58 protein-coding genes, 1 tRNA gene and 2 pseudogenes (1 of these 61 cut by a window edge) are annotated in these 56560 nt (G+C 50.5%); 37 read left to right on the top strand and 24 right to left on the bottom strand.

Annotated features, from left to right (window positions below):
• The 3 genes from degS to zapG form a co-directional block, all read right to left on the bottom strand.
• Positions 1–77: the start of an outer membrane-stress sensor serine endopeptidase DegS gene (degS, locus tag HEN21_RS14025; protein WP_000497717.1), read on the bottom strand. Its footprint begins 991 nt before the window's first position; 77 of the gene's 1068 nt are visible here — the first part of the coding sequence; the start codon lies at positions 75–77; its stop codon lies off the left edge, out of view.
• A gap of 89 nt (positions 78–166) precedes the next feature.
• A complete protein-coding gene (gene degQ / locus HEN21_RS14020; RefSeq protein ID WP_000745038.1) occupies positions 167–1534 on the bottom strand; it encodes a serine endoprotease DegQ in 1368 nt (455 codons plus the stop codon).
• Positions 1535–1689: 155 nt separating this feature from the next.
• Entirely contained in the window at positions 1690–2088 is a 399-nt protein-coding gene (zapG, locus tag HEN21_RS14015) for a Z-ring associated protein ZapG (RefSeq protein WP_010345273.1), read from the bottom strand.
• Between the two features lie 193 nt (positions 2089–2281).
• Between zapG and zapE the strand changes: the two genes are divergently transcribed.
• The 11 genes from zapE to nanQ all read left to right on the top strand — a co-directional run bounded on the left by zapE (position 2282) and on the right by nanQ (position 11583).
• Positions 2282–3409, top strand: coding sequence for a cell division protein ZapE (gene zapE, locus HEN21_RS14010; protein WP_001192364.1), 1128 nt, complete (start codon positions 2282–2284; stop codon positions 3407–3409).
• Positions 3410–3627: 218 nt separating this feature from the next.
• The gene (rplM, locus tag HEN21_RS14005) at positions 3628–4056 is read left to right on the top strand and encodes a 50S ribosomal protein L13 (RefSeq protein WP_001517180.1); all 429 of its coding nucleotides are present in this window, start codon (positions 3628–3630) and stop codon (positions 4054–4056) included.
• A gap of 15 nt (positions 4057–4071) precedes the next feature.
• Positions 4072–4464 carry a 30S ribosomal protein S9 gene (gene rpsI, locus HEN21_RS14000; protein WP_000829818.1) on the top strand — a complete coding sequence of 131 codons (393 nt, stop codon included), beginning with the start codon at positions 4072–4074 and terminating at the stop codon, positions 4462–4464.
• Between the two features lie 392 nt (positions 4465–4856).
• Complete coding sequence (gene sspA, locus HEN21_RS13995) at positions 4857–5495, top strand: stringent starvation protein SspA (RefSeq protein ID WP_000257293.1); 639 nt, start codon at positions 4857–4859, stop codon at positions 5493–5495.
• 5 nt (positions 5496–5500) lie between these two features.
• The gene (gene sspB / locus HEN21_RS13990; protein ID WP_000366123.1) at positions 5501–5998 is read left to right on the top strand and encodes a ClpXP protease specificity-enhancing factor; all 498 of its coding nucleotides are present in this window, start codon (positions 5501–5503) and stop codon (positions 5996–5998) included.
• Between the two features lie 117 nt (positions 5999–6115).
• On the top strand, positions 6116–6898 hold the full coding sequence (nanR, locus tag HEN21_RS13985) for a transcriptional regulator NanR (protein ID WP_000990910.1): 783 nt from the start codon (positions 6116–6118) through the stop codon (positions 6896–6898).
• Positions 6899–7021: 123 nt separating this feature from the next.
• The gene (gene nanA / locus HEN21_RS13980) at positions 7022–7915 is read left to right on the top strand and encodes an N-acetylneuraminate lyase (RefSeq protein WP_000224706.1); all 894 of its coding nucleotides are present in this window, start codon (positions 7022–7024) and stop codon (positions 7913–7915) included.
• Positions 7916–8022: 107 nt separating this feature from the next.
• On the top strand, positions 8023–9513 hold the full coding sequence (nanT, locus tag HEN21_RS13975; protein ID WP_000108484.1) for a sialic acid transporter NanT: 1491 nt from the start codon (positions 8023–8025) through the stop codon (positions 9511–9513).
• A 47-nt stretch (positions 9514–9560) separates the two neighbouring features.
• Positions 9561–10250, top strand: coding sequence for an N-acetylmannosamine-6-phosphate 2-epimerase (locus HEN21_RS13970; protein ID WP_000054240.1), 690 nt, complete (start codon positions 9561–9563; stop codon positions 10248–10250).
• Complete coding sequence (nanK, locus tag HEN21_RS13965; protein WP_105285449.1) at positions 10247–11122, top strand: N-acetylmannosamine kinase; 876 nt, start codon at positions 10247–10249, stop codon at positions 11120–11122. Before HEN21_RS13970 ends, nanK begins: the two co-directional genes overlap by 4 nt.
• On the top strand, positions 11119–11583 hold the full coding sequence (nanQ, locus tag HEN21_RS13960) for an N-acetylneuraminate anomerase (protein WP_176251701.1): 465 nt from the start codon (positions 11119–11121) through the stop codon (positions 11581–11583). Before nanK ends, nanQ begins: the two co-directional genes overlap by 4 nt.
• Before the next feature lie 66 nt (positions 11584–11649).
• On the opposite strand, the gene gltD is transcribed toward nanQ, so the two are convergent.
• A complete protein-coding gene (gene gltD / locus HEN21_RS13955; RefSeq protein WP_105287237.1) occupies positions 11650–13068 on the bottom strand; it encodes a glutamate synthase subunit GltD in 1419 nt (472 codons plus the stop codon).
• Between the two features lie 12 nt (positions 13069–13080).
• On the bottom strand, positions 13081–17541 hold the full coding sequence (gene gltB, locus HEN21_RS13950) for a glutamate synthase large subunit (protein WP_032159938.1): 4461 nt from the start codon (positions 17539–17541) through the stop codon (positions 13081–13083).
• Between the two features lie 675 nt (positions 17542–18216).
• On the opposite strand from gltB, the gene HEN21_RS13945 reads away from it, so the two are divergent.
• The 4 genes from HEN21_RS13945 to mtgA all read left to right on the top strand — a co-directional run bounded on the left by HEN21_RS13945 (position 18217) and on the right by mtgA (position 23186).
• A complete protein-coding gene (locus HEN21_RS13945; RefSeq protein ID WP_105282885.1) occupies positions 18217–19146 on the top strand; it encodes a TIGR01212 family radical SAM protein in 930 nt (309 codons plus the stop codon).
• A gap of 95 nt (positions 19147–19241) precedes the next feature.
• On the top strand, positions 19242–21578 hold the full coding sequence (gene arcB, locus HEN21_RS13940) for an aerobic respiration two-component sensor histidine kinase ArcB (RefSeq protein WP_000809800.1): 2337 nt from the start codon (positions 19242–19244) through the stop codon (positions 21576–21578).
• A 229-nt stretch (positions 21579–21807) separates the two neighbouring features.
• Positions 21808–22461, top strand: coding sequence for an isoprenoid biosynthesis glyoxalase ElbB (gene elbB / locus HEN21_RS13935; protein WP_010358121.1), 654 nt, complete (start codon positions 21808–21810; stop codon positions 22459–22461).
• Positions 22458–23186 (top strand): monofunctional biosynthetic peptidoglycan transglycosylase, encoded by a 729-nt coding sequence (mtgA, locus tag HEN21_RS13930; RefSeq protein WP_105285447.1) that lies wholly within the window; start codon positions 22458–22460, stop codon positions 23184–23186. The genes elbB and mtgA overlap by 4 nt, the downstream gene beginning before the upstream one ends.
• Here mtgA and yrbL read toward each other — a convergent pair.
• The 12 genes from yrbL to HEN21_RS13870 all read right to left on the bottom strand — a co-directional run bounded on the left by yrbL (position 23183) and on the right by HEN21_RS13870 (position 32001).
• Entirely contained in the window at positions 23183–23815 is a 633-nt protein-coding gene (gene yrbL, locus HEN21_RS13925; protein ID WP_000620403.1) for a PhoP regulatory network protein YrbL, read from the bottom strand. The genes mtgA and yrbL overlap by 4 nt on opposite strands.
• A 222-nt stretch (positions 23816–24037) precedes the next feature.
• A complete protein-coding gene (gene npr, locus HEN21_RS13920; RefSeq protein WP_000216791.1) occupies positions 24038–24310 on the bottom strand; it encodes a PTS phosphocarrier protein NPr in 273 nt (90 codons plus the stop codon).
• Positions 24307–25161 carry an RNase adapter RapZ gene (rapZ, locus tag HEN21_RS13915; RefSeq protein ID WP_000243741.1) on the bottom strand — a complete coding sequence of 285 codons (855 nt, stop codon included), beginning with the start codon at positions 25159–25161 and terminating at the stop codon, positions 24307–24309. Before rapZ ends, npr begins: the two co-directional genes overlap by 4 nt.
• Before the next feature lie 45 nt (positions 25162–25206).
• The gene (gene ptsN, locus HEN21_RS13910; protein WP_000183676.1) at positions 25207–25698 is read right to left on the bottom strand and encodes a PTS IIA-like nitrogen regulatory protein PtsN; all 492 of its coding nucleotides are present in this window, start codon (positions 25696–25698) and stop codon (positions 25207–25209) included.
• A 117-nt stretch (positions 25699–25815) separates the two neighbouring features.
• The gene (gene hpf, locus HEN21_RS13905; RefSeq protein ID WP_001176602.1) at positions 25816–26103 is read right to left on the bottom strand and encodes a ribosome hibernation promoting factor; all 288 of its coding nucleotides are present in this window, start codon (positions 26101–26103) and stop codon (positions 25816–25818) included.
• 22 nt (positions 26104–26125) lie between these two features.
• Positions 26126–27559, bottom strand: coding sequence for an RNA polymerase factor sigma-54 (gene rpoN, locus HEN21_RS13900; RefSeq protein WP_176251700.1), 1434 nt, complete (start codon positions 27557–27559; stop codon positions 26126–26128).
• Between the two features lie 47 nt (positions 27560–27606).
• Entirely contained in the window at positions 27607–28332 is a 726-nt protein-coding gene (gene lptB / locus HEN21_RS13895; RefSeq protein WP_000224099.1) for an LPS export ABC transporter ATP-binding protein, read from the bottom strand.
• Positions 28333–28338: 6 nt separating this feature from the next.
• Positions 28339–28896 carry a lipopolysaccharide ABC transporter substrate-binding protein LptA gene (gene lptA / locus HEN21_RS13890; protein WP_000669785.1) on the bottom strand — a complete coding sequence of 186 codons (558 nt, stop codon included), beginning with the start codon at positions 28894–28896 and terminating at the stop codon, positions 28339–28341.
• On the bottom strand, positions 28865–29440 hold the full coding sequence (gene lptC, locus HEN21_RS13885) for an LPS export ABC transporter periplasmic protein LptC (RefSeq protein ID WP_000030542.1): 576 nt from the start codon (positions 29438–29440) through the stop codon (positions 28865–28867). The genes lptA and lptC overlap by 32 nt, the downstream gene beginning before the upstream one ends.
• A complete protein-coding gene (gene kdsC, locus HEN21_RS13880) occupies positions 29437–30003 on the bottom strand; it encodes a 3-deoxy-manno-octulosonate-8-phosphatase KdsC (RefSeq protein WP_001030165.1) in 567 nt (188 codons plus the stop codon). Before kdsC ends, lptC begins: the two co-directional genes overlap by 4 nt.
• A gap of 20 nt (positions 30004–30023) precedes the next feature.
• Positions 30024–31010: an arabinose-5-phosphate isomerase KdsD gene (gene kdsD / locus HEN21_RS13875; protein WP_010346512.1), complete on the bottom strand. Its 987-nt coding sequence runs from the start codon at positions 31008–31010 to the stop codon at positions 30024–30026.
• 13 nt (positions 31011–31023) lie between these two features.
• Positions 31024–32001: a calcium/sodium antiporter gene (locus tag HEN21_RS13870; RefSeq protein ID WP_000922893.1), complete on the bottom strand. Its 978-nt coding sequence runs from the start codon at positions 31999–32001 to the stop codon at positions 31024–31026.
• 208 nt (positions 32002–32209) lie between these two features.
• Between HEN21_RS13870 and mlaF the strand changes: the two genes are divergently transcribed.
• From mlaF to murA, 7 genes are all read left to right on the top strand, one after another.
• On the top strand, positions 32210–33019 hold the full coding sequence (mlaF, locus tag HEN21_RS13865; RefSeq protein ID WP_000438245.1) for a phospholipid ABC transporter ATP-binding protein MlaF: 810 nt from the start codon (positions 32210–32212) through the stop codon (positions 33017–33019).
• Positions 33020–33026: 7 nt separating this feature from the next.
• Positions 33027–33809 carry a lipid asymmetry maintenance ABC transporter permease subunit MlaE gene (mlaE, locus tag HEN21_RS13860; protein WP_000925792.1) on the top strand — a complete coding sequence of 261 codons (783 nt, stop codon included), beginning with the start codon at positions 33027–33029 and terminating at the stop codon, positions 33807–33809.
• Between the two features lie 4 nt (positions 33810–33813).
• The gene (mlaD, locus tag HEN21_RS13855; RefSeq protein WP_016159478.1) at positions 33814–34365 is read left to right on the top strand and encodes an outer membrane lipid asymmetry maintenance protein MlaD; all 552 of its coding nucleotides are present in this window, start codon (positions 33814–33816) and stop codon (positions 34363–34365) included.
• 18 nt (positions 34366–34383) lie between these two features.
• Positions 34384–35019, top strand: coding sequence for a phospholipid-binding protein MlaC (gene mlaC, locus HEN21_RS13850; protein WP_000476484.1), 636 nt, complete (start codon positions 34384–34386; stop codon positions 35017–35019).
• Positions 35019–35312, top strand: a complete 294-nt coding sequence (mlaB, locus tag HEN21_RS13845) for a lipid asymmetry maintenance protein MlaB (RefSeq protein ID WP_000004491.1) — start codon at positions 35019–35021, stop codon at positions 35310–35312. Before mlaC ends, mlaB begins: the two co-directional genes overlap by 1 nt.
• A 159-nt stretch (positions 35313–35471) precedes the next feature.
• Positions 35472–35726: a BolA family iron metabolism protein IbaG gene (ibaG, locus tag HEN21_RS13840; RefSeq protein WP_010346509.1), complete on the top strand. Its 255-nt coding sequence runs from the start codon at positions 35472–35474 to the stop codon at positions 35724–35726.
• Between the two features lie 54 nt (positions 35727–35780).
• Complete coding sequence (gene murA, locus HEN21_RS13835; protein ID WP_000357267.1) at positions 35781–37040, top strand: UDP-N-acetylglucosamine 1-carboxyvinyltransferase; 1260 nt, start codon at positions 35781–35783, stop codon at positions 37038–37040.
• A gap of 47 nt (positions 37041–37087) precedes the next feature.
• On the opposite strand, the gene sfsB is transcribed toward murA, so the two are convergent.
• Positions 37088–37366 (bottom strand): DNA-binding transcriptional regulator SfsB, encoded by a 279-nt coding sequence (gene sfsB / locus HEN21_RS13830; RefSeq protein ID WP_000445413.1) that lies wholly within the window; start codon positions 37364–37366, stop codon positions 37088–37090.
• Between the two features lie 226 nt (positions 37367–37592).
• A complete protein-coding gene (gene ispB, locus HEN21_RS13825; protein WP_176251699.1) occupies positions 37593–38564 on the bottom strand; it encodes an octaprenyl diphosphate synthase in 972 nt (323 codons plus the stop codon).
• 258 nt (positions 38565–38822) lie between these two features.
• Between ispB and rplU the strand changes: the two genes are divergently transcribed.
• The 4 genes from rplU (at position 38823) to cgtA (ending at position 41692) form a co-directional block, all read left to right on the top strand.
• Positions 38823–39134 carry a 50S ribosomal protein L21 gene (gene rplU, locus HEN21_RS13820; protein ID WP_000271401.1) on the top strand — a complete coding sequence of 104 codons (312 nt, stop codon included), beginning with the start codon at positions 38823–38825 and terminating at the stop codon, positions 39132–39134.
• A gap of 20 nt (positions 39135–39154) precedes the next feature.
• Positions 39155–39412, top strand: a complete 258-nt coding sequence (gene rpmA / locus HEN21_RS13815; RefSeq protein ID WP_000940596.1) for a 50S ribosomal protein L27 — start codon at positions 39155–39157, stop codon at positions 39410–39412.
• Positions 39413–39538: 126 nt separating this feature from the next.
• Positions 39539–40504 carry a DMT family transporter gene (locus HEN21_RS13810; RefSeq protein ID WP_105285441.1) on the top strand — a complete coding sequence of 322 codons (966 nt, stop codon included), beginning with the start codon at positions 39539–39541 and terminating at the stop codon, positions 40502–40504.
• A gap of 15 nt (positions 40505–40519) precedes the next feature.
• Complete coding sequence (gene cgtA, locus HEN21_RS13805; RefSeq protein ID WP_000673561.1) at positions 40520–41692, top strand: Obg family GTPase CgtA; 1173 nt, start codon at positions 40520–40522, stop codon at positions 41690–41692.
• 174 nt (positions 41693–41866) lie between these two features.
• Here the strand turns inward: cgtA and dacB are convergent, their stop codons facing one another.
• Positions 41867–43300 carry a serine-type D-Ala-D-Ala carboxypeptidase gene (dacB, locus tag HEN21_RS13800; protein WP_001212645.1) on the bottom strand — a complete coding sequence of 478 codons (1434 nt, stop codon included), beginning with the start codon at positions 43298–43300 and terminating at the stop codon, positions 41867–41869.
• Positions 43301–43546: 246 nt separating this feature from the next.
• On the opposite strand from dacB, the gene greA reads away from it, so the two are divergent.
• Positions 43547–44023 carry a transcription elongation factor GreA gene (gene greA, locus HEN21_RS13795; RefSeq protein ID WP_001148001.1) on the top strand — a complete coding sequence of 159 codons (477 nt, stop codon included), beginning with the start codon at positions 43547–43549 and terminating at the stop codon, positions 44021–44023.
• Positions 44024–44178: 155 nt separating this feature from the next.
• On the opposite strand, the gene yhbY is transcribed toward greA, so the two are convergent.
• Positions 44179–44472 carry a ribosome assembly RNA-binding protein YhbY gene (yhbY, locus tag HEN21_RS13790; protein ID WP_001054420.1) on the bottom strand — a complete coding sequence of 98 codons (294 nt, stop codon included), beginning with the start codon at positions 44470–44472 and terminating at the stop codon, positions 44179–44181.
• A 126-nt stretch (positions 44473–44598) separates the two neighbouring features.
• Between yhbY and rlmE the strand changes: the two genes are divergently transcribed.
• From rlmE to HEN21_RS23610, 8 genes and pseudogenes are all read left to right on the top strand, one after another.
• The gene (rlmE, locus tag HEN21_RS13785) at positions 44599–45228 is read left to right on the top strand and encodes a 23S rRNA (uridine(2552)-2'-O)-methyltransferase RlmE (protein ID WP_000145975.1); all 630 of its coding nucleotides are present in this window, start codon (positions 44599–44601) and stop codon (positions 45226–45228) included.
• 99 nt (positions 45229–45327) lie between these two features.
• Complete coding sequence (gene ftsH, locus HEN21_RS13780) at positions 45328–47262, top strand: ATP-dependent zinc metalloprotease FtsH (protein WP_001107477.1); 1935 nt, start codon at positions 45328–45330, stop codon at positions 47260–47262.
• A gap of 89 nt (positions 47263–47351) precedes the next feature.
• Positions 47352–48200, top strand: coding sequence for a dihydropteroate synthase (gene folP / locus HEN21_RS13775; protein WP_176251698.1), 849 nt, complete (start codon positions 47352–47354; stop codon positions 48198–48200).
• Positions 48193–49530, top strand: coding sequence for a phosphoglucosamine mutase (gene glmM, locus HEN21_RS13770; protein ID WP_000071137.1), 1338 nt, complete (start codon positions 48193–48195; stop codon positions 49528–49530). The genes folP and glmM overlap by 8 nt, the downstream gene beginning before the upstream one ends.
• 227 nt (positions 49531–49757) lie before the next feature.
• Positions 49758–50090: a preprotein translocase subunit SecG gene (gene secG, locus HEN21_RS13765; protein ID WP_001517162.1), complete on the top strand. Its 333-nt coding sequence runs from the start codon at positions 49758–49760 to the stop codon at positions 50088–50090.
• A 12-nt stretch (positions 50091–50102) separates the two neighbouring features.
• Positions 50103–50189: transfer RNA gene (locus HEN21_RS13760), tRNA-Leu, on the top strand.
• A 174-nt stretch (positions 50190–50363) separates the two neighbouring features.
• Positions 50364–50504, top strand: a pseudogene (locus HEN21_RS23450) (HNH endonuclease); the annotation flags it as partial.
• The gene (locus HEN21_RS23610; RefSeq protein WP_423779530.1) at positions 50501–50644 is read left to right on the top strand and encodes a hypothetical protein; all 144 of its coding nucleotides are present in this window, start codon (positions 50501–50503) and stop codon (positions 50642–50644) included. The pseudogene HEN21_RS23450 and the gene HEN21_RS23610, both read left to right, overlap by 4 nt.
• Positions 50645–50928: 284 nt before the next feature.
• Here the strand turns inward: HEN21_RS23610 and HEN21_RS23605 are convergent.
• From HEN21_RS23605 to nanC, 3 genes and pseudogenes are all read right to left on the bottom strand, one after another.
• A pseudogene (locus tag HEN21_RS23605) lies at positions 50929–51273 on the bottom strand (sialate O-acetylesterase); the annotation flags it as partial.
• A gap of 296 nt (positions 51274–51569) precedes the next feature.
• Positions 51570–52676 carry an N-acetylneuraminate epimerase gene (nanM, locus tag HEN21_RS13750; protein WP_010349758.1) on the bottom strand — a complete coding sequence of 369 codons (1107 nt, stop codon included), beginning with the start codon at positions 52674–52676 and terminating at the stop codon, positions 51570–51572.
• A gap of 19 nt (positions 52677–52695) precedes the next feature.
• A complete protein-coding gene (nanC, locus tag HEN21_RS13745) occupies positions 52696–53412 on the bottom strand; it encodes an N-acetylneuraminic acid outer membrane channel NanC (protein WP_176251696.1) in 717 nt (238 codons plus the stop codon).
• A gap of 1467 nt (positions 53413–54879) precedes the next feature.
• Here nanC and fimB point away from each other — a divergent pair.
• Both fimB and fimE read left to right on the top strand, forming a co-directional pair.
• Positions 54880–55482 carry a type 1 fimbria switch DNA invertase FimB gene (gene fimB, locus HEN21_RS13740; RefSeq protein WP_000790591.1) on the top strand — a complete coding sequence of 201 codons (603 nt, stop codon included), beginning with the start codon at positions 54880–54882 and terminating at the stop codon, positions 55480–55482.
• Positions 55483–55960: 478 nt separating this feature from the next.
• The gene (gene fimE, locus HEN21_RS13735; protein ID WP_183082917.1) at positions 55961–56557 is read left to right on the top strand and encodes a type 1 fimbria switch DNA invertase FimE; all 597 of its coding nucleotides are present in this window, start codon (positions 55961–55963) and stop codon (positions 56555–56557) included.
• The last annotated feature ends 3 nt before the right edge of the window (positions 56558–56560 follow it).

The raw sequence follows: 56560 nt of genomic DNA, 5'->3' as shown, positions 1-56560 counted from the left end.
AGCGAAGGCATGGCAACCAGCAGAATAGCGCCGACAATTAATCCAATCGCAACGGAACGTAAGAGCTTCACAAACATGATGGAGGCGTCATTAAAAAAGGGAACGGCAGCAGCATACCACGAGTTAACCGGACATCACACGTCAGCCTGATGCCCGGTTTACGACATTAACGCATTAGCAGGTAAATGCTCTCATTGCCACGTACGATCTGCAGGGCGATGATGGACGGTTTTGTCGCCAGCACTTTGCGCATTTCAGCGATCGAATTCACCCGATCGCGGTTGACGCCAATGATCACATCGTCTTTTTGCAAGCCAGCCTGAGCGGCGGGGCTTCCTTTGACAACCTCATCGATCTTAATACCTTTGCCGCCATCTTTTAGCTGACCATCGCTCAACGTTGCGCCTTCCAGCGCAGGTGTGATCATCTCGGCACTGGCTGACGATGAGGTGCTGGTATCGAGTGTCACTTCTACTTCCAGTGGTTTGCCGTTACGCAGCAGGCCAAGTTTCACTTTCGTGCCCGGCTCGGTGGTCGCGATACGAGAACGCAACTCAGCAAAGCTATTGAGTGGTTTACCGTTGAGACTGGTAATAATATCGCCCGCTTTCACGCCTGCTTTCGCCGAGCCAGAACCTGGCAGCACTTCGCTGACAAACGCGCCGCGCTGAACGTCCAAATTAAATGCTTTGGCGATATCGGCACTCATTTCGGTACCTTTAATGCCTAACAGGCCGCGTTTGATTTCACCAAAATCAATAAGTTGCTGCGCCAGAGTTCGCGCCATATTACTCGGAATGGCAAAACCAATCCCTACGCTACCGCCGCCCGGGGCAAGGATTGCGGTGTTGATGCCAATTAATTCACCGTTAAGGTTTAACAGCGCACCGCCGGAGTTACCACGGTTAATAGAGGCATCGGTCTGAATAAAGTTTTCCAGACCTTCGAGATTTAACCCACTGCGGCCTAATGCGGAAACAATCCCGGAGGTGGCTGTTTGCCCAAGACCAAACGGGTTGCCGACAGCGACGGCAAAATCACCGACGCGCAGTTTATCGGAGTCGGCAATGGCAATTTGCGTTAATTTGCCTGGATTCTGAATTTGCAACAGGGCGATATCGCTCTGGTCATCACCGCCAATCAGCTTTGCATCAAACTCACGCCCGTCATTGAGTTGAATACTGATTTTCTGTGCCTGATTAATGACGTGATTGTTGGTCAGCACATAACCTTTATTGGCATTGATTATGACGCCGGAACCTAAACCTTCGAAAGGTTGCGCAGGCTGATCCGGTAAATCATCACCAAAAAACTTTTTGAATTCTTCCGGAATTTTCTGCTCCTGGCTGGCGGTTCCTTCGACTCGAACACTGACCACTGCGGGAAGCACTTTTTCCAGCATCGGCGCCAGACTGGGCAGAGGCGCTTGACCGGCAACCTGGCCGGGAATCGATGCGATGGCCTGAAACGGCGCCGAGAGAGTTAACCCGACACTTAACGCTAATGCACTCAACAGCTGGGTTTGCTTTTTCATTATTCCTGCTCTCGTACCTGAATGATAAGAAAAAGAGATTCAAAACAGTTTGATGTTATTGAATTTTCAGATGGCAAACAATGAGACACCAGATTAAATGATAGTCGGGGGAAGAAGAGAAGAGGAGGGCGCAATGGCTGCGCCCGAAAAATAAATTAGTCGCGCTTCGCGCCGGTACGTAACAGGCCGGATGCGCCTTCAGAATAGTCACGCGGCATTTGCACCGGAGCCTGATCGTTGCTGGCTTCAGATTCTGCCAGACGATTGCGGAACGGGTTGGCTTCAGCAGACAGTTCCGGCAGCAGGCTGCTAGAGCTTTTCGCCATGTGTTGATACAGCTGGCGATAGTCGTGCGCCATGGTATCCAGTAATTCCGCGCTGCGGGCAAAGTGGTTAACCAGCTCTTCGCGATACTCGTCCAGTTCAGCTTTATTTTTTTCAAGTTCGTACTGCAACGCCTGTTGCTGGCGCAGTTTACGATTACCAAAACGCATGGCCACAGCACCAATAATGATGCCGACGACTAACCCAATTAGCGCATATTCCCAGGTCATGAACATCTCCCGTTGTCTTTTGTTTCCGTAGGGTGTTGGCTTCAGGCTCCATGCCTGCGGCTGATTATGCCACTATAACCGTTAATTCCACAGAAGTGGAATCCCGACTGCATATCGCGTAGTGTAGAACGGCCTTTTTTTCGTCAACCGTGAACAACGGCACACCGATTATTCAAGGAATAACAAGAACATCATGCAAAGCGTTACCCCGACATCGCAATACCTGAAGGCGCTCAATGAAGGTAGCCATCAATCCGACGACGTACAAAAAGAGGCCGTCAGTCGGCTGGAGATTATCTATCAGGAATTAATCAACAGCACGCCGCCAGTCCCCAGGGCTAGCGGGCTAATGGCACGGGTCGGGAAACTGTGGGGGAAGCGCGAAGATGCAAGCAACGCGCCGGTGCGTGGCTTATATATGTGGGGCGGTGTAGGGCGCGGGAAAACCTGGCTGATGGATCTTTTCTATCAAAGTTTGCCGGGAGAGCGAAAACAGCGGCTGCATTTTCACCGTTTTATGCTGCGGGTGCATGAAGAATTAACCGCATTGCAAGGGCAGAGCGATCCGCTGGAAATTATTGCCGATCGTTTCAAAGCCGAAACTGACGTGCTCTGTTTTGATGAATTTTTTGTTTCTGATATTACCGATGCCATGCTGCTGGGTGGCCTGATGAAAGCATTGTTTGCTCGCGGCATAACGCTGGTAGCAACGTCAAATATTCCGCCGGATGAGCTTTATCGAAATGGCCTGCAACGTGCGCGTTTTCTGCCTGCAATCGATGCCATTAAACAGCATTGTGATGTAATGAACGTGGACGCCGGTGTTGATTATCGACTGCGTACCCTTACTCAGGCGCATCTGTGGCTGTCGCCGCTTAATGATGAAACGCGTGAGCAGATGGATAAGCTGTGGCTGGCGCTGGCAGGTGCAAAACGAGAACAAGCCCCTACGCTGGAAATCAATCATCGACCGCTGGCGACAATGGGCGTAGAAAACCAGACGCTGGCGGTGTCATTTACCACGCTGTGCGTCGATGCCCGCAGCCAGCATGACTATATTGCGCTCTCACGTCTGTTTCACACGGTGATGTTGTTTGATGTGCCTGTCATGACGCGGTTGATGGAGAGTGAAGCGCGGCGTTTCATTGCGCTGGTGGATGAATTTTACGAGCGCCATGTCAAGCTAGTGGTGAGCGCGGAAGTACCTTTGTATGAAATTTATCAGGGCGAGCGGCTGAAGTTTGAGTTCCAGCGTTGCCTGTCACGTCTGCAAGAGATGCAAAGCGAAGAGTATTTGAAGCGCGAGCATTTGGCGGGTTAAAACCTGTCACAAATCACAAAAAGGGGTCGATCTTTGACCCCGACTTCTCTATAATCTTGCGACCCCACGTTACAAGAAAGTTTTTTTCCCAAAACTTTTTGTGTGCTGGCATAGGCTATTCGAAGGGGTAGGTTTGCCGGACTTTGTCGTGTGAACCTCAACAATTGAAGACGTTTGGGTGTTCACCAACGTGTAACTATTTATTGGGTAAGCTTTTAATGAAAACTTTTACAGCTAAACCAGAAACCGTAAAACGCGACTGGTATGTTGTTGACGCGACCGGTAAAACTCTGGGCCGTCTGGCTTCCGAACTGGCTCTGCGCCTGCGCGGTAAGCATAAAGCGGAATACACTCCGCACGTAGATACTGGTGATTACATCATCGTTCTGAACGCTGACAAAGTTGCTGTAACCGGCAACAAGCGTACTGACAAAGTGTACTATCATCACACCGGTCACATCGGTGGTATCAAACAAGCGACCTTTGAAGAGATGATTGCTCGCCGTCCTGAGCGTGTGATTGAAATCGCGGTTAAAGGCATGTTGCCAAAAGGCCCGCTGGGTCGTGCTATGTTCCGTAAACTGAAAGTTTACGCGGGTAACGAGCACAACCACGCGGCACAGCAACCGCAAGTTCTTGACATCTAATCGGGATTATAGGCAATGGCTGAAAATCAATACTACGGCACTGGTCGCCGCAAAAGTTCCGCAGCTCGCGTTTTCATCAAACCGGGCAACGGTAAAATCGTTATCAACCAACGTTCTCTGGAACAGTACTTCGGTCGTGAAACTGCCCGCATGGTAGTTCGTCAGCCGCTGGAACTGGTCGACATGGTTGAGAAACTGGATCTGTACATCACCGTTAAAGGTGGTGGTATCTCTGGTCAGGCTGGTGCGATCCGTCACGGTATCACCCGCGCTCTGATGGAGTACGACGAGTCCCTGCGTTCTGAACTGCGTAAAGCTGGCTTCGTTACTCGTGACGCTCGTCAGGTTGAACGTAAGAAAGTCGGTCTGCGTAAAGCACGTCGTCGTCCGCAGTTCTCCAAACGTTAATTGCTTTCTGCTCTGGCAGAATACAATTTGCGAAAAAACCCGCTTCGGCGGGTTTTTTTATGGCTAAAATCTGAATCAGCGTAAAATGGAAAGATGCTTTTTGCTACCGTCTGACAGGTAGGTAAAGCAAAAACAACATCGCCGATAAGGGATTAAGTTAACCATTTCAGACTAAAGCGCATCTCTTTTTCCCCATTTCCGGTATCGACTTACCACAAAGGTCGCAAAATCTGGTAAACTATCATCCAATTTTCTGCCCAAATGTCGGGTATTGCTCATTTTTTGTTTGATTTTCGAACAAAGAGAGTCGTTCCTTACTGGGTAACATAACTTCTGACTGGCCACCTGGTGGCTGGTAGCAGTAAAAATTCTGACTATACCTGGAGGTTTTCATGGCTGTCGCTGCCAACAAACGTTCGGTAATGACGCTGTTTTCCGGTCCTACTGACATCTATAGCCATCAGGTCCGCATTGTGCTGGCTGAGAAAGGTGTAAGTTTCGAGATCGAACACGTGGAAAAGGACAATCCGCCTCAGGATCTGATTGACCTCAACCCGAATCAGAGCGTTCCGACCCTGGTGGATCGTGAGCTGACCCTGTGGGAATCTCGCATCATTATGGAATATCTGGATGAGCGTTTCCCGCATCCGCCACTGATGCCTGTTTACCCAGTAGCTCGCGGTGAAAGCCGTCTGTACATGCACCGTATCGAAAAAGACTGGTACACGCTGATGAACACCATCATCAACGGTTCAGCTTCTGAAGCAGATGCCGCACGTAAGCAACTGCGCGAAGAACTGCTGGCGATTGCGCCGGTCTTCGGTCAGAAGCCGTACTTCCTGAGCGATGAGTTCAGCCTGGTTGATTGCTACCTTGCTCCACTGCTGTGGCGTCTGCCGCAACTGGGCATCGAGTTTAGCGGCCCGGGTGCGAAAGAGCTGAAAGGCTATATGACCCGCGTCTTTGAGCGTGACTCTTTCCTTGCTTCTTTAACTGAAGCAGAACGTGAAATGCGTCTGGGCCGGAGTTAATCTGTATGGATTTGTCACAGCTAACACCACGTCGTCCCTATCTGCTGCGTGCATTCTATGAGTGGTTGCTGGATAACCAGCTCACGCCGCACCTGGTGGTGGATGTGACGCTCCCTGGCGTGCAGGTTCCTATGGAATATGCGCGTGACGGGCAAATCGTACTCAACATTGCGCCGCGTGCGGTTGGCAATCTGGAACTGGCGAATGATGAAGTGCGTTTTAACGCGCGCTTTGGTGGCATTCCGCGTCAGGTTTCAGTGCCGCTGGCTGCCGTGCTGGCTATCTACGCCCGCGAAAATGGCGCAGGAACGATGTTCGAGCCTGAAGCTGCCTACGACGAAGATGCCAGTATCATGAATGATGATGAAGCGTCGGCAGATAATGAAACCGTTATGTCGGTCATTGACGGCGATAAGCCCGATCACGATGATGACCATCATCCTGACGATGAACCGCCACAGCCTCCACGCGGTGGACGCCCGGCATTGCGGGTTGTGAAATAAATGATAAACAGGCCCATGTGGCCTGTTTTGCTATCTACCTTCTTTTCGCCTGATTTTAATACTGTGTTACGATAACTTCGCTATTATCCGTCAACGTATTTTCCCAGAAAGAGCTCTATGAACGCATTTGATCCGCAAGCAGAAGATTCTCCGGCTACTATCGGTCGTAACTTGCGTCGTCGTCCACTGGCGCGCAAAAAACTCTCCGAAATGGTGGAGGAAGAGCTGGAGCAGATGATCCGCCGTCGTGAATTTGGCGAAGGTGAGCAACTGCCGTCTGAACGCGAACTTATGGCGTTCTTTAACGTTGGGCGTCCTTCGGTACGTGAGGCGTTGGCGGCGTTAAAGCGCAAAGGTCTGGTACAAATTAATAATGGTGAACGCGCTCGTGTCTCGCGTCCTTCTGCGGACACCATCATCGGCGAGCTTTCCGGCATGGCAAAAGATTTTCTTTCCCATCCTGGCGGGATAGCCCATTTCGAACAGTTACGCCTGTTCTTTGAGTCCAGCCTGGTGCGCTATGCGGCTGAACATGCCACCGATGAGCAAATTGATTTGCTGGCAAAAGCTCTGGAAATCAACAGTCAGTCGCTGGATAACAACGCCGCGTTTATTCGTTCAGACGTTGATTTCCACCGTGTGCTGGCAGAGATCCCTGGGAACCCGATCTTTATGGCGATCCACGTTGCTCTGCTCGACTGGCTGATCGCCGCCCGTCCGACAGTCGCCGATCAGGCGCTGCACGAGCATAATAACGTTAGTTATCAGCAGCATATTGCGATCGTTGATGCGATCCGTCGTCACGATCCCGATGAAGCCGATCGCGCATTGCAATCGCATCTCAACAGCGTTTCTGCCACCTGGCACGCCTTCGGTCAGACCACCAACAAAAAGAAATAATGCCACTTTAGTGAAGCAGATCGCATTATAAGCGTTCTGTATGATGTGTTGCTTATTTGATCTGGTATAACAGGTATAAAGGTATATCGTTTCTAACAGGCAAGCATCACTTCAGAGGTATTTATGGCAACAAATTTACGTGGCGTAATGGCCGCACTCCTGACTCCTTTTGACCAACAACAAGCACTGGATAAAGCGAGTCTGCGCCGCCTGGTTCAGTTCAATATTCAGCAGGGCATCGACGGCTTATACGTAGGTGGTTCAACCGGCGAAGCCTTTGTACAGAGCCTTTCCGAGCGTGAACAGGTACTGGAAATCGTCGCTGAAGAGGCGAAAGGTAAGATTAAATTAATCGCTCACGTAGGTTGCGTCAGCACTGCTGAAAGCCAACAACTTGCGGCATCTGCTAAACGTTATGGCTTCGATGCCGTCTCTGCCGTTACGCCGTTCTACTATCCTTTCAGCTTTGAAGAACACTGCGATCACTACCGGGCAATCATTGATTCAGCGGATGGTTTACCGATGGTGGTGTACAACATTCCGGCGTTAAGCGGCGTTAAACTGAGCCTGGATCAGATCAACACTCTGGTTACGTTGCCAGGTGTCGGCGCGCTGAAACAGACCTCTGGTGATCTCTATCAGATGGAGCAGATCCGTCGTGAACATCCGGATCTGGTGCTCTACAACGGTTACGACGAAATCTTTGCTTCCGGCCTGCTGGCGGGCGCTGATGGTGGTATCGGTAGTACCTACAACATCATGGGCTGGCGTTATCAGGGCATCGTTAAGGCGTTAAAAGAAGGTGATATCCAGACCGCGCAGAAACTGCAAACCGAGTGCAACAAAGTCATTGATTTGCTGATTAAAACTGGCGTATTCCGTGGCCTGAAAACAGTTCTGCACTATATGGATGTGGTGTCCGTTCCGCTGTGCCGCAAACCGTTTGGTCCGGTAGATGAAAAATATCTGCCAGAACTGAAGGCGCTGGCTCAGCAGTTGATGCAAGAGCGCGGGTGAGTTTTTCCCCTCACTCGCCCCTACCGGGTGAGGGGAAATAAACGCATCTGTACCCTACAACTTTCATACCAAAGCGTGTGGGCAACGCCCATCGCGGGAGACTCACAATGAGTACTACAACCCAGAATATCCCGTGGTATCGCCATCTCAACCGCGCACAATGGCGAGCATTTTCCGCTGCCTGGTTGGGATATCTACTTGATGGTTTTGATTTCGTTTTAATTGCCCTGGTACTCACCGAAGTACAAGGTGAATTTGGGCTGACGACGGTGCAGGCGGCAAGTCTGATCTCCGCAGCCTTTATCTCACGCTGGTTCGGAGGCCTGATGCTTGGGGCTATGGGGGACCGTTACGGGCGTCGTCTGGCAATGGTCACCAGTATCGTTCTCTTCTCGGTCGGGACGCTGGCTTGCGGCTTCGCGCCAGGCTACATCACTATGTTTATCGCTCGTCTGGTGATCGGCATGGGGATGGCAGGAGAATACGGTTCCAGCGCCACCTATGTGATTGAAAGCTGGCCAAAACACCTGCGTAACAAAGCCAGTGGTTTTCTGATTTCCGGCTTCTCTGTAGGTGCCGTCGTTGCTGCCCAAGTATACAGCCTGGTGGTTCCGATCTGGGGCTGGCGTGCGCTGTTCTTTATCGGCATCTTACCGATCATCTTTGCTCTCTGGCTGCGGAAAAACATCCCGGAAGCAGAAGACTGGAAAGAGAAACACGGAGGTAAAGCACCGGTACGTACAATGGTGGATATTCTTTACCGTGGTGAACATCGCATCGCCAATATCGTGATGACGCTGGCGGCAGCTACTGCGCTGTGGTTCTGCTTCGCCGGCAACCTGCAAAATGCCGCAATCGTCGCTGTTCTTGGGCTGTTATGCGCCGCAATCTTTATCAGCTTTATGGTACAGAGTACGGGCAAACGCTGGCCAACCGGTGTGATGCTGATGGTGGTTGTGTTGTTTGCTTTCCTCTATTCATGGCCGATTCAGGCGCTGTTGCCGACGTATCTGAAAACTGAGCTGGCTTATAACCCTCATACGGTCGCCAATGTGCTGTTCTTTAGTGGTTTTGGTGCGGCGGTGGGTTGCTGCGTCGGTGGCTTCCTCGGTGACTGGCTGGGAACCCGCAAAGCCTACGTATATAGCCTGTTAGCTTCACAATTGCTGATTATTCCGGTATTTGCGATTGGCGGCGCAAACGTCTGGGTACTCGGTCTGTTACTGTTCTTCCAGCAAATGCTTGGTCAGGGCATCTCCGGGATCTTACCGAAACTGATCGGCGGTTATTTCGATACCGACCAGCGTGCGGCGGGGCTGGGCTTTACCTACAACGTCGGCGCACTTGGCGGCGCACTGGCTCCAATCCTCGGCGCGTTGATCGCTCAACGTCTGGATCTGGGCACTGCGCTGGGATCGCTCTCGTTCAGTCTGACGTTCGTGGTGATCTTGCTGATTGGTCTGGATATGCCATCCCGCGTTCAGCGTTGGCTGCGCCCGGAAGCGTTACGTACTCATGACGCTATCGACGGCAAACCATTTAGCGGTGCCGTGCCGTTTGGCAGCGCCAAAAACGATTTAGTCAAAACCAAAAGTTAATCCTGTAGCCCGGTCTCTGCACCGGGCCTTTCGCTAAGGGAAGAAGTATGTCGTTACTTGCACAACTGGATCAAAAAATCGCTACCAATGGTGGCTTGATTGTCTCCTGCCAGCCGGTTCCGGACAGCCCGCTCGATAAACCCGAAATCGTTGCTGCCATGGCATTAGCGGCAGAGCAGGCGGGTGCGGTCGCTATTCGCATAGAGGGTGTGGCAAACCTGAAAGCCACGCGTGCGGTGGTGAGCGTGCCGATTATCGGGATTGTGAAACGCGATCTGGAGGATTCTCCGGTACGTATCACGGCCTATATTGAAGATGTTGATGCACTGGCGCAGGCTGGCGCGGATATTATCGCGATTGATGGCACCGATCGTCCGCGTCCGGTGCCTGTTGAAACGCTGCTTGCGCGTATTCACCACCACGGTTTACTGGCGATGACTGACTGCTCAACGCCGGAAGACGGTCTGGCTTGCCAAAAGCTGGGAGCCGAAATTATTGGTACTACGCTTTCTGGCTATACCACACCTGAAACGCCAGAAGAGCCCGATCTGGCGCTGGTGAAAACATTGAGCGACGCCGGATGCCGGGTGATTGCCGAAGGGCGATACAACACGCCAGCGCAGGCGGCAGATGCGATGCGCCACGGCGCATGGGCAGTGACGGTCGGTTCTGCCATTACGCGTCTTGAACACATTTGTCAGTGGTACAACACAGCGATGAAAAAGGCGGTGCTATGACCACACTGGCGATTGATATCGGCGGTACTAAACTTGCCGCCGCGCTGATTGGCGCTGACGGGCAGATCCGCGATCGTCGTGAACTTCCTACGCCAGCCAGCCAGACACCAGAAGCCTTGCGTGATGCCTTATCCGCATTAGTCTCCCCGTTGCAAGCTCATGCGCAGCAGGTTGCCATCGCTTCAACCGGGATAATCCGCGACGGCAGCCTGCTGGCGCTGAATCCGCATAATCTCGGTGGATTGCTACACTTTCCGTTAGTCAAAACGCTGGAACAACTTACCGACTTGCCGACCATTGCCATTAATGATGCGCAGGCCGCAGCGTGGGCGGAGTATCAGGCGCTGGAAGGCGATATAACCGATATGGTGTTTATCACCGTTTCCACCGGTGTTGGCGGCGGCGTGGTCAGCGGCGGCAAACTGCTTACCGGCCCAGGTGGTCTGGCGGGGCACATCGGGCATACGCTTGCCGATCCGCAGGGGCCTGTCTGTGGCTGTGGACGCACAGGTTGCGTGGAAGCGATTGCTTCTGGTCGCGGCATTGCAGCGGCAGCGCAGGGGGAGTTGGCTGGCGCGGATGCGAAAACTATTTTCACGCGCGCCGGGCAGGGCGACGAGCAGGCACAGCAACTGATTCATCGCTCCGCACATGCGCTGGCAAGACTGATTGCCGATGTTAAAGCCACAACTGATTGCCAGTGTGTGGTGCTCGGCGGCAGTGTCGGGCTGGCGGAAGGGTATCTGGCGCTGGTGGAAACGTATCTGGCTCAGGAGCCAGCGGCATTTCATGTTGAGTTACTGGCGGCGCACTACCGCCATGATGCAGGTTTACTTGGAGCTGCGTTGCTGGCTCAGGGAGAAAAATTATGATGATGGGTGAAGTACAGTCGTTACCATTTGCCGGTTTACATCCAGCACTACTGGACGCGTTAACGCTGGCATTAGCCGCCAGGCCGCAGGAAAAAGCGCCGGGTCGTTACGAATTGCAGGGCGACAATATCTTTATGAATGTCATGACTTTTAACACTCAATCGCCCGTTGAGAAAAAAGCCGAATTGCACGAGCAATATATTGATATCCAGTTATTGTTAAGCGGCGAGGAGCGGATTCTTTTTGGCATGGCAGGCACTGCGCGTCAGTGTGAAGAGTTTCACCATGAGGATGATTACCAGCTTTGCAGCGCCATTGAGAACGAGCAAGCTATCATCCTGAAACCGGGAATGTTCGCCGTGTTTATGCCAGGAGAACCGCATAAACCGGGATGTGTTGTTAGCGAGCCAGGAGAGATTAAAAAGGTGGTAGTGAAGGTTAAGGCCGAGTTAATGGCTTAAAATTATCTGGATAGTTCGTTTTATAAATTCGCCAGACAATGTCTGGCGAATTTATTGTTACCACGCTTAAACTTCCAGCCAGTTCATGATCCCGTCAGCCGCTTTACGACCTTCGGCGATGGCGGTCACCACCAGATCCGAACCACGCACGATGTCACCACCGGCAAAGATTTTCGGGTTACTGGTCTGAAAGGCGTTTTCGTTACCTTCCGGGGCAATGATACGACCCTGCGAATCCAGCTCAACGCTGTGTTCTGCCAGCCATTCCATGCTGTGTGGGCGGAAACCAAACGCCATGATCACCGCATCTGCCGGAACAATATGTTCTGACCCTGCCACGATCTCCGCGCGGCGACGGCCTTTAGCGTCCGGTTCGCCCATTTCGGTGCGCACCATTTTCACGCCGCTGACTTTACCGTTGCCATTCACTTCAATACCCAGCGGCTGGACGTTGAATTTGAACTCAACGCCTTCTTCCCGCGCGTTTTTCACTTCGCGACGGGAACCTGGCATGTTCTCTTCATCACGACGATAGGCGCAGATAACGTGCTTTGCTCCCTGACGCACGGAAGTCCGCACACAGTCCATCGCGGTATCGCCGCCGCCAAGCACCACCACGCGCTTGCCTTCCATGCTGACGAAAGGTTCGTCGCTGGTTTCGCCAAAGCCCATCAACTGTTTGGTGTTGGCGATAAGGAACGGCAGCGCCGCGTACACACCATCGGCGTCTTCGTTTTCCAGCCCGCCGCGCATTGACTGATAAGTCCCGACGCCAAGGAACACGGCATCGTAATCTTTCAGTAGATCGTCAAGCTGTACGTCACGGCCCACTTCGGTATTGAGCCTGAATTCAATACCCATGCCGGTGAAGATTTCACGGCGGCGCGTCATCACCTCTTTTTCCAGCTTGAAGGCTGGAATGCCGAAAGTCAGCAGGCCGCCGATTTCCGGGTGACGGTCGAAGACGACAGCTTTGACACCGTTGCGCGTCAGGACATCCGCACACGACAGACCCGCCGGACCTGCGCCGATAATCGCCACTTTTTTATCGGTTTGCTTCACGCCGGACATATCCGGGCGCCAGCCCATTTCGAACGCTTTATCATTGATATAACGCTCAATATTACCGATGGTCACTGCGCCGAATTCATCGTTCAGGGTACAGGAACCTTCGCACAGACGATCCTGCGGGCAGACACGTCCGCACACTTCCGGCAGGGTATTTGTTTGATGCGACAGTTCTGCCGCTTCAAAAATACGTCCCTCGTTGGCGAGCTTCAGCCAGTTCGGGATGTAGTTGTGTACCGGGCATTTCCACTCGCAGTATGGGTTGCCGCATGACAGGCAGCGATCAGCCTGTGCTTTGGCCTGGCCTTCGGAAAACGGCTCGTAAATTTCAACAAACTCAATTTTGCGGATCTTCAGCGGTTTCTTTGGCGGATCAACGCGCTGCAGGTCGATAAATTGATAAACATTCTGACTCATTGTTGCTACCCCTTACTGCGCCTGCACGCGCAACTCTGCTGCGCTACGACTACGGTGACCCAGCAGTGCTTTTACATCACTGGACTTCGGTTTAACCAGCGCGAATTTAGTGGCGAAGGTTGACCAGTTAGCCAGAATTTCTTCGCCACGCTGGGAACCAGTATGCTGCACATGCTCGGTGATAAGACCACGCAGATGCTCTTCATGGATCGCCAGAGAGTCCACGCTTAAGACCTCCACCAGTTCCGGGTTAACGCGTTTGCGGAAATCGCCGCTTTCGTCGAGAACGTAAGCGAAGCCGCCAGTCATGCCCGCGCCGAAGTTAACGCCAGTTTTACCCAGAATACAGACGATACCGCCCGTCATATATTCACAGCCGTTGTCGCCAATACCTTCTACCACGGTAATAGCACCGGAGTTACGCACGCCAAAACGTTCACCCGCGCGGCCTGCGGCATACAGACGACCACCGGTCGCACCATACAGGCAGGTGTTGCCGATAATGCTTGCTTCATGGCTGCGGAAGGCCGAGCCAACCGGAGGACGAATGGCGATTAAGCCGCCCGCCATGCCTTTACCGACATAGTCGTTGGCATCACCCGTCAGATACAGCTCCACGCCGCCCGCGTTCCACACGCCGAAACTCTGGCCTGCGGTGCCGTTGAAGTACGCTTTGATTGGATCGGCAGCCAGTCCCTGATCGCCGTGCGTCTGGGCGATATAACCTGAAAGCGATGCGCCGACAGAACGGTCGGTGTTACGAATATCGAACCAGAAGGTTTTGCTCTGGCGCTCATCGACAAACGGTTTCGCCTGTTGCAGCAACTGCGCATTCAGCAGGCCGTTATCAAACGGCGGGTTGTTTTCGGTGCAGTACAGCGCCTTGCCAGCCTTAGGCTCGGCAGTCTCCAGCAGCTTCGATAGCGCCAGTTTTTGCTGTTTAGCGGTGAAACCGTCCAGCTCTTTCAGCAGGTCGGTGCGACCAATCAGATCCACCAGACGCGTTACCCCTAGCTGTGCCATCAGCTCGCGGGTTTCACGGGCGATAAATTCAAAGTAATTCGTCACCTTGAACGGCAGGCCGTGGTAGTGATTTTTACGCAGTTTTTCGTCCTGAGTTGCCACGCCGGTGGCGCAGTTGTTCAGATGGCAAATACGCAGATATTTACAGCCGAGCGCCACCATTGGGCCAGTGCCGAAACCGAAACTTTCCGCGCCGAGGATGGCTGCTTTGATGATATCGACACCGGTTTTCAGGCCGCCATCAACCTGCAAACGGATCTTATGACGCAAGCCGTTGGCAACCAGCGCCTGTTGGGTTTCAACAAGCCCCAGCTCCCACGGGCAGCCTGCGTATTTCACCGATGAAAGCGGACTTGCGCCGGTGCCGCCGTCATAGCCTGCGATGGTGATCAAGTCCGCATAGGCTTTCGCCACGCCAGTCGCGATGGTGCCTACGCCCGGCTCAGACACCAGCTTCACGGAGATCATCGCTTTCGGGTTAACCTGTTTCAGGTCGAAAATCAGCTGCGCTAAATCCTCGATAGAGTAGATATCGTGGTGCGGTGGCGGGGAGATCAACGTTACGCCCGGCACGGAATAGCGCAGTTTGGCGATGTAAGGAGTGACTTTATCGCCCGGTAACTGACCGCCTTCACCCGGTTTCGCGCCCTGGGCGACTTTAATCTGAATGACGTCGGCATTGACCAGGTACGCCGGAGTAACACCGAAGCGACCGGAAGCCACCTGCTTGATGCGCGACACTTTGTTAGTGCCATAGCGCGCCGGATCTTCACCACCTTCACCGGAGTTGGAATTGCCGCCAATGCTGTTCATCGCTTCCGCCAGCGCCTCGTGCGCTTCCGGGCTTAATGCGCCGATAGACATTGCGGCGGTATCGAAGCGTTTAAACAGTTCGCTTGCCGGTTCAACATCAGCAATGTTGACCGCTTCATCACCTGGAGTAATCGCCAGCAGATCGCGCAGCGTGGTAGCAGGACGCTCGTTAACCAGCTTCGCGTATTCCTGATAGTCGCTGTACTCGCCGCTCTGTACCGCCTGTTGCAACGTGCGCACTACGTCCGGGTTGTAGGCGTGGTATTCGCCGCCGTGCACATATTTCAGCAGGCCGCCCTGGCTGATGGGTTTACGCGCCAGCCAGGCACGTTTCGAGAGATTCAGCAGATCCTGCTGGAAGTCTTCAAAGCCTGCTCCGCCAATGCGGCTAACCACGCCCTGGAAGCACAGGCTCACAACGTCATCGTGCAGACCGACCGCCTCAAACAGTTTCGAGCAGCGGTAAGAGGCGATGGTGGAGATGCCCATTTTGGACATGATTTTGTACAAGCCTTTGTTGATGCCGTTACGGTAGTTGAGCATCACGGTACGATAATTTTTGGCAATCGCGTGGGTGTCAACCAGGCGACCCAGCGTTTCATAGGCAAGGTACGGATAAATAGCCGTCGCGCCGAAGCCTAGTAACACGGCGAAGTGGTGCGGATCGCGGGCGCTGGCGGTTTCGACGATGATGTTGGCGTCGCAACGCAGGCTTTGATCGACCAGACGGGTCTGGATCGCGCCAACCGCCATCGGAGCCGGAACCGGCAGGCGATCTTTAGCGATATTCCGGTCGGAGAGCACCAGCAACACGGTGCCGCTACGTACCATTTTTTCGGCTTTGTCGCACAGCTCTTTGACTGTCGCTTCGAGCGTGGTTTTAGTGACGTCAAAGGTGATATCCAGCGTATCTGCGCGGTAGTGCTCCTCTTTCATCGTCGTGAGCTGTTTGAAATCGGAGTAGAGCAGAATCGGCGATTTAAAGCTTAAACGGTGCGCCTGGCCCTCTGCTTCACAGAAGACGTTCATTTCACGACCAATGCTGGTGGCGAGCGACATAACATGCGCTTCACGCAGCGGGTCGATTGGCGGGTTAGTCACCTGAGCAAACTGCTGGCGGAAGTAGTCGTAAATAATGCGCGGCTGACTGGAGAGCACGGCGAATGGGGTATCATCGCCCATCGATCCGACCGCTTCCTGACCGTTTTCGCCCAGTACGCGAATTACGGAGTCCAGCTCTTCCGCACTGTAGTTAAACTGTTTCTGGTAGCTGGCAAGCGTGTCGTCGTCCAGTTCGCGGCTACCCACTTCTTCATCGGGCAGATCTTCAAACGGTACCAGTCGGCGGACGTTTTTCTCCATCCACTCTTTATAAGGGTGGCGGCTTTTCAGATCGTCATCGGTTTCTGCCGAGTGCAGAATACGCCCACTGCGGGTGTCGATAACCATCAGTTCGCCTGGCCCGACGCGGCCTTTTTCGACCACTTCGTCAGGCTGGTAATCCCAGATACCGACTTCAGAGGCGCAGGTGATGAGCTTATCTTTGGTAATGACGTAGCGTGCCGGACGCAGACCGTTACGGTCGAGGTTACAGGCAGCGAAGCGACCATCGGACATCACGATGCCCGCCGGACCATCCCACGGTTCCATATGCATGGAGTTAAAGTCAAAGAAGGCACGCAGTTCCGGGTCCATATCCGGGTTGTTCTGCCAGGCGGGTGGTACTAATAGGCGCATGGCGCGGATGATATCCATCCCGCCTGCCAGCAGCAGTTCCAGCATGTTATCCATCGAACTGGAGTCAGAGCCGGTTTCGTTGACGAACGGTGCGGCGTCGTGCAGATCAGGGATAAGCGGCGTCTGGAATTTATAGGTACGCGCACGCGCCCATTGGCGGTTACCGGTGATAGTGTTGATTTCGCCGTTGTGCGCCAGATAGCGGAACGGCTGCGCCAGCGGCCAGCGCGGCACGGTGTTGGTGGAGAAGCGTTGATGGAACAGGCAGATAGCTGATTCCAGACGCAGATCAGCAAGATCCAGGTAAAAGCGCGGCAAATCCGCCGGCATACACAGACCTTTATAGATGTTGACCAGATTCGACAGGCTACAGACGTAGAAGTCTTTATCGGCCTCGAGACGTTTTTCAATGCGGCGACGGGCGATAAACAGACGGCGCTCCATATCGCGCGGACGCCAGCCTGCCGGGGCGTTCACAAAAATTTGCTCAATGCGCGGCAGCGAGGAGAGGGCGATTTCACCCAGTACACCTTCGTTGGTAGGGACATCACGCCAGCCGACAATCGACAAGGTTTCGCGTTGTAGCTCTTCTTCAACGATGCGGCGTGCGGCGGCGGCGAGTTCAGGATCTTTATTCAGGAAGATCATCCCGACGGCGTAGTTTTTCGCTAAACGCCAGCCGCGTTCCTGCGCAACGATGCGAAAAAAGCGATCCGGTTTTTGTAACAGCAGACCGCAACCGTCACCGGTTTTACCATCAGCGAGAATCGCGCCACGGTGCTGCATACGGGCCAGTGCGTGTATTGCAGTACGCACTACCTTGTGGCTAGGTTCGCCTTCTATGTGGGCGATCAGGCCGAAACCACAGTTATCCCTCTCAAGGGATTTATCGTACAACATATCGTGAACCTCCCCCAGGCTCTGCGGGAACCCCACTACCGAACCGCTGCGCACGGGCACAGAAAGAGCATGGCGACGGGGTTTGCGTTTCATACGCTTACCTCGCATTCGCCCCCTTTTTTGTCCTTTTCGCATCAGTTAATACGGTGAAGAGGGGAACTCAATTACTGCATAAATATGATGAGCAGGCTGCTCATCCAGAAAGCTTCCAGCGGATTTCCAACTTATCGGGAAAGCTGATACAGGTCAAATGGCAAGCTTATTGGTCTGGAAATGTGCTTTAGCGCAAAATTCTTTGTTAATTTATTGAATTTAAACTGAATTTGTTGTTCTTTATTAATGGGAGGGGAAAAAGGAAAACGTTGAGTGCCTGACTACTATAGCGGCGTGTTAACCCTTATCCTGCCTTGAATTGACGTTTGAAGCAGTGTTTTATACTGCCTTAAGAGGAAAAGGCATTTCATGCTACTGTTTTTGTTTAAAATCCATTAGCGGATAAAAAAATCCGACGCAAGATAAGCAAAAGTAATTTATGTGCTATTGCATTAAATTTCAGTAATTGTGATTTATTATGCAGTTGATATAAGCAGGCCGGGGCGATTGATCCAGGTCATCGCCGAATTGAGCTAAAAATGGCAGGCTTTGGCCTCTTTTCAAGGCGCGGTCTATCAGATTATGCAGTTACAGAAATTAGTCAATATGTTTGGTGGGGATCTTACCCGTCGTTACGGGCAAAAGGTGCATAAACTGACGCTGCATGGCGGTTTTAGCTGCCCGAATCGTGACGGAACCATCGGACGCGGCGGATGCACATTCTGTAATGTTGCTTCGTTTGCCGACGAAGCACAGCAGCATCGCTCCATTGCCGAACAACTGGCGCATCAGGCGAATCTGGTTAACCGCGCGAAACGCTATCTGGCCTACTTTCAGGCTTATACCAGCACCTTTGCGGAAGTTCAGGTGCTGCGTTCCATGTATCAACAGGCGGTGAGCCAGGCCAATATTGTCGGTTTGTGTGTTGGTACGCGCCCGGACTGCGTGCCGGATGCGGTGTTGGATCTGCTTTGTGAATATAAAGACCAGGGCTACGAAGTGTGGCTGGAGCTGGGCCTGCAAACCGCGCATGACAAAACGCTGCATCGCATCAATCGCGGACATGATTTTGCCTGCTATCAGCGCACGACCCAGCTGGCGCGTCAGCGTGGACTGAAGGTGTGTTCTCATTTAATTGTCGGCCTGCCTGGCGAAGGGCACGCGGAATGTTTGCAAACGCTGGAGCGAGTGGTTGAAACCGGCGTGGACGGCATAAAGCTTCATCCCCTGCATATCGTGAAAGGCAGTATTATGGCGAAAGCCTGGGAAGCGGGGCGTTTGAACGGTATTGAACTGGACGATTACACGCTGACGGCCGGAGAAATGATTCGCCATACGCCACCGGAGGTTATCTACCACCGAATTTCCGCCAGCGCCCGTCGCCCGACGCTACTTGCTCCGCTGTGGTGTGAAAATCGCTGGACGGGAATGGTCGAGCTGGATCGCTATCTGAATGAACATGGCGTACAGGGATCGGCGCTGGGACGTCCGTGGCTACCTCCAACGGCGTAGGCCATTGAGGGGAATTCCGCATTTCTCACACAATTTATAACGTAACTGTCAGAATTGGGTATTATTGGGGCAGGTTGTCGTGAAGGAATTCCCTAATGAAGCAAATTCGTCTGCTGGCGCAGTATTATGTTGACCTGATGATGAAGTTAGGTCTGGTGCGCTTCTCAATGTTGCTGGCGCTGGCCCTTGTCGTTCTCGCCATTGTGGTACAAATGGCGGTGACCATGGTGCTGCATGGTCAGGTCGAAAGCATTGATGTTATTCGCTCTATCTTCTTTGGTCTGCTGATTACGCCGTGGGCGGTCTACTTTCTTTCGGTGGTTGTAGAGCAACTGGAGGAGTCACGACAACGTCTGTCACGGTTGGTGCAAAAACTGGAGGAGATGCGTGAGCGCGATCTGAGCCTCAACGTTCAGTTAAAAGACAATATTACCCAGCTTAATCAGGAAATTGCCGTTCGTGAAAAAGCGGAAGCTGAATTGCAGGAAACCTTCGGTCAGCTGAAAATTGAAATCAAAGAGCGTGAAGAGACACAAATTCAGCTCGAACAGCAATCCTCTTTCTTACGTTCCTTCCTTGACGCCTCTCCAGACCTGGTTTTTTACCGTAACGAAGATAAAGAGTTTTCCGGCTGTAACCGCGCAATGGAATTGCTAACCGGGAAGAGCGAAAAACAACTGGTTCATCTGAAACCTGCTGATGTTTACTCACCGGAAGCCGCCGCGAAAGTCATTGAGACCGATGAAAAAGTGTTCCGTCATAATGTGTCACTGACCTATGAGCAGTGGCTGGATTATCCCGACGGACGCAAAGCCTGCTTTGAAATCCGTAAAGTGCCGTACTACGACCGCGTGGGTAAACGCCACGGTTTGATGGGGTTTGGTCGTGACATTACCGAGCGTAAGCGGTATCAGGATGCGCTCGAACGTGCCAGCCGCGACAAAACGACTTTTATCTCCACCATCAGTCACGAATTGCGTACACCGCTGAACGGTATCGTTGGTTTAAGCCGCATTCTGCTGGATACGGAACTCACTGCTGAGCAGGAAAAATATCTCAAAACCATCCATGTTTCCGCCGTCACTTTGGGGAATATTTTTAACGATATTATCGACATGGATAAGATGGAGCGGCGTAAAGTTCAGCTTGATAACCAGCCAGTTGATTTCACCAGTTTCCTTGCCGATCTGGAAAATCTCTCCGCATTGCAGGCGCAACAAAAAGGGCTGCGTTTTATTCTGGAACCGACGCTACCATTACCGCATCAGATCATTACCGACGGTACGCGTTTACGGCAGATCCTGTGGAATCTCATCAGTAACGCCGTCAAATTCACCCAGCAAGGGCAGGTTACCGTGCGCGTGCGCTACGATGAAGGCGACATGCTGCATTTTGAAGTGGAAGACTCCGGCATCGGTATTCCGCAGGATGAGCTGGATAAAATTTTTGCCATGTATTATCAGGTGAAAGACAGTCACGGTGGTAAACCTGCCACCGGCACCGGCATTGGCCTGGCGGTTTCTCGTCGGCTGGCGAAAAATATGGGCGGCGATATCACCGTCACCAGCGAACAGGGCAAGGGTTCAACCTTTAGGTTGACGATCCACGCACCGTCGGTGGCAGAAGAGGTCGATGACGCGTTTGACGAAGACGATATGCCTTTACCGGCGCTGAATGTGCTGCTGGTGGAAGACATTGAACTGAACGTTATTGTCGCGCGTTCTGTACTGGAAAAATTGGGTAACAGCGTTGATGTAGCAATGACCGGCAAGGCGGCGCTGGAGATGTTTAAACCAGGCGAATACGACCTGGTATTGCTGGATATTCAGTTGCCAGATATGACCGGGCTGGATATCTCTCGTGAACTGACGAAGCGTTATCCGCGCGAAGATTTACCGCCGCTGGTGGCTTTAACCGCCAATGTGCTGAAAGATAAACAAGAGTACCTCAATGCTGGAATGGATGATGTGCTGAGTAAGCCGCTTTCCGTACCGGCGCTAACCGCGATGATCAAGAAATTCTGGGATACCCAGGATGATGAGGAGAGCACGGTGACGACAGAAGAGAACAGCAAATCTGAAGCATTACTCGATATACCCATGCTGGAACAGTATCTCGAACTTGTAGGGCCGAAATTGATTACCGATGGACTGGCGGTGTTTGAGAAAATGATGCCGGGCTATGTGAGTGTACTGGAGTCGAACCTGACGGCGCAGGATAAAAAAGGCATCGTCGAGGAAGGGCATAAAATTAAAGGCGCGGCAGGTTCAGTGGGGTTACGCCATCTACAACAGCTGGGTCAGCAAATTCAATCTCCCGACCTTCCTGCGTGGGAAGATAACGTAGGTGAATGGATTGAAGAGATGAAAGAAGAGTGGCGTCACGACGTAGACGTGCTGAAAGCGTGGGTGGCAAAAGCCACTAAAAAATGACCCCGGCTAGACCGGGGTGCGCGAATACTGCGCCAACACCAGGGAAATCTTGGCTGCGCCGTAAATTATTATGATGAGTTACAAGGGCACAGCACTGTTTTTCAGGCCGCACGCAGTTAAGATAGCAAATCTTAAATGATTTGTTACATGAATCAGTTAAATGTGTGATGCGTAGCATTTTTATTAAAAAGATTAATGTGTTTCAGTCAGTTGCGAAAGGATGATCACAATGAAGAAAATTGGCGTAGTTCTGAGCGGGTGCGGCGTCTATGACGGTTCTGAAATTCATGAAGCGGTGTTGACGTTGTTAGCTATTTCACGCAGCGGCGCGCAGGCGGTCTGCTTTGCGCCGGATAAGCAGCAGGTTGACGTTATCAACCATTTAACCGGCGAGGCGATGGCGGAATCGCGCAATGTGCTGATTGAAGCCGCGCGTATTGCGCGTGGTGAGATCCGTCCTCTGGCTCAGGCCGATGCTGCCGAACTGGATGCGTTGATTGTGCCGGGTGGCTTTGGCGCGGCGAAGAATTTAAGCAATTTTGCCAGCCTTGGCAGTGAATGCACCGTTGATCGTGAATTAAAGGCGTTGGCGCAAGCGATGCATCAGGCCGGTAAACCGCTTGGTTTTATGTGTATTGCCCCGGCGATGCTGCCGAAAATTTTCGATTTCCCGCTGCGTTTGACCATCGGTACTGATATCGATACCGCAGAAGTGCTGGAAGCGATGGGCGCGGAGCATGTGCCATGTCCGGTCGATGATATCGTTGTTGATGAAGACAATAAGATTGTCACTACACCGGCTTATATGTTGGCACAGAACATTGCGGAAGCGGCGAACGGTATTGATAAGCTGGTTTCTCGCGTGCTGGTTCTGGCTGAATGAGTAAAAGCCGCTTAACGGCGTTCGGTTTCGTTCGTCGTTTTCTTCTGCGGTTAGTGGTTGTCCTCGCCGTTTTATGGGGCGGGGGCATCGCGTTGTTTAGCATAGCGCCCGTTCCGTTCTCAGCGGTAATGTTCGAGCGACAGGTCAGTGCATGGCTACATGGTAATTTTCGTTACGTGGCACATTCTGACTGGGTCAGTATGGATCAAATATCGCCGTGGATGGGACTGGCGGTGATTGCCGCAGAAGATCAGAAATTCCCTGAGCACTGGGGCTTTGATGTCGCTTCCATTGAGAAAGCTCTGGCGCACAACGAGCGTAATGAAAATCGTATTCGCGGCGCATCAACGCTTTCCCAGCAGACAGCCAAAAACCTCTTTTTATGGGATGGGCGTAGCTGGATACGTAAAGGGCTGGAAGCAGGTCTGACATTGGGGATAGAAACGGTCTGGAGCAAAAAACGCATCCTGACGGTTTATCTGAATATTGCCGAATTTGGCGATGGTGTGTTTGGTGTTGAAGCCGCAGCGCAACGCTATTTCCATAAACCCGCGAGCAAACTCACTCAGTCGGAGGCTGCCTTACTGGCAGCAGTACTTCCGAACCCACTACGCTTTAAAGCTTCCGCACCCTCAGGCTACGTGCGTAGCCGTCAGGCGTGGATTTTACGGCAGATGCATCAGTTGGGCGGTGAATCTTTTATGCGGCAACATCAACTGGATTAAGCTTCGCGCGAGGTGAGGGAGAGTTTCTTGTTCTCACTGAGTTGTGCGTCTTTCTTCAGGGCAACCGATAACGCGGGTTGAGCGATAAAACGTTGCCACAATCGCTCTTGTTTACGTAAACAACACCACTTCGACCAGGTCGCTAACGGAATCCACGTGCTTTCACCAATGTTGTCACAGACGACGGGAATAATTTCTGACTCGCTGATGCGGTGACAAAGAATATTCTGCGGCTTCAGCGACATTGTCACGATGCGGTTATCCTGCAAATAACGCTTCAGCTGTTTCAGTAGCTGGCGCAGTTGCGCGATATCTTCTTCGTAACGGCATTGTTCAGCAAATTCGGTCAATGTAATAGACGGTTTGCCATCAAAATCGGCAATGACATCGTAGACATAACCGGTCCCGCAATCAGTTTCAACCGTACCGTGATAGCGTGGAATACCGCTCCAGTCTTTTAACCGACGACCAAGATGCGCGTAGTACTTTAACTCACGGCGGATCTCTTTATCACCACCGTCGCCACGGTGATAGACAATCTTGATACAGCGTTGGGCATCTTCCGGATGCGCGTAACATTTCCGATGTCTTCCGGTGCCCAGGGGACTTTGTTCAGATAAGCGAATCATGCCATCTCCTGGAAATATTTTCTGACAGTCTCCAGTATGAGGGCTTAACTTAAACAAAACCTAAACAAGGCTTTTTAAGGTTTTCTTAAGGTTTTGTACGCACAGAAAAGAGCACAAAATGTACAAACCGCGAAAAATGAGGACATTTTCCGCTTGTACATTTTTCACCCTTAAGGGCTGAAGGTGTGTATCCGGGGGAATTAAGCGTCAGGGTTATGAAGATTAATCTTCATCAAAACCAGAGTTAAAGAGGGCGATAACGGCGGCCAGTGCTTCCTCTTCCTGTGGTCCGGTCGCTTCAACTTCAATCTGCCGTCCTTTGGCAGAATCCAACATCAGCAGCGCAATAACGCTGTTGGCTTCAGCCTCGGTGCCTTCGTCATTACGTAACAGCACTTCAGCGTCAAAACCCTGCATTAATTCAAAGAGTTTCATGGCAGGCCGGGCATGCATGCCCAGCTTGTTTGTGATTTCAACAGTTTGCTTGACGGTCATGGTTTACGTTTTTCCAGCGTACGATGGCGTGACTGGACGTTTTTACCGCGCGAGCGGAAGTAGTCTGCCAGCTGTTCTGCAATATACACCGAACGGTGCTTCCCGCCGGTACAACCAATGGCGACCGTCAGGTAGCTACGGTTGTTGGTTTCCAGCATAGGTAACCATAGCTCAAGGTAGCTTCGCGTCTGGTAGATAAAATTGTGTACTTCTGTGTGGCGGTCGAGGAACGCGGCAACAGGTTTATCAAGACCTGTCATTGGACGCAGTTTCGGATCCCAGTGCGGGTTCGGCAAGAAGCGCACATCAAAGACGTAATCTGCATCAATAGGAATGCCGTGTTTGAAGCCGAAGGACTCAAAGACCATCGTCAGTTCACGCTCGCGTTTACCCAGCAAACGGGTACGCAACATTTCTGCCAACTCGTGAACGGACATTTCTGAGGTATCGACAATCAAATCTGCCCGCGAACGCAGTGGCTCCAGCAGATCGCTTTCTTTGTCGATAGCACTTTCCAGCGACAGGTTCTTGCTGGAGAGCGGATGCAGGCGGCGCGTATCACTGTAACGACGAATCAGGGTGTTACGATCGGCATCCAGGAACAGCAGTTGCGGTGAGAAAGCATCAGGCAGGTTACTCATCGCCTGTTCGAATATTTCTGGTGACTCCGGCATATTACGAACATCAATGCTGACGGCGGCAGAAATCTCGCGATCGGCGAGCGTGCGAGCCAGATCGGGTAACAGCACTACGGGAAGGTTATCCACGCAGTAAAAACCCATATCTTCCAGCGCACGAAGGGCGACAGATTTACCTGAGCCTGAACGTCCGCTGACGATCATCAGTACCATGTACTGTTTCTCCTCACAACGTCTAAAAGAGACATTACAGAATAACTACGCTTCATCCGGAGTACCTTCGGTATCCGTAATGATTTGATACAGCTCTTCATCACTCTGGGCTGCGCGTAAACGGCGGCAGATGGTTTTGTCCGCCAGACGTTTCGCCACCAGCGAAAGAGTATGCAGGTGCGTTTTGGTTTGGTCAGCCGGCACCAGCAGGGCAAAAAGTAAGTCCACCGGTTGGTTGTCTATGGCATCGAAAGCTATAGGCGTTTCGAGCTGAACGAAAACACCAACGGCACGCAGAGTATCTTCTTCCAGTTTGCCATGCGGAATGGCAATGCCATTACCGATACCGGTACTGCCCATTTTTTCCCGCGTCAGAATAGCTTCAAAAACCACCTGAGGCGGCAGGCTGAGTTGTTTCGCAGCCAGTTCGCTGATAATTTCCAGTGCACGTTTTTTGCTCTGACAGTGGACGCGGCTTCGCGTACATTCCCTGTTAAGAACACTGCTAAGCTGTAGAGTTGTATCATTATTTGTCATAATTTCACCTAAGAACCTGACCACTCGAATCGTGGGACAGGTTCGGAGCATTAACCGTACAAATGGCCCGTTGTGTCGCACAACAGGCCGCCATGCACTTGCTAATTGCCCGGACAATTAGTGTTGTTTCAATTTATCTTTATGCTTGGTCAACTGGCGTGCCAGCTTATCGATTAAGCCATCAATGGCAGCGTACATGTCCTGACCTTCCGCGCTGGCATGAATTTCGCCACCGTTTACATGCAGTGTTGCATCTGAGGTATGGGTGACTTTCTCCACTTTCAGAACAACATAGACTTGGTTGATTCGGTCAAAATATTGCTCAAGTTTGGCAAATTTTGATGTGACAAATTCGCGCAGGGCCTCGGTGATCTCGACGTTATTTCCGGTAATGTTGAGCTGCATAGTGTCTTCCTTATCGGTTGGGTCAAACGAGCTGTTTACGCTGGTTTGACGGCGGAATGGATAAAGACTCTCGGTATTTCGCAACAGTGCGGCGTGCCACCATGATACCTTGTTCCGACAGCAAAGAGGTTAACTTGCTGTCGCTCAACGGTTTCGCTGGGTTTTCCGCCGCGATTAATTTCTTCACCAGCGCACGAATCGCCGTGGACGAGGCTTCGCCGCCGCCCTCGGTATTGACGTGACTGGAGAAAAAATACTTCAGTTCAAAAATGCCTCGTGGACTATGCAGGTACTTTTGCGTGGTCACGCGAGATATCGTCGATTCATGCATTTCGACAGCCTGGGCGATATCGGCCAGTACCATCGGTTTCATATATTCTTCGCCTTGCTCAAAGAAGGCTTGCTGCTGTTCAACAATACAGCGACTCACGCGCAGTAGCGTATCGTTACGACTTTCCAGACTCTTAATCAACCATTTGGCATCCTGCAGATTGCTGCGGATAAACTGGCTGTCGCCATCGTTACGTGTGTTATTACACATCGAGGCATAGTGCTGGTTGATTTGCAGACGCGGAATACTGTCGCTGTTGAGTTCCACCGTCCAGTGGTCGTTATGCTTACGCACCAACACATCTGGAATGACATATTCCGGTTCGCCGGTCTGGATCGACTGACCGGGGCGCGGATCGAGCGACTGGATCAGATTGACGGCTTCTTTCAGCACATCTTCTTTTAGACGAGTTACGCGCATTAGTGTGCGGAAGTCGTGATTCGCCAGTAGATCAAGATGATTGCTAATGATCAGTCGAGCTTCTTCCAGCCACGGCGTCGTTTTGTCGAATTGGGAGAGTTGGATCAGCAGGCAGTCGCGCAGATCTTTCGCCGCTACACCGACCGGGTCAAACCGTTGGATCCGCTTGAGGACCGCTTCAACTTCATCGATGTCGATCTCTTCATCGCCCATGCTTTCGAGAATATCTTCCAGTGGGACGGTGAGATAACCGGTATCATCAACGGCATCAACGATGGAGGTGGCGATAGCGCGGTCAGTGTCGGAAAACGGCGTCAGTTCGACCTGCCACATCAGATAATCCTGCAAGGTCTGCGTCGTTTCGCCTTGATAGACTGGTAGTTCGTCGTCAATGTAGTCACCGCTGGTGCCGGACGGCGTACCGGCAGTGTAGATGGTGTCCCAACTGGCATCGAGCGGCAGCTCTTCCGGCATCTCTTTTTGTTCGAGCGCGTCAGCAGTGTCCAGCGTTTCGCTATCTGGCGTTTCGTGAGTGTCGATTTCATCATGAGTGTCGATTTGCTCAAGCAGTGGATTACTCTCCAGCGCCTGCTGCAGCTCCTGTTGAAGTTCCAGCGTGGACAGCTGCAACAGACGAATTGCCTGTTGTAGCTGAGGCGTCATCGCCAGTTGCTGACTAAGCCTGAGTTGCAAACCTTGCTTCATGTTCAGAATCGTACTCTCCTGCTAAAACGTCGCGAGCTTCTACCCTATCAGAGTCTGAAGTCTTCCCCAAGGTATACACGCTTAACATGTTCGTCTTGTAAGATTTCTGTAGGTGTGCCGTGGGCGATCAAATGCCCCTGACTGACGATATAAGCGCGTTCACAAACTGCCAGTGTTTCACGCACATTATGGTCAGTGATCAGCACACCCAGGCCGCTGTCGCGCAGGTGCTCAATGATGCGTTTGATGTCGATAACCGAGATCGGGTCAACCCCGGCAAACGGTTCATCAAGCAGAATAAATTTCGGATTCGCAGCCAGTGCGCGGGCAATTTCTACACGGCGACGTTCACCACCGGAGAGCGATTGCCCCATGCTGTCACGCAGGTGCTCAATGTGAAACTCTTCCATCAGCTCGTTCGCGCGGTCTTCACGTTGTTCAGCAGACAAGTCGTCACGAATTTGCAGTACCGCCATCAGGTTATCGTAAACGCTGAGGCGGCGGAAAATGGAGGCTTCCTGCGGCAGATAGCCGATACCACGGCGCGCGCGCGCGTGTAATGGCAGCAGACTGATATCGTCATCATCAATAATGATGTTGCCTGCATCGCGCGGCACAATGCCCACAACCATGTAGAAAGTGGTAGTCTTACCGGCACCGTTTGGCCCCAGCAGACCAACAATTTCCCCGGAGTTGACGGTCAGACTGACGTCTTCCACCACGCGGCGACCCTTGTAGGCTTTTGCAAGGTTCTTTGCTGTTAATGTTGCCATAACGAATTAATTACCTTTCTTCTGTGCCGGGGTCTGGCCTTTGTTGTTTTTATCCTGCAACTGCGACGGCACCAGAACGGTGGTTACGCGCTTACCTTTATCGCTGAAAGCCTGCATTTTCTGCTCTTTCACCAGATAAGTGATTTTATCGCCCTTTATATTGCTATCGACCTGCTGCAGATAAGCATTACCGGTCAGAACGACAAAATCTTTCGCCAGTTCGTAATGCATCTGGGAAGCGTGACCTTCGACAGGTTTACCGTTGTCCTGCATTTGATAGAACGTCGCTGGCTTACCGTAGCCATCGATCACTTCTTTGCCCTGCTCGCCGCCCGGACGGGTAACGACCACTTTATCGGCATTAATTTTGATGGTGCCCTGGGTAACAATGACGTTACCCGTGAAGGTGACCACGTTGCCTTGCATATCAAGAGATTGCTGATCCGACTCAATGTGAATCGGCTGGTCAGTGTCTCCGGTAACGGCAAATGCCGGAATACTGGCGGCCAGAAGTGAGCTGGCAAGCACAAGATTAAGGCTGAGTTTGTTTGTTTTGAATTTCATAGGATGTTCTAACCTTTTCAATCAGCTCGGCGTTCTTGCTGCGTAAGTTGCCGCGCATTTTCAGACCGCTGGAGTTAAATGTTGTTCCGTATAACGTGACGAGGTCTTCAGAGGTAACATCCTGCGTCACCAGATTGATCTGCGCGTTATCCGTCGTGATTCTGCGAAGTTGAGAGTCCGGCACAAGTGCGTTGACTTCAACGTGTCCATATAAATAGAGCATCCGATCATTGGTCAGCTTGGCTTTATCCGCTTTTACGGACCATGTCGGGATTTTATCCTTATCAAACGTAGTAAGTACCGGTTGCGTAAACCACGAAACGGCCTGATCGGAATAATATTCAACGTGTTGAGCAATCAATCGATAGCTTAGCGCCCCTTCTGGGTTATAGACGAGCGTGTCCGTATGCTCGCTTTTATAGGTGGGATCATTGTTGTTGACGACCACCTGGGCGGTATCGTCTTTCTCGGTCATGTTAATACCGATCATCACCAGAACCGCCAGTGATAGCACAATGATAACCCAACGTCTGGCTTTACTCATATCGATTGCCCTTTGGCTTCATCCAGTTTGCCCTGCGCCAGGAGTAATAAGTCGCAAACTTCACGCACTGCGCCACGACCGCCAGCAATGCGAGTCACGTAATCGGCGCGCGGAAGCAACAGCGGGTGCGCATCGGCCACGGCTACGCTTAGGCCCACTTTTTCCATTACCGGCCAGTCGATGAGATCATCCCCAACGTAAGCCACGTTTTCCGGGGCGATCGCCAGTTTTTCCAGCAGATCGCTAAAGGCGATAAGTTTATTCGACTGCCCCTGATACAAGTGAGTAATCCCCAATGTGGCACAGCGATCTTCTACCAGTTTAGCCTTTCGCCCGGTAATGATGGCGACTTCAATATCAGAGGTGAGCGCACAACGAATGCCATAACCATCACGAACATTGAACGCTTTAAGTTCTTCGCCGTTGTTGCCCATATAAATCAGGCCATCTGACAGCACGCCATCGACGTCAAGGATCAGCAGACGAATATTTTCTGCTTTTGCCATAACGTCGGCACTGACAGGGCCGTAACAGGTCTCAAGTGACGCACCTGCTTTATTCATTGTTGTTTATCCTTGAATCTTTACACTACGCCAGCACGCAGTAAATCATGCATATGTAACACACCGAGTAAATGGTCGCCATCGGCAACCATTACGGAGGTGATATGGCGGGACTGCATTAAGTTCAGTGCCTCAACGGCCAGAATGCCAGGGCGTACGCGAATTCCCCCCGGCGTCATCACATCGGCAATACTTAATTGACGGACATCTACGCCCATATCGAAGACACGGCGTAAATCACCGTCGGTAAAGATGCCTTCAATCATCATATTGTCATCGCAAATGACGGTCATACCAAGATTTTTGCGGGTAACTTCCAGTAATGCATCGCGCAGGCTGGCGGTTTTTTTAACATGCGGGATCTCATCACCCGTATGCATAATATCGTTTACGCGCAGCAGAAGTTTACGACCCAGTGCGCCGCCGGGATGTGAGAGCGCAAAATCTTCGGCGGTAAAGCCGCGCGCTTTTAACAGCGCGACGGCGAGCGCATCGCCCATAACCAGCGTGGCGGTGGTGCTGCTGGTCGGTGCCAGCCCCAACGGACAGGCTTCTTTCGCTACTTTAACACACAGATGCACGTCTGCGGCGCGCGCCATGCTGCTCTCCGGGCGACCGGTAATGCAGATTAACGGCACGTGAAGACGCTTAAGCACCGGAATCAATGCATTGATTTCGCTGGATTCACCAGAGTTAGAGATAGCAATTACCACATCCTGCGGGGTGACCATGCCTAAATCGCCATGCGCGGCTTCGCCAGGATGGACGAAAAATGACGGAGTACCGGTGCTGGCAAAGGTCGCGGCCATTTTGCGTCCAATGTGTCCCGATTTGCCCATCCCCATAACCACGACTTTGCCTTTACACCAAAACATCTTTTCGCAAGCGAGCGCGAAATTCTGATTGATGTATTGATCAAGCTCCGCCAGGCATTCACGTTCAATCGCCAGGACTTCTTTACCTGCTTGCTGAAAGTCAAAACCCGGTTGCAACTCTACGTGCGACATAATGCGTTTCCAGTTATTCAACGAGTATTGGCGATAACCAGTACAACATCGCCAGCCATACGATAAATCCGCCTGTTAATAATACCCCTACGCCACGGCCCGGTTGCGGGGAGCGTCGCCAGCACAGCAACGCAAAAATAATGCTTACCAACAACATCACGCTATAGTCACGGCTGTACGCCAGTGGGTTAACCTCCCCTGGCGTAATCAGCGCCGGCAGACCCAGTACGATGACGATATTAAAAATATTCGCGCCAATGATATTACCGATGGCGATGTCGTTTTCACCTTTGCGAACACCGGCTATCGCGGTTGCCAGTTCTGGCAGACTAGTGCCGATAGCGATTGCCGTCAGACCAATAGTCAATTCGCTGATGGCAAAGTAATTCGCCAATACGGTGGCGTTATCAATCACCATCCGCGTAGCCACTGGCATGATGATCAGCGCAATGCCAAGCCATAAAAATGCGACGGGTAAACCGCCTTCACGCGGTAGCTCTGCAAGCTGCTCTCTGGTCAGGCTATCGGTTCCCTGACGTTCGGCCTGATGTGCAAGTTTAACAATGAACAGCAGCCATAGCACAGCCAGAAAAAGGAGAAAGATACCATCGCTGCGACTAAGTTGTCCGTCATAGAGTACGGAACCGGCTACCACGCTGACGAATAACATTAATGGTAACTCGCGGCGCAGAACATCGGAATGGACGGTAAAAGGGCGCACCAGTGCGGTCAGACCTAGGATCAGCAAGATATTGATAATGTTTGAGCCAAGCGCCGTGCCGACGGCTAAATCGCGTTGTTCGTGCAGCGACGCGGCAAGCGAAACAATAATTTCTGGAAGTGACGTGCCAATACTGACCACAGTCATGCCAATGATCAGCGGAGGGATGCCAAAAGTGCGGCAAAGAATGGAAGCGGCAAATACCAGACGATCGGCACTGTATACGACCAAAAGTAAACCAACAATTAACAGTGCCGTAGCTAAAAGCATCTAACGTCCTTTCTTCAGGTATACTCGCCGGTCGCTGAAGATTCTCAGAAAGCCGTAACGGATTCTTAATTTTGACTTTATGCGGCTAAAAAGTAAAACAAATGCCAGCTTTAGCTAACCACGGCGGGTAATATTCTGTAAATATGTTGGGTTCAAGGTTAAATTGAGCGCCATGCTTAGAAAATCAACGCAAGACGAAGGGTGAATTATGGAGCAGTCTGTGGCGAATTTAGTCGATATGCGCGATGTCAGTTTTACGCGTGGCAATCGCTGCATCTTCGATAATATTTCCCTGACCGTGCCGCGAGGGAAGATCACGGCAATCATGGGGCCATCGGGCATCGGTAAAACGACGCTACTCCGTCTGATTGGCGGGCAAATCGCACCAGATCACGGTGAGATCCTTTTTGATGGCGAGAATATTCCGGCGATGTCTCGTTCGCGCCTGTACACTGTGCGCAAACGGATGAGCATGTTGTTTCAGTCCGGGGCGTTGTTCACAGATATGAACGTATTTGACAACGTGGCCTATCCACTGCGCGAACATACCCAGCTCCCCGCGCCATTGTTGCATAGCACGGTGATGATGAAGCTGGAAGCCGTAGGGCTGCGTGGAGCGGCGAAACTTATGCCTTCTGAACTTTCCGGCGGGATGGCTCGTCGCGCTGCACTGGCGCGTGCGATTGCCCTGGAGCCGGATCTCATCATGTTTGATGAACCGTTTGTTGGGCAGGATCCGATCACTATGGGCGTACTGGTGAAGCTGATTTCTGAGCTGAACAGCGCGTTGGGCGTGACTTGCGTGGTAGTTTCTCATGATGTGCCGGAAGTCTTAAGTATTGCTGATCACGCCTGGATTCTGGCGGATAAAAAAATTGTCGCTCACGGTAGCGCCCAGGCGTTGCAGGCGAATCCTGATCCGCGCGTACGTCAGTTTCTGGACGGGATAGCTGACGGACCTGTTCCGTTCCGCTATCCTGCCGGCGATTATCACGCTGATCTTTTACCAGGGAGTTAAGCCACTCATGCTGTTAAATGCGCTGGCCTCGCTTGGACATAAAGGGATTAAAACCCTGAGAACGTTCGGGCGGGCCGGGTTAATGTTATTCAATGCGCTGGTAGGCAAACCGGAATTTCGTAAACATGCGCCGCTGCTGGTGCGTCAGCTCTATAATGTCGGCGTCCTGTCGATGCTGATTATTGTGGTTTCTGGCGTGTTCATCGGAATGGTGCTGGGTCTGCAAGGTTATCTGGTTCTGACCACCTATAGTGCGGAAACCAGTCTGGGTATGCTGGTGGCGTTATCGCTGCTGCGTGAACTGGGACCGGTGGTTGCTGCGTTACTGTTTGCCGGGCGTGCCGGTTCGGCGCTAACCGCAGAAATCGGCTTGATGCGCGCCACAGAGCAGCTCTCCAGCATGGAGATGATGGCGGTCGATCCGCTGCGTCGGGTTATTTCTCCGCGTTTCTGGGCTGGGGTTATTTCATTGCCATTGCTGACGATTATTTTCGTCGCCGTGGGGATCTGGGGCGGATCGCTGGTCGGCGTTAGCTGGAAAGGTATTGATAGCGGATTCTTCTGGTCGGCAATGCAAAACGCCGTCGACTGGCGTATGGATCTGGTCAACTGTCTGATTAAGAGCGTGGTGTTCGCCATTACGGTGACGTGGATTTCGTTGTTTAACGGCTACGACGCCATCCCGACTTCTGCCGGGATTAGCCGGGCAACCACTCGCACCGTTGTCCACTCGTCTCTGGCTGTTCTGGGGCTGGATTTTGTGCTGACCGCATTGATGTTTGGGAATTGAGTTCATGCAAACGAAAAAAAATGAAATTTGGGTGGGTATCTTTTTATTAGCAGCACTGCTGGCGGCGCTGTTTGTCTGCCTGAAGGCGGCAAACGTGACGTCCATACGTACTGAACCGACCTACACGCTTTATGCGACGTTCGATAACATTGGCGGCCTGAAAGCGCGCTCTCCGGTCAGCATTGGCGGCGTTGTCGTCGGTCGGGTGGCAGATATTACGCTGGATCCGAAAACCTATCTGCCGCGCGTGACGCTGGAAATTGAACAACGTTATAACCACATTCCTGACACAAGTTCGCTGAGTATTCGTACTTCCGGCCTGCTTGGAGAGCAGTATCTGGCGTTAAACGTCGGTTTTGAAGACCCCGAACTGGGTACTGCTATCCTGAAGGATGGTGATTCGATTCAGGACACCAAGTCTGCGATGGTGCTGGAAGATCTCATTGGTCAGTTCCTTTACGGTAGTAAAGGCGATGACAATAAGAATAGTGGCGATGCGCCAGCTGCTGCGCCAGGTAATAATGAAACCACTGAACCTGTGGGTACAACGAAATAATTTCAGGAGAACCGACGCATGTTTAAACGTTTAATGATGGTCGCTTTGCTGGTGATTGCACCGCTGAGTGCGGCAACTGCGGCAGACCAGACCAATCCGTATAAGTTGATGGACGAGGCGGCGCAGAAAACGTTCGATCGCCTGAAGAATGAGCAACCGCAAATCCGGGCCAACCCGGATTATTTGCGTACTATCGTCGATCAGGAACTGCTGCCGTATGTGCAGGTGAAATACGCTGGTGCACTGGTACTGGGTCAGTACTACAAGAGCGCGACCCCAGCCCAACGTGATGCATACTTTGCCGCTTTCCGTGAGTACCTGAAGCAGGCTTACGGTCAGGCGCTGGCGATGTATCACGGGCAGACTTACCAGATTGCGCCAGAACAGCCGCTGGGTGACAAAACCATTGTGCCTATTCGCGTTACTATTATTGACCCGAATGGTCGCCCGCCGGTACGTCTGGACTTCCAGTGGCGTAAAAACTCCCAGACTGGCAACTGGCAGGCTTACGACATGATTGCAGAAGGCGTCAGCATGATCACCACCAAACAAAACGAGTGGGGGACACTACTGCGTACCAAAGGTATCGACGGCCTGACCGCGCAACTGAAATCAATTTCTCAACAGAAAATCACTCTGGAAGAGAAAAAATAATGAGCGAGTCACTGAGCTGGGTGCAGACGGGCAACACTCTGGTATTAACCGGAGAGTTGGATCAAGACGTACTGCTACCGCTTTGGGAAGTGCGTGAAGAAGCGGTGAAGGGAATTACCTGCATCGATCTTAGCCGCGTGTCCCGCGTCGATACTGGTGGACTGGCGCTGCTGCTCCACCTTATCGATCTGGCGAAAAAGCAGGGCAACAGCGTGACGCTTCAGGGGGTAAACGATAAGGTGTATACCCTGGCAAAGTTGTATAATTTGCCGTCTGATGTCCTGCCTCGTTAAATTTTTTCAGGCTGGATAAGGCGTTAACCGCCTGTCCGGCAAATCCGCCTGCAAGTCGAGCCTTGTTTGATTTATCAGCAAGGCTTTTTGCTTATTTATGCCAGCGCAACTTTGCTCTAAGATGTTTTGCTGGTTTATTAACTGATGAATGAAGATCCCATGGAAAATAATGAAATTCAGAGTGTGCTGATGAACGCTCTCTCCCTCCAGGAAGTCCACGTTTCCGGCGATGGCAGCCACTTTCAGGTTATTGCCGTGGGTGAGATGTTTGACGGCATGAGCCGGGTTAAAAAACAGCAGACGGTTTATGGTCCGCTGATGGAATATATTGCGGATAACCGCATTCATGCTGTGTCGATCAAAGCGTATACCCCTACGGAGTGGGCGCGAGATCGCAAACTGAACGGCTTTTGAGCTATGGGCGATTTGCCGGTAGCGGATATGAATTGTTAACTGAGAACAAACTAAATGGATAAATTTCGTGTTCAGGGGCCAACAAAGCTCCAGGGCGAAGTCACAATTTCCGGCGCTAAAAATGCTGCTCTGCCTATCCTTTTTGCCGCACTACTGGCGGAAGAACCGGTAGAGATCCAGAACGTCCCGAAACTGAAAGACGTTGATACATCAATGAAGCTGCTAAGCCAGCTGGGTGCGAAAGTAGAACGTAATGGGTCTGTGCATATTGACGCCCGCGACGTTAATGTATTCTGCGCACCTTATGATTTGGTCAAAACCATGCGAGCCTCTATCTGGGCGCTGGGGCCGCTGGTGGCACGTTTCGGTCAGGGACAGGTTTCTCTACCTGGTGGTTGTACGATTGGTGCGCGTCCGGTTGATTTGCATATTTCCGGGCTTGAGCAATTAGGCGCGACGATCAAACTGGAAGAAGGTTACGTAAAAGCTTCCGTTGATGGGCGTCTGAAAGGCGCGCATATCGTGATGGATAAAGTCAGCGTCGGCGCAACCGTGACCATCATGTGTGCTGCAACCCTGGCGGAAGGCACCACGATTATTGAAAACGCTGCGCGTGAACCGGAAATTGTCGATACCGCGAACTTCCTGATTACGCTGGGCGCGAAAATTAGCGGTCAGGGCACCGATCGTATCGTCATCGAAGGTGTGAAACGTTTAGGCGGTGGTGTCTATCGCGTGCTGCCGGATCGCATCGAAACCGGCACGTTCCTGGTGGCAGCGGCAATCTCTCGCGGCAAAATTATCTGCCGTAACGCCCAGCCAGATACTCTTGACGCTGTGCTGGCGAAACTGCGTGACGCCGGAGCGGACATTGAAGTAGGTGAGGACTGGATTAGCCTGGATATGCATGGCAAACGTCCGAAGGCTGTTAATGTGCGTACCGCGCCGCATCCGGCGTTCCCGACCGATATGCAGGCTCAGTTCACGCTGCTGAACCTGGTGGCAGAAGGCACCGGATTCATCACCGAAACGGTCTTTGAAAACCGCTTTATGCACGTGCCAGAACTGAGCCGTATGGGCGCGCAAGCCGAGATTGAAAGCAATACCGTTATTTGTCACGGTGTCGAAAAACTTTCCGGCGCACAGGTCATGGCGACCGATCTGCGTGCATCAGCAAGCCTGGTACTGGCTGGCTGTATTGCGGAAGGGACTACGGTTGTTGATCGTATTTATCACATCGATCGCGGCTACGAACGCATTGAAGACAAATTGCGTGCATTAGGTGCGAATATCGAGCGTGTGAAAGGCGAGTAATCGTCTGAAAGCTGGCAGCCCCGTTCGCGGGGCTACCGCCAGACCACTCATTTTTTCGGTTTAGTGTAGCTGCGCATTAACTGCGTTCTGTCGATAAACTCATGTGTCTGCGGATCATGGTAGCGTGATGGCCATATAACCCATGGGTCAGTACCCAGGGCTTTCGCAATAATCATCTCTCCCTTTGGCCACGGACGCGATAATGCATTTGCCAGCGTCGAGGAACTCAAACCATTTCTGCGAGATTCCGCCGCCATTGACGTTCCCTTCTTGCGCAAACCCGCAATGATGTCAGCGGGATGCCAGTCAATGAAATTACTCTCCATCTTTCCTCACTCCTTAAGTTAGTCGCTTTCATTCAGAACATATGTTCTGTCGGGCATCACTATACTCCTGATGGCGAATTGCTCTAAAAAGTTCATGTAAATAGCGTGAAGATTCAGAATATATAAAGACAATAACCTGATTATTAAGATGGTATTACACTGAATAAGTATTTTTATGGAACTTACTGGAGTTATCCCGCGCAATGCGCGGGATAAAGGGAAGGAATTAACGATCGCGTTGAACCGCGATGTGTGCAAGGCCGATTAACGCCTCTCGCCACGGGGTATCCGGGAGTATCTGTAACGCTTCGATGGCTTTGTCTGCCTCTTCCTCGGCACGCTGACGCGTCCATTCAAGAGATCCACACGCGTTCATTGCTTCCAGAACCGGTTCCAGAAGATGACGCCCATTGCCTTGCTCAATAGCTGAACGGATCATTTGCGCCTGCTCCGGTGTACCATTATGCATCGCATGTAGCAGCGGCAGCGTCGGTTTACCTTCGTTTAGATCGTCCCCGACGTTTTTACCTAACTGTTCACCATCGGCGCTGTAATCGAGTAAATCGTCGATGAGCTGAAAAGCGGTGCCGAGGTAACGACCATAATCCTGCAGGCCTTTTTCCTCTTCCGGCGTACATCCTGCCAGAATCCCGGAACACTGCGCAGCAGCCTCAAACAGACGTGCAGTTTTGCTGTAGATAACGCGCATGTAGTTTTCTTCGGTGATATCCGGGTCGTTAACGTTCATCAGTTGCAGAACTTCACCTTCTGCGATGACGTTTACGGCTTCTGACATCACTTCCAGCACTTTGAGCGAGCCGAGGCTGGTCATCATCTGGAACGCGCGGGTGTAAATAAAATCGCCTACCAGCACGCTGGCAGCATTGCCAAATGCGGCGTTAGCGGTCGCTTTACCACGGCGCATATCTGATTCATCCACAACGTCGTCGTGTAGTAGAGTCGCTGTGTGGATAAACTCGATTAGGGCAGCAATGGTGACATGCGCATTTCCCTCATAGCCAACAGCTCGAGCAGCCAGTACAGCAATCATCGGACGAATACGTTTACCGCCGCCGCTGACGATGTAATAGCCTAACTGATTGATCAGTTGGACCTCGGAATTAAGCTGCTCAAGGATTGCCGCATTAACACCCGCCATATCTTGCGCGGTTAACTCATTGATTTTTTCTAAATTCATCGCAAAAGCCGGGCTTTTCGCCCCGATTACCTTACTGTGAACAAAGGCAACTTAGGGTTTATGGTTAGGAATATAGGGTGATTGTACTGAAAAAATGGCACAGATAAACGTTACCGTACAAGTTGTGTTTTTTTTCTTCGTGTATTGACTGTAGCACTTGTCAAAGGCGTACGTTTTGCGTAATATTCGCGCCCTATTGTGAATATTTATAGCGCACTCTGAATCATTGAAAAGGTGTGCGCGGAAGCGGAGTTTTATATGTACGCGGTTTTCCAAAGTGGTGGTAAACAACACCGAGTAAGCGAAGGTCAGACCGTTCGCCTGGAAAAGCTGGACATCGCAACTGGCGAAACTGTTGAGTTCGCAGAAGTTCTGATGATCGCAAACGGTGAAGAAGTCAAAATCGGCGTTCCTTTCGTTGATGGCGGCGTAATCAAAGCTGAAGTTGTTGCTCACGGTCGTGGCGAGAAAGTTAAAATCGTTAAGTTTCGTCGTCGTAAACACTATCGTAAGCAGCAGGGCCATCGTCAGTGGTTCACTGATGTGAAAATTACTGGCATCAGCGCCTAAGACCTGAGGAGAGATTTCAAATGGCACATAAAAAGGCTGGCGGCTCCACACGTAACGGTCGCGATTCAGAAGCTAAACGCCTGGGCGTTAAGCGTTTCGGTGGCGAATCCGTTCTGGCGGGTAGCATCATCGTTCGTCAACGTGGCACCAAATTCCACGCTGGCACTAACGTAGGTTGCGGTCGTGACCACACTCTGTTTGCTAAAGCAGACGGTAAAGTGAAATTCGAAGTTAAAGGCCCGAAAAACCGTAAATTTATCAGCATCGAAGCTGAATAAGTTTTTCGCGTCCCGGTAACGGATGAAAGCCCCGCAACACGTTGCGGGGCTTTTTACATTCGATAGCCGGTAAAAATGCGCATCGTGCGGCGTTAATCCGCAAATGCGTTTTGCAGGGATTACGGTATGAAGCAGCAGGCAGGCATTGGCATTCTTTTGGCGCTCACCACAGCAATTTGCTGGGGGGCGTTGCCAATCGCAATGAAGCAGGTGCTGGAGGTGATGGAACCTCCGACAATTGTGTTTTACCGTTTCTTGATGGCGAGTATTGGCCTTGGTGCCATTCTTGCGGTGAAGAAGAAGCTGCCGCCATTACATGTGTTTCGTAAGCCACGCTGGCTGATATTACTGGCGGTGGCGACTGCCGGGCTGTTTGGGAATTTCATCCTGTTCAGTTCATCCTTGCAATATCTGAGTCCGACCGCCTCGCAGGTGATTGGGCAACTCTCGCCGGTTGGCATGATGGTTGCCAGCGTATTTATCCTGAAAGAGAAAATGCGCAGCACCCAGGTTGTGGGGGCATTGATGCTCCTGAGCGGCCTGGTGATGTTCTTTAACACCAGTCTGGTCGAGATATTTACAAAGCTCACCGATTACACCTGGGGAGTTATCTTTGGGGTCGGTGCGGCGACGGTTTGGGTGAGTTATGGCGTGGCGCAAAAGGTTTTATTACGTCGGCTGGCCTCACCGCAGATCCTGTTTTTGCTGTACACTTTATGTACAATTGCGCTCTTCCCTCTGGCAAAGCCTGGAGTGATAGCGCAGCTTAGCCACTGGCAGCTCGCATGTTTAATTTTTTGCGGACTGAATACGTTGGTAGGATATGGCGCCCTGGCGGAAGCGATGGCTCGCTGGCAGGCAGCGCAGGTGAGCGCGATCATCACGCTCACCCCACTGTTTACGCTGTTTTTTTCAGATCTTTTATCACTGGCCTGGCCCGATTTCTTCGCCAGACCGATGTTAAACCTTTTAGGTTATCTCGGTGCGTTTGTCGTGGTTGCGGGCGCGATGTATTCCGCCATTGGTCATCGTATTTGGGGCGGATTACGTAAGCATACAACGGTGGTATCGCAACCCCGCGCAGGCGAATGATTTACGGAGAATAAAATGAAGTTTGTTGATGAAGCATCGATTCTGGTCGTTGCAGGTGATGGCGGTAATGGTTGCGTGAGCTTCCGCCGCGAAAAATATATTCCGAAAGGCGGCCCGGATGGCGGCGACGGTGGTGACGGCGGTGACGTATGGATGGAAGCCGACGAGAACCTGAATACGCTTATCGATTATCGTTTTGAAAAATCTTTCCGCGCCGAGCGTGGTCAGAATGGCGCAAGCCGCGACTGCACCGGTAAGCGTGGTAAAGACGTGACGATTAAAGTGCCTGTAGGTACGCGTGTTATCGATCAGGGCACCGGCGAAACTATGGGCGATATGACCAAACACGGTCAGCGTCTGCTGGTTGCCAAGGGCGGCTGGCACGGTCTGGGCAATACCCGTTTCAAATCGTCCGTTAACCGTACACCACGGCAGAAAACTAACGGTACGCCGGGCGATAAGCGCGAGCTGCTGCTTGAACTAATGCTGCTGGCTGACGTCGGTATGCTGGGGATGCCAAATGCGGGTAAATCGACATTTATTCGCGCTGTCTCGGCGGCTAAACCGAAAGTAGCGGATTATCCGTTTACCACTCTGGTGCCAAGTCTGGGTGTGGTACGAATGGACAACGAAAAGAGCTTCGTTGTTGCCGATATTCCAGGGCTGATTGAAGGCGCAGCGGAAGGCGCAGGTCTGGGGATTCGCTTCCTGAAGCACCTGGAACGTTGCCGCGTCCTGTTGCACCTTATCGATATCGATCCGATTGACGGCACCGATCCGGTTGAAAACGCGCGTATTATTATCAGCGAGCTGGAAAAATACAGTCAGGATCTGGCGGCGAAACCGCGTTGGTTAGTCTTCAACAAGATCGATCTGCTGGATAAAGCGGAAGCCGAAGAGAAAGCGAAAGCGATCGCTGAGGCGCTGGGCTGGGAAGATAAATATTATCTGATCTCTGCGGCAAGCGGACTGGGCGTTAAAGATCTCTGCTGGGATGTGATGACCTTTATCATTGAAAACCCGGTCGTGCAGGCCGAAGAAGCGAAACAGCCAGAGAAAGTCGAATTCATGTGGGATGATTATCACCGTCAGCAGCTTGAAGAAATTGCTGAAGAGGATGATGAAGACTGGGATGACGACTGGGACGAAGACGACGAAGAAGGCGTTGAGTTCATTTACAAGCGTTAATTACTGATGACAAACGCCAAATAGCCTGATGCGCTACGCTTATCAGGCCTACAAGAGAATTGCAATATATCAATTTTGTAGGCCGAATCAGGCGTTAACGCCGCATCCGACATAAACAAGGCGCATTTTGTCAATAATCTGAAACCCCAGCCATGCGCCGGGGTTTCTTTTTGACTAATTGTTCTGATAAATATCTTTATACAAGCGGCTTTCAAATCGCACTAACGGAATACGGCGATTACGCTGATCCGCCGGTTCTACCGCATAGCCAGAAAGATATTGTACGAACGCCATTCGTTGCCCGCTTGCCGTGGTGATGAATCCTGCCAGGTTATACACCCCTTGCAATGACCCTGTTTTCGCTGAGACTTTGCCATCCACGCCTGCCTGATGCAGACCTGCACGGTACTGCAAAGAGCCGTCATATCCCGCCAGCGGCAGCATAGAGATAAAGTTAAGCTCGTTGTCGTGTTGGGCGATATATTGCAGCACCTGCATCATGGTGGCAGGCGCAATCAGGTTATGCCGCGAAAGCCCCGAGCCGTCGGCAATAATCGTGTTGCCAATATCGACACCGGCTTGCTGGCGCAGGATCTGACGCACGGCGTCCGACCCGGCTCGCCATGTTCCAGGCACATTGAAGCGCGCATGGCCTATCATGCGGAAAACCGTATCGGCGATCATGTTGTCTGATTTTTTCAGCATAATCTTAAGCAGATCATGCAAAGGAGCCGATTGTTTACTGGCAACCACCGTTCCAGGTTCGTTAACCTGAGTCTGGCGCAGCAGTGTTCCGCTCCAGGTGATACCTGCCTGTTTTAACTCATCTTTCAGAATTGCACCGGCATAGCTGGCACCATCTTGCACCGCAAAGGCTAACGGGAGCGGCTCGGAACGTTGTGGCAGGCATCCAGTCAGCGTAAAGCGGTTCAGGTCGCCTGGCACGACATCCAGCTCACAGTATTGCGCTTCGGCAGAACCACGGGGGAGGGTGCGTACCTGGCTGAACATCGTAACGGGGTAATAAGATGCCACGCGTATAAAAGCCATATCACCGGGTTTTTGGGCGCTGTAGAGCGAGACGGAGAAGCAATTGCGGTCAACAATGGCAGCGGCGGGAGGGGCGCTAAAGCATTGTGTCATATCATTCCATGGCCAGCCGGGAGCTTTATCATGACTGGCAAAAATGGAGGTATCTATGAGTACATTGCCATCGATTTGTGTGACACCAGATTTTTTCAGAGTCGCGACCATATTGCGAATATCCTGACGTTTTAGCGTAGGATCGGCACCAAATCGCGCCACTAAATCGCCTTTAAGCACTCCGTTTTCCACATTGCCTTTGGTTTCAAGCGTAGTGGTAAAACGAAAATCGGGGCCGAGTTGAATCAACGCCGCCAGCGCAGTGATTACTTTTTGCGTACTGGCGGGCAGCGCCATCTGCTGACTGTGGTAATCAATCGTGGGGGCAGACGCGCCGACTCTTTGCACCATCAGGGCAAGGTTGGCACCAGCGGGAAGCTGAGTAATGTACTCATCAACATTTGCGGCCTGGACACTGAACGCTATACAGCTGGTCAATCCGATGATAAATCTGGAAAATCGCATAATCTCGCGCTAACAACCTGGAATCGAGCCGTCATACTACGGCGCAACGCCCTATAAAGTAAACGATGACCCTTCGGGAACTTCAGGGTAAAATGACCATCAAAATGTGAATTGTAGCTGACCTGGAACCTGTTTCCGGGTCGGTATTTTTTTGCTTCTGGCCTGGTGAGGAGTTATGCCGGGCTGACCGAACAGCCGGGGTGGGTGGAGACTCGCCCCATCAGGAATATTCAAGAGGTATAACAAATGCAAGCTATTCCGATGACCTTACGCGGCGCTGAGAAACTACGCGAAGAGCTGGATTTTCTGAAATCTGTGCGCCGTCCTGAAATCATTGCTGCTATCGCGGAAGCGCGTGAACATGGCGACCTGAAAGAGAATGCTGAATACCACGCAGCACGTGAGCAGCAGGGTTTCTGCGAAGGCCGTATCAAAGACATCGAAGCCAAGCTGTCGAACGCGCAGGTGATTGATGTCACCAAAATGCCAAACAATGGTCGCGTTATTTTTGGTGCTACCGTAACGGTGTTGAATCTGGATTCTGATGAAGAACAGACTTATCGCATCGTAGGCGATGACGAAGCTGACTTTAAACAAAACCTGATTTCTGTAAACTCGCCTATCGCTCGTGGCCTGATCGGCAAAGAAGAAGATGATGTTGTGGTCATCAAAACGCCAGGCGGCGAAGTGGAATTTGAAGTAATTAAGGTAGAATACCTGTAAGAATTACCCAATACTCAAAATGTTGATGTATTGTAAAGAAAGGAAAAAGGCCGCTATGCGGCCTTTTATCAACGAACAGAGCGTGGCATTTTGCTCTCCTGCCTGCGGAAAATCCCTCGTTTTACACAGAAAATGTGTGTAACTTTAGGATAATCTTAGCGTGGCAGCGAGATTTTACGTTCTTTAGTTGGGCGATAAAGCACCAGCGTTTTACCGATGACCTGTACATTACAGGCGCCGGTTTCGCGCACGATAGCTTCCACGATCAAGGTTTTAGTTTCGCGATCTTCTGTGGCGATTTTCACCTTGATGAGCTCATGGTGCTCTAACGCTTGTTCAATCTCGGCCAGCACCCCTTCGGTCAAACCATTACTGCCAAGCAGAACAACTGGCTTGAGCGGATGTGCCAGACCTTTCAGGTGTTGTTTTTGTTTAGTACTCAGATTCATCGTATTTTTTTGCTTACGTTGGGATTGAAAACGGGTCATTCTACCGCCATCTCCCATATATCACCAAATAGGCGCGTAAAAATTTACGCAATTGGTTACGATGAGTCATCCCAATGGGAAAGTTAAATGACAGGTAAGAAGCGTTCTGCCAGCTCCAGCCGCTGGCTTCAGGAACACTTTAGCGATAAATATGTTCAACAGGCACAGAAAAAGGGGTTACGTTCCCGTGCCTGGTTTAAACTTGATGAAATACAGCAAAGTGACAAACTCTTTAAACCGGGAATGACGGTTGTCGACCTTGGTGCTGCCCCGGGTGGTTGGTCACAATATGTGGTCACCCAAATTGGCGGTAAAGGCCGCATCATCGCTTGTGATCTTTTACCTATGGATCCTATCGTTGGTGTGGACTTTCTTCAGGGCGATTTTCGTGATGAACTGGTGATGAAAGCACTGCTGGAACGCGTAGGCGACAGCAAAGTTCAGGTTGTCATGTCCGATATGGCACCAAACATGAGCGGAACACCGGCGGTGGATATCCCCCGTGCCATGTATCTGGTGGAACTGGCGCTAGAAATGTGTCGTGATGTGTTAGCGCCGGGTGGCAGTTTTGTAGTGAAGGTGTTCCAGGGCGAAGGTTTCGATGAGTATCTAAGGGAAATTCGCTCCCTGTTTACGAAGGTCAAAGTTCGTAAGCCGGACTCTTCTCGTGCACGTTCGCGGGAAGTGTATATTGTAGCGACCGGGCGTAAACCCTAACCGGGAGATTTCAGACGAAAGTTTGAAAGATGCTGGATATAGAGTATCCTGACGCTGTTTTTAACACAGTTGTAATAAGAGGTTAATCCCTTGAGTGACATGGCGAAAAACCTAATACTCTGGCTGGTCATTGCCGTTGTGCTGATGTCAGTATTCCAGAGCTTTGGGCCCAGCGAGTCTAATGGCCGTAAGGTGGATTACTCTACCTTCCTACAAGAGGTCAATAACGACCAGGTTCGTGAAGCGCGTATCAACGGACGTGAAATCAACGTTACCAAGAAAGATAGTAACCGTTATACCACTTACATTCCGGTTCAGGATCCGAAACTACTGGATAACCTGCTGACCAAGAACGTCAAGGTTGTCGGTGAACCGCCTGAAGAGCCAAGCCTGCTGGCTTCTATCTTCATTTCATGGTTCCCGATGCTGTTGCTGATTGGTGTCTGGATCTTCTTCATGCGTCAAATGCAGGGCGGCGGCGGTAAAGGCGCGATGTCGTTCGGTAAGAGCAAAGCGCGCATGTTGACGGAAGATCAGATCAAAACGACCTTTGCTGATGTTGCGGGTTGCGACGAAGCAAAAGAAGAAGTTGCCGAACTGGTTGAGTATCTGCGTGAGCCGAGCCGCTTCCAGAAACTGGGCGGTAAGATCCCGAAAGGCGTCCTGATGGTCGGTCCTCCGGGTACGGGTAAAACGCTGCTGGCGAAAGCTATTGCAGGTGAAGCGAAAGTTCCGTTCTTTACCATCTCCGGTTCTGACTTCGTAGAAATGTTCGTCGGTGTTGGTGCATCTCGTGTGCGTGACATGTTCGAACAGGCGAAGAAAGCGGCACCGTGCATCATCTTCATCGATGAAATCGACGCCGTAGGCCGCCAGCGTGGCGCTGGTCTGGGCGGTGGTCATGATGAACGTGAACAGACTCTGAACCAGATGCTGGTTGAGATGGACGGCTTCGAAGGTAACGAAGGTATCATCGTTATCGCGGCGACTAACCGTCCGGACGTTCTCGACCCGGCACTGCTGCGTCCTGGTCGTTTCGACCGTCAGGTTGTGGTTGGTCTGCCAGATGTGCGTGGTCGTGAGCAAATCCTGAAAGTGCATATGCGTCGCGTACCGTTGGCGCCAGATGTTGATGCGGCAATTATTGCTCGTGGCACACCAGGCTTCTCCGGTGCAGACCTGGCGAACCTGGTGAACGAAGCTGCACTGTTCGCCGCGCGTGGCAATAAACGTGTCGTTTCGATGGTTGAGTTCGAGAAAGCGAAAGACAAAATCATGATGGGTGCGGAACGTCGCTCCATGGTGATGACGGAAGCGCAGAAAGAATCGACTGCTTACCACGAAGCTGGTCATGCGATTATCGGTCGCCTGGTGCCGGAACACGATCCGGTGCACAAAGTAACGATTATCCCGCGCGGTCGCGCGCTGGGTGTGACCTTCTTCCTGCCTGAAGGCGACGCAATCAGCGCCAGCCGACAGAAACTGGAAAGCCAGATTAGTACCCTGTACGGCGGTCGTCTGGCAGAAGAGATCATCTACGGACCAGAACATGTTTCTACCGGTGCGTCGAACGATATTAAAGTTGCGACTAACCTGGCGCGTAACATGGTGACCCAGTGGGGCTTCTCTGAAAAACTCGGTCCGCTGCTGTATGCGGAAGAAGAAGGTGAAGTTTTCCTCGGTCGTAGCGTGGCGAAAGCAAAACATATGTCCGATGAAACCGCGCGTATCATCGACCAGGAAGTGAAGTCACTGATTGAACGTAACTACAATCGTGCGCGTCAATTGTTGAACGACAACCTGGATATCCTTCATGCGATGAAAGATGCACTCATGAAATATGAGACCATCGACGCACCGCAGATTGATGACTTGATGGCTCGTCGCGATGTACGCCCGCCTGCAGGTTGGGATGAGTCGGGAGCATCTAACAATTCTGACAATAATGGCACGCCAAAGGCGCCGCGTCCGGTTGATGAACCACGTACGCCAAATCCGGGTAACACCATGTCAGAGCAGTTAGGCGACAAGTAAGTTCCCGCATCAGATGACTGTATTTGTACCGAAAACCCCGGGGCGTGCTCCGGGGTTTTTTCTTATCAATTCATACCAGGGATAACACCATGAAACTCTTTGCCCAGGGCACTTCACTGGATCTTAGCCATCCTCACGTGATGGGGATCCTCAACGTCACGCCAGATTCTTTTTCTGATGGCGGTACGCATAACTCACTGATTGATGCAGTGAAACATGCGAATCTGATGATTAACGCTGGCGCGACGATTATCGACGTTGGTGGAGAGTCCACGCGTCCAGGTGCAGCGGAAGTGAGTGTTGAAGAAGAGTTGCAACGTGTTATTCCGGTGGTTGAGGCAATTGCGCAACGATTCGAAGTCTGGATCTCTGTGGATACCTCCAAATCGGAAGTTATCCGTGAATCGGCGAAAGTGGGCGCTCACATCATTAACGATATCCGCTCCCTTTCCGAACCTGGCGCTCTGGAAGCGGCTGCGGAAACTGGTTTACCCGTATGCCTGATGCATATGCAGGGAAATCCAAAGACCATGCAGGAAGCCCCGAAGTATGACGATGTCTTTGCCGAAGTTAATCGCTACTTTATTGAGCAAATAGCACGTTGTGAGCAGGCGGGTATCGCAAAAGAGAAATTGTTGCTCGACCCGGGATTCGGTTTCGGTAAAAATCTCCACCATAACTATTCATTATTGGCGCGTCTGGCTGAATTTCAGCATTTCAACCTGCCGCTGTTGGTGGGTATGTCACGAAAATCGATGATTGGACAACTGCTGAACGTGGGGCCGTCCGAACGCCTGAGCGGTAGTCTGGCCTGTGCAGTTATTGCTGCGATGCAGGGCGCGCACATCATTCGTGTTCATGACGTCAAAGAAACCGTAGAAGCGATGCGAGTGGTGGAAGCCACTCTGTCTGCAAAGGAAAACAAACGCTATGAGTAATCGTAAATATTTCGGGACCGACGGGATTCGTGGTCGTGTTGGGGATGCGCCGATCACCCCTGATTTTGTGCTTAAACTGGGCTGGGCTGCGGGTAAAGTACTGGCGCGCCACGGCTCCCGTAAGATCATTATTGGTAAAGACACGCGTATTTCTGGCTATATGCTGGAGTCGGCGCTGGAAGCCGGCCTGGCGGCAGCGGGACTTTCCGCGCTTTTTACTGGCCCGATGCCAACACCGGCAGTGGCTTATCTGACGCGTACCTTCCGCGCAGAGGCCGGGATAGTGATTTCCGCATCGCATAACCCGTTCTACGATAACGGCATTAAATTCTTCTCTATCGACGGCACCAAACTACCGGATGCGGTAGAAGAGGCCATCGAAGCGGAAATGGAAAAAGAGATCAGCTGCGTTGATTCGGCAGAACTGGGTAAAGCCAGCCGTATCGTTGATGCTGCGGGTCGCTATATCGAATTTTGCAAAGCCACATTCCCGAACGAACTTAGCCTCAGTGAACTGAAGATTGTGGTGGATTGCGCCAATGGCGCGACTTATCACATCGCGCCGAACGTGCTGCGTGAGCTGGGAGCGAATGTAATCGCCATCGGTTGTGAGCCGAACGGCGTAAACATCAATGCCGAAGTGGGGGCAACTGATGTTCGTGCGCTACAGGCACGCGTATTGGCTGAAAAAGCGGATCTCGGCATTGCGTTTGACGGCGACGGCGATCGCGTGATTATGGTTGACCATGAAGGCAATAAAGTCGATGGCGATCAGATCATGTATATCATCGCGCGTGAAGGCCTTCGTCAGGGGCAGCTGCGTGGTGGCGCGGTGGGTACATTGATGAGCAACATGGGGCTGGAACTGGCGCTGAAACAGTTAGGCATTCCATTTGCACGTGCGAAAGTGGGGGACCGCTACGTACTGGAAAAAATGCAGGAAAAAGGCTGGCGTATCGGTGCAGAGAACTCCGGTCATGTGATCCTGCTGGATAAAACCACTACCGGTGACGGCATTGTTGCTGGTTTGCAGGTGCTGGCGGCGATGGCGCGTAACCATATGAGCCTGCACGACCTTTGCAGTGGCATGAAAATGTTCCCACAGATTCTGGTTAATGTGCGTTATACCGCAGGCAGCGGCGATCCGCTGGAGCATGAGTCAGTTAAAGCCGTGACCGCCGAAGTTGAAGCGGCGCTGGGTAGCCGTGGGCGTGTGCTGTTGCGTAAATCCGGCACCGAGCCGTTAATTCGCGTGATGGTCGAAGGTGAAGACGAAGCGCAGGTCACCGAGTTTGCACACCGTATTGCTGATGCGGTAAAAGCGGTTTAATGCGATAACTAACTGGCTAAAAAGGCGGCGATTGTCGCCTTTGTTTTTCTTATGCACATCGATTTTGCTGTTTTTTTCCGCAGTTGATACAATGCAATAAAATTGCCCTTGCGAAGGTCATTCGCTTTGGTTAGTATTCACACCCGCTTCAGTGGGAAAGATTAAATTTTCTCGCTTTATTGGTTGAAGCATTGGTACGCGGCAACTCCGCAAGGAACAGGTTGATTATGTACGAAGCTCTTTTAGTAGTTTTCCTTATTGTAGCAATTGGCCTTGTTGGTCTGATCATGCTGCAGCAAGGTAAAGGCGCTGATATGGGAGCCTCCTTCGGAGCAGGCGCTTCCGCTACGCTGTTTGGTTCAAGTGGTTCTGGTAACTTCATGACCCGTATGACGGCTGTGCTGGCAACGTTGTTCTTCATCATCAGTCTGGTGCTGGGTAACATTAACAGCAACAAAACCAATAAAGGTAGCGAATGGGAAAATCTGAGTGCCCCGGCGAAAACCGAACAAACTCAGCCAGCTGCTCCGGCTAAGCCGACCAGCGATATCCCGAACTAAGATAGTATCTGTGCTGAGGTGGTGGAATTGGTAGACACGCTACCTTGAGGTGGTAGTGCCCTAACGGGCTTGTGGGTTCGAGTCCCATCCTCAGTACCAATATTCCGAAAGAAAGACGCTGAAAAGCGTCTTTTTTTGTATCTGTGATCCGTCCTGAATAGCGTTAAACAATGTTTTCTGCATCATTGTTTTCTATAAGCGTTGCATAGGTTGTGATTACATAATTGTTGTAGATACAGTTTAAGAAGGCGTGAGCCTCTTCACTCCCGAAACAAAGAAGATTACCAACAGAGTCCAGTTAATGGCTTGCTCCCTGTTTGCCCTAACTGTCATTCGATGCTGCACCGACGCAAACCACCGTTTACGCCGGAGGAGTTAAGAGCATTGATGGATGCGCATAACTCAAATTTGTGAGTGCTCACTCTTCACGCCAAAACCGCAAAATAACGTCAGCAAATTTGTCGGAAATAATCCCCCGGCGGGCTGCCGAGCTAAAATGGCTGCTTCGTAGCGCCGTTGTCCAGTTTTCTGGTGTTCGGTACGCTGAACCGTAATATCCCATGCTTAAATCATCCGGATCTTCATCAGGCTCGTTCGTCAGCCCTCGTTCGTCTTGTTGCTGGAAGCCGACAAAAATAATATTGGCTAAGACATTCTTTTTATAATTGCCATAAATAGTTTCGTACGCATGAGGATAATTTTCTTTCCAGTACCAGGTGGTATCGCCGCAGAACCACGGAGCAGCGGAAGTGTTAGTATTCAGAAGCTGAGAACGGTACTGCTTTAAATCCTTCCGAAAAGCTTCAACCATATTATTAAAATATTGAGGGTGTAACGCGTAGTCACTCGTCATTAAGTCAAATTCGCCCTGCATCCAGCATACGCCGAGGAATTTATTCAGCGGATTCTTCGCCAGAGCAGCTCGCGTTCTGTTGACTAAATCCTGATACAGCGGAGTATCCGTTCCCCAACGACATGCATCATGTCTGGCTCCGTGTTGTTCTGAATATGTTCCTTCGCAGCCTGCGGTAAAAGCCGATCCGCCACGGCAACAAGGAACGATAAGAACGCCAGCATTATCAGGAATGAAGGGCAGTAATTTCCGCGCAATATGCAGTGCTTGTCCAACTGTACCGTATTGTGTTTGATGATCCGTTGCCAGAGGATGGTGATAATCCCGCATATCCTGAACATCGTGTGGGCAGTGAGTCAGTGGAATAATGTCATTAAATTGACATGACGGGCCACCGGGATGCGTCTGTGTAAATCTTGCCAGTTGTTTTATTCTGGAGTGAGGCGCATCTTCACTGTCTGGTAACGGGAGTCCTTCGCCATATGCCATGGCATTAGATTGTCCGGCAACGGTAAGAACATAGTAATAATCGGGCGATGTTATCGTGTTCATATATATGCGTAATTGAAATGACAACGGGTGATGAGCCATTGATAGCAGGGCTCCTTTGCTGGAGCCCTGAAAAGTTAGTTTTGCACAGTAACTTTATTATCTTTCACAGAGAGTAGTACTGAGTCCGCTACAGCTTTGCCGCCCGTAGTTTCACCGCCAATAATCAATAAATTATTATTCCAGGGCAATGATACTCCGTAGGCCCGACCTTGCGACAGTTCGCCAGATTTCTCCCATTTCCCGTTATGCCAAAGATGAATATCGGCGCTATACGATTTTTTCAGACCTTCATGCGCATAGTTCTTACCGTTCTGGTAATTTTCCCGTGAACCTTTGAATCCGGCTCCTCCGGCAAATATAAGAGAGTCATTGCTAATACCTGCAAAACCGCCAGCTACGCCATCCGGTGAGGAGACGGGAGAAAGTTTATTCCATTTTATGCCATTGCCGGTGAAATCAAGCTCAAATACAGCATCAGTTCGCAGCCCTGGTTTTGCTTCGCCATTAATAAGCCAGGTTTTATCACCATTATTTACTACCGCCGCACCAGCCGTGCCGTACCAAGGAGATTCGCCAGCGTAACTCCATTGCTGTGTAGAGGGATCAAAAGACAACAGGAACTTATTAAAGAAATAATCTTCTGCTTTTTTGTCAAAATAGTGGGCATTGATTTTATCTATGGCCGCTGAATCTTTTCCAGCCTCCTTGAGATCTTCAAAATAGCCATTAAATATATTCTGGTTAACGCCGCCAGTAATATAGGCTTTGCCGTTGTGTACAAAGGTCACATGACCAGCCATGCCCATCGGTGCGTGCGACATTAATTTAACCCAGGTATTAGTTTTGGGATTATATTTGTGTACGTCGTTGAATACCTGAGTTAACCCCTCGCTGTTTTTACCAACACCGCCAAATACATATAAATTACCATCAATAAAGGCTGAGGTTGCTTGATCTCTCGCGCCAGCGGGGAATTCCGCCAGGGCTATCCATTTTTTATCTTTGGCTTGTGTATCCAGCTTGTACCATGCCGTACCTGCGCTACCTAAACCAATGTAGACAGTGTCATTATCAATTGCTCCAGTACCACTTTTAAATGGCACAGGAGTTTCCGGCAATACCGACGCGTTTGCGGCAAGTGAAGCCATCATGATAGCAAGTGCCGTTATTGTTTTATTCATTGTGACTGTCTCCTGTCTACTACAGTTTAAATGACACACCAATGCGATAACTGTTTTCCGATAAATTATCTCTGCCGTTGTAAACACCCTGACGGTCAAGGTAGTCATATTCTATGTATGGCGTAATATCGGGCGTCATATGGTATTGTAGAACAAATGCATTTTCCGTCGCCCATTTCTTATGGTTTGCATAGCGATAATCGTTTTGTTTGCTGTACAGCGTCGTTTGCCATGCGAAGGTGAAATCACTATTAATATTGTAAGTGACATATCCATCCCAACGATGAACGTTATCACGAGACATATCGCCAGATAAGTCTTGTTGCCGGTAAGCTTTCCAGTCGTAACGATAGCGAATGCCAAAATTGAGATCTTTTGTCGCATCCCAGGACAGTTTTACATATGGTCCATAGCGTGTGCCATTGCTGCTAAAATGGGTTAACATTCCAGGGCGCACGGTCCATTGATCATCAAGTTTAATCGCATAATTAACTTCAACCTGAACATCATTTAATGCGGCATTTTCCTTTTTATTATCATGAATGGTATTCCAGGTATTACTTTCCATGCTTGCCCACCATCCATTTTTCCACCCCTCACTGACTTTGAGTCGAGTTTCATAGGCATGGCTTCCACTACGATATCCACCACGCACATCCAGTGTTGCAGCCTGAGAAATTAATGGTGACGAAAAGCAGATTAATAATACGCCAGAAAGTATTTTAGCCTTTTTCATAAATTTCACTCATTTGTAGAATACAGAAAGTAATACGAAGTCCGAATAAACAAATAGCATTTATGTTATGTGCTCTTTTTTGCCAGGCTTATAGCGTCATTGGCCACGGATAATTATTTTTTTTGTATAAGGTCTCCTGTGAGAAATTGTTTTCCACATAATTTAAGATAAACAGAGATCTGGATTAAATACCTGAGTATTAAATCTATTCTGATGTTTAATTGATTTTAATGTTCGTAAGCTATTTCACTCACTAAATCTATCTTTAGCCAGTGTCATAAAATGGATTGTTTGTTGATCTCATTTTCATACTCCTTTCAGACTGAAGTGCTCTTTCATCACCCGATAAGGGAGGACGCCAGGAATGTTTGTATTAGATTGCGAGAGAGTCGTCTTATTTATCTCTTGTGTGTACCTTTATACCTGTTATACCAGATCAAAAATCACGCAATCCATACAACAAAACCAGATTTGCAATTCGCGTCACAAAATATGTCGATATTTTTCGAAGGTAAAGTGTTATGTAAGGCCAGATGGTCATTGTCGACTGCCTTCGTGAAACAGATGCTATGTCATTAACTCATTGTTTAATATTTATTTTTAATGGATGTCGACAGTGCCGGGTTTACAAGCTAACTCCGAAAGCACGGTGAAAATGAGAGTTTATCCGCTATCCGATTGACAATAATTCTCACCATAAAATATGTTTTTACGTTCTGAGACTAAGGGCAACCTGGTATGTAGCAGAGGAGTTCCTGGCTCTGTCCTGGGCTGACTCGTTGATGTTCAGCACACTACAGGATGGGGGCAGTCAGTTATTTGCCGTATCGCCAGTAAAGAGCAGTGAGTAAGGAAAGATTAAGTTGAAGTAACATGCATATTTAATGCGAATGTAGATGAAAAAAGGTGCGTGCGAACTTCCCCTCATTTCTCTGGACAATACACGGCCTGGAAAGGGATGTAACAATCTCACAGTATGAGTTTACAAACCAAAGGATAATAATGGCTAGGTAACTAAGCATTAGCATGATAATAGCCACCTGAAAATTATGGGATTCCATTAAATAGCAATTTTGTGAAAAATGGAGTTGACTAATAATGTTATATGTGAAATGGCCTGTTGAACGAATATTAAATTTTGCTGAATTTTTTATGTTGATTTACTTGTTACAGAACATATCACGTGATATATAGATAAGATTAGTTACATTGATGATGAGGGTTATTATTAGATTCGTCTCAGATTGAAAATATATAAAAGACATATCATGCAAGAGCATAGCGTTTGTATGGCAAAGTTATTATAAGTAGCTATCGCCATTCTATTTAAGTTCATTCAAAAGAGCTGGCCCACTTGCGTTAGCCATTAAGTAAACATTCGCTTTTATAAACATAATCAGGATTAAAATGTTGGATTATTGCTAACCCAGCACAGCTAGTGCGCGTCTGTAATTATAAGGGAAAACGATGAAGAATAAGGCTGATAACAAAAAAAGGAACTTCCTTACCCACAGTGAAATAGAGTCACTCCTTAAAGCAGCAAATACCGGGCCTCATGCTGCACGCAATTATTGTCTGACTTTGCTTTGTTTTATTCATGGCTTTCGGGCGAGTGAAATTTGCCGATTGAGAATTTCGGATATTGATCTTAAGGCAAAGTGCATATATATCCATCGATTAAAAAAAGGCTTTTCAACAACGCACCCGCTATTGAACAAAGAAGTTCAGGCTTTAAAAAACTGGTTGAGTACGCGTACTTCTTATCCACATGCTGAGAGCGAGTGGGTATTTTTATCACGCAAGGGGAATCCGCTTTCTCGTCAACAGTTTTACCATATTATCTCGACTTCAGGTGGTAATGCCGGGTTATCACTGGAGATTCATCCGCATATGTTACGCCATTCGTGTGGTTTTGCTTTGGCGAATATGGGAATAGATACACGACTTATCCAGGATTATCTTGGGCATCGTAATATTCGTCACACCGTCTGGTATACCGCCAGCAATGCCGGGCGTTTTTACGGCATCTGGGATAGACCCAGAGGTCGACAGCGTCACGCTGTTTTATAAAGATGGATGAGATGCCAGGGATGGTGTTAAAACCTACATTATTCTTACGATGTATCAATAATAATTAACCATTTATTAATTGATGTTATTGTTAGTGTGATTCTTAATTATCATAATAAACATTAACTTAACTATATCCATACAAAATACAATGGTTTATTTTATTCAAAATAAACAAACAAAATCATTCATAAATTTACATATCACTTATATTCTTCTCTTTTTGCACTTTTTTTCTTTATTTTTTAAGTAACTGGAAGTTAATCCGGTGCAATCTATTGTTATATTGAATTAAATCAATGAAAATAGATGTTATCACATCAGTGATATTTTATTTTTGTATGATATTTAATGTAATTGACTGATAACCACATAACTTTGTGTGTGATTATCTTTTTATCTATTGGGCTAATTTTGACCGTTTGAGGTTTCCTATAGGTATTCATTCAAATATATCTCAGTCAGGAGTAATACTATTGTGAGTAAACGTCGTTATCTTACCGGTAAAGAAGTTCAGGCAATGATGCAAGCGGTTTGCTATGGGGCAACGGGAGCCAGAGATTATTGTCTTATTCTGTTGGCATATCGGCATGGGATGCGTATTAGTGAACTACTTGATCTGCATTATCAGGATCTTGATCTTAATGAAGGTCGAATAAATATTCGCCGACTGAAGAACGGATTTTCTACCGTTCACCCGTTACGTTTTGATGAGCGTGAAGCCGTAGAACGCTGGACCCTGGAACGTGCTAACTGGAAAGGTGCTGACCAGACCGACGCCATATTTATTTCCCGTCGTGGAAGCCGACTTTCTCGTCAGCAGGCTTATCGCATTATTCGTGATGCCGGTATTGAAGCTGGAACCGTGACGCAGACTCATCCTCATATGTTAAGACATGCTTGCGGTTATGAACTGGCGGAGCGTGGTGCAGATACCCGTTTAATTCAGGATTATCTGGGGCATCGAAATATTCGCCATACTGTGCGTTATACCGCCAGTAATGCTGCACGTTTTGCCGGATTATGGGAAAGAAATAATCTTATAAACGAAAAATTAAAAAGAGAAGAGGTTTAATAT

It is taken from the genome of Escherichia sp. 93.1518, from assembly GCF_013368915.2.
Taxonomy (GTDB): domain Bacteria; phylum Pseudomonadota; class Gammaproteobacteria; order Enterobacterales; family Enterobacteriaceae; genus Escherichia; species Escherichia ruysiae.
This window is presented reverse-complemented; position numbering and strand designations above follow the sequence as displayed.

Excerpts from the sequence above, each read along its gene's own strand:
- degQ (WP_000745038.1), bottom strand. The coding sequence starts at position 1,534 with ATGAAAAAGCAAACCCAGCTGTTGAGTGCATTAGCGTTAAGTGTCGGG.
- zapG (WP_010345273.1), bottom strand. The coding sequence starts at position 2,088 with ATGACCTGGGAATATGCGCTAATTGGGTTAGTCGTCGGCATCATTATT.
- zapE (WP_001192364.1), top strand. The coding sequence starts at position 2,282 with ATGCAAAGCGTTACCCCGACATCGCAATACCTGAAGGCGCTCAATGAA.
- rplM (WP_001517180.1), top strand. The coding sequence starts at position 3,628 with ATGAAAACTTTTACAGCTAAACCAGAAACCGTAAAACGCGACTGGTAT.
- rpsI (WP_000829818.1), top strand. The coding sequence starts at position 4,072 with ATGGCTGAAAATCAATACTACGGCACTGGTCGCCGCAAAAGTTCCGCA.
- sspA (WP_000257293.1), top strand. The coding sequence starts at position 4,857 with ATGGCTGTCGCTGCCAACAAACGTTCGGTAATGACGCTGTTTTCCGGT.
- sspB (WP_000366123.1), top strand. The coding sequence starts at position 5,501 with ATGGATTTGTCACAGCTAACACCACGTCGTCCCTATCTGCTGCGTGCA.
- nanR (WP_000990910.1), top strand. The coding sequence starts at position 6,116 with ATGAACGCATTTGATCCGCAAGCAGAAGATTCTCCGGCTACTATCGGT.
- nanA (WP_000224706.1), top strand. The coding sequence starts at position 7,022 with ATGGCAACAAATTTACGTGGCGTAATGGCCGCACTCCTGACTCCTTTT.
- nanT (WP_000108484.1), top strand. The coding sequence starts at position 8,023 with ATGAGTACTACAACCCAGAATATCCCGTGGTATCGCCATCTCAACCGC.
- HEN21_RS13970 (WP_000054240.1), top strand. The coding sequence starts at position 9,561 with ATGTCGTTACTTGCACAACTGGATCAAAAAATCGCTACCAATGGTGGC.
- nanK (WP_105285449.1), top strand. The coding sequence starts at position 10,247 with ATGACCACACTGGCGATTGATATCGGCGGTACTAAACTTGCCGCCGCG.
- nanQ (WP_176251701.1), top strand. The coding sequence starts at position 11,119 with ATGATGATGGGTGAAGTACAGTCGTTACCATTTGCCGGTTTACATCCA.
- gltD (WP_105287237.1), bottom strand. The coding sequence starts at position 13,068 with ATGAGTCAGAATGTTTATCAATTTATCGACCTGCAGCGCGTTGATCCG.
- gltB (WP_032159938.1), bottom strand. The coding sequence starts at position 17,541 with ATGTTGTACGATAAATCCCTTGAGAGGGATAACTGTGGTTTCGGCCTG.
- HEN21_RS13945 (WP_105282885.1), top strand. The coding sequence starts at position 18,217 with ATGCAGTTACAGAAATTAGTCAATATGTTTGGTGGGGATCTTACCCGT.
- arcB (WP_000809800.1), top strand. The coding sequence starts at position 19,242 with ATGAAGCAAATTCGTCTGCTGGCGCAGTATTATGTTGACCTGATGATG.
- elbB (WP_010358121.1), top strand. The coding sequence starts at position 21,808 with ATGAAGAAAATTGGCGTAGTTCTGAGCGGGTGCGGCGTCTATGACGGT.
- mtgA (WP_105285447.1), top strand. The coding sequence starts at position 22,458 with ATGAGTAAAAGCCGCTTAACGGCGTTCGGTTTCGTTCGTCGTTTTCTT.
- yrbL (WP_000620403.1), bottom strand. The coding sequence starts at position 23,815 with ATGATTCGCTTATCTGAACAAAGTCCCCTGGGCACCGGAAGACATCGG.
- npr (WP_000216791.1), bottom strand. The coding sequence starts at position 24,310 with ATGACCGTCAAGCAAACTGTTGAAATCACAAACAAGCTGGGCATGCAT.
- rapZ (WP_000243741.1), bottom strand. The coding sequence starts at position 25,161 with ATGGTACTGATGATCGTCAGCGGACGTTCAGGCTCAGGTAAATCTGTC.
- ptsN (WP_000183676.1), bottom strand. The coding sequence starts at position 25,698 with ATGACAAATAATGATACAACTCTACAGCTTAGCAGTGTTCTTAACAGG.
- hpf (WP_001176602.1), bottom strand. The coding sequence starts at position 26,103 with ATGCAGCTCAACATTACCGGAAATAACGTCGAGATCACCGAGGCCCTG.
- rpoN (WP_176251700.1), bottom strand. The coding sequence starts at position 27,559 with ATGAAGCAAGGTTTGCAACTCAGGCTTAGTCAGCAACTGGCGATGACG.
- lptB (WP_000224099.1), bottom strand. The coding sequence starts at position 28,332 with ATGGCAACATTAACAGCAAAGAACCTTGCAAAAGCCTACAAGGGTCGC.
- lptA (WP_000669785.1), bottom strand. The coding sequence starts at position 28,896 with ATGAAATTCAAAACAAACAAACTCAGCCTTAATCTTGTGCTTGCCAGC.
- lptC (WP_000030542.1), bottom strand. The coding sequence starts at position 29,440 with ATGAGTAAAGCCAGACGTTGGGTTATCATTGTGCTATCACTGGCGGTT.
- kdsC (WP_001030165.1), bottom strand. The coding sequence starts at position 30,003 with ATGAATAAAGCAGGTGCGTCACTTGAGACCTGTTACGGCCCTGTCAGT.
- kdsD (WP_010346512.1), bottom strand. The coding sequence starts at position 31,010 with ATGTCGCACGTAGAGTTGCAACCGGGTTTTGACTTTCAGCAAGCAGGT.
- HEN21_RS13870 (WP_000922893.1), bottom strand. The coding sequence starts at position 32,001 with ATGCTTTTAGCTACGGCACTGTTAATTGTTGGTTTACTTTTGGTCGTA.
- mlaF (WP_000438245.1), top strand. The coding sequence starts at position 32,210 with ATGGAGCAGTCTGTGGCGAATTTAGTCGATATGCGCGATGTCAGTTTT.
- mlaE (WP_000925792.1), top strand. The coding sequence starts at position 33,027 with ATGCTGTTAAATGCGCTGGCCTCGCTTGGACATAAAGGGATTAAAACC.
- mlaD (WP_016159478.1), top strand. The coding sequence starts at position 33,814 with ATGCAAACGAAAAAAAATGAAATTTGGGTGGGTATCTTTTTATTAGCA.
- mlaC (WP_000476484.1), top strand. The coding sequence starts at position 34,384 with ATGTTTAAACGTTTAATGATGGTCGCTTTGCTGGTGATTGCACCGCTG.
- mlaB (WP_000004491.1), top strand. The coding sequence starts at position 35,019 with ATGAGCGAGTCACTGAGCTGGGTGCAGACGGGCAACACTCTGGTATTA.
- ibaG (WP_010346509.1), top strand. The coding sequence starts at position 35,472 with ATGGAAAATAATGAAATTCAGAGTGTGCTGATGAACGCTCTCTCCCTC.
- murA (WP_000357267.1), top strand. The coding sequence starts at position 35,781 with ATGGATAAATTTCGTGTTCAGGGGCCAACAAAGCTCCAGGGCGAAGTC.
- sfsB (WP_000445413.1), bottom strand. The coding sequence starts at position 37,366 with ATGGAGAGTAATTTCATTGACTGGCATCCCGCTGACATCATTGCGGGT.
- ispB (WP_176251699.1), bottom strand. The coding sequence starts at position 38,564 with ATGAATTTAGAAAAAATCAATGAGTTAACCGCGCAAGATATGGCGGGT.
- rplU (WP_000271401.1), top strand. The coding sequence starts at position 38,823 with ATGTACGCGGTTTTCCAAAGTGGTGGTAAACAACACCGAGTAAGCGAA.
- rpmA (WP_000940596.1), top strand. The coding sequence starts at position 39,155 with ATGGCACATAAAAAGGCTGGCGGCTCCACACGTAACGGTCGCGATTCA.
- HEN21_RS13810 (WP_105285441.1), top strand. The coding sequence starts at position 39,539 with ATGAAGCAGCAGGCAGGCATTGGCATTCTTTTGGCGCTCACCACAGCA.
- cgtA (WP_000673561.1), top strand. The coding sequence starts at position 40,520 with ATGAAGTTTGTTGATGAAGCATCGATTCTGGTCGTTGCAGGTGATGGC.
- dacB (WP_001212645.1), bottom strand. The coding sequence starts at position 43,300 with ATGCGATTTTCCAGATTTATCATCGGATTGACCAGCTGTATAGCGTTC.
- greA (WP_001148001.1), top strand. The coding sequence starts at position 43,547 with ATGCAAGCTATTCCGATGACCTTACGCGGCGCTGAGAAACTACGCGAA.
- yhbY (WP_001054420.1), bottom strand. The coding sequence starts at position 44,472 with ATGAATCTGAGTACTAAACAAAAACAACACCTGAAAGGTCTGGCACAT.
- rlmE (WP_000145975.1), top strand. The coding sequence starts at position 44,599 with ATGACAGGTAAGAAGCGTTCTGCCAGCTCCAGCCGCTGGCTTCAGGAA.
- ftsH (WP_001107477.1), top strand. The coding sequence starts at position 45,328 with ATGGCGAAAAACCTAATACTCTGGCTGGTCATTGCCGTTGTGCTGATG.
- folP (WP_176251698.1), top strand. The coding sequence starts at position 47,352 with ATGAAACTCTTTGCCCAGGGCACTTCACTGGATCTTAGCCATCCTCAC.
- glmM (WP_000071137.1), top strand. The coding sequence starts at position 48,193 with ATGAGTAATCGTAAATATTTCGGGACCGACGGGATTCGTGGTCGTGTT.
- secG (WP_001517162.1), top strand. The coding sequence starts at position 49,758 with ATGTACGAAGCTCTTTTAGTAGTTTTCCTTATTGTAGCAATTGGCCTT.
- nanM (WP_010349758.1), bottom strand. The coding sequence starts at position 52,676 with ATGAATAAAACAATAACGGCACTTGCTATCATGATGGCTTCACTTGCC.
- nanC (WP_176251696.1), bottom strand. The coding sequence starts at position 53,412 with ATGAAAAAGGCTAAAATACTTTCTGGCGTATTATTAATCTGCTTTTCG.
- fimB (WP_000790591.1), top strand. The coding sequence starts at position 54,880 with ATGAAGAATAAGGCTGATAACAAAAAAAGGAACTTCCTTACCCACAGT.